Raw genomic sequence first — 57671 nt, 5'->3', positions numbered from 1 at the left:
GCGTCTCTTCCGGCACCATGCGGTTGGCGGCCGCGGTGCCGCCGGCGCGGCGCGCGAGGCGGCTGATCTGGGTGACAGCACGACGTTTGGGCATCACGCGGCACCCCCCTCTGGCCTACCGGCCATCTCCCCCTCAAGGGGGGAGATTGGCAGTTCAGACGTAAGGCACCCTTCGACGCTGGTGATTGGCGAAAGCCGAGATGACATCCAATCTCCCCCCTTGAGGGGGAGATGGCCGGTAGGCCAGAGGGGGGTGCTCCGGCACGACGCCAAAACGCTACTCCGCTGCTTGCAGGGAGGCGATGCGGCGGCTTTGCTTTGCCTGCTCGTCATAGTCGCGCTGCCATTCCGACGGGCCGTTGGATGCACCCACCTGCACCGCGGTCACCTTGTATTCCGGGCAGTTGGTCGCCCAGTCGGAGAAGTCGGTGGTGATGACGTTGGCCTGGGTGTCGGGATGGTGGAAGGTCGTATAGACGACGCCCGGCGACACCCGGTCGGTGATCAGCGCGCGCAGCGTCGTCTCGCCCGAGCGGCTGGTCAGCCGCACCCAGTCGCCATCGCGCAGGCCGCGATTTTCGGCATCATGCGGATGGATCTCCAGCCGATCCTCGCTGTGCCACACGACGTTGTCGGTGCGCCTGGTCTGCGCGCCGACATTATACTGCGACAGGATGCGGCCGGTGGTCAGCAGCAGCGGGAAGCGCGGCCCGGTCCTCTCGTCGGTCGCGACATATTCGGTGCGGATGAACTTGCCCTTGCCGCGCACGAAGCCGCCAATATGCATGATCGGCGTGCCTTCCGGCGACTTCTCGTTGCAGGGCCACTGCACCGAGCCCACCCGGTCGAGAAGGTCGAAGGAAACGCCGGAGAAGCTCGGCGTCGTCTTGGCGATCTCGTCCATGATCTCGGAGGGATGCGTGTAGTTCCAGCCGAGGCCGAGCGCCTTGGCGAGCTCCTGCGTCGCCTCCCAGTCGGCATAGCCGCATTTCGGCTCCATCACCTTGCGCACCATGTTGATGCGGCGCTCGGCATTGGTGAAGGTGCCGTCCTTCTCGAGGAAGGTCGAGCCGGGCAGGAACACATGCGCGTAGTTGGCCGTCTCGTTGAGGAAGAGGTCGTGCACGACGACACATTCCATCGCGGCGAGACCCGCGGCGACATGCTTGGTGTCGGGGTCCGACTGCAGGATGTCCTCGCCCTGTACATAGAGCCCCTTGAACGAGCCGTCGACGGCCGCGTCCAGCATATTGGGGATGCGCAGGCCGGGCTCGTCGTCGAGCTTGACGCCCCACAGGCTCTCATAGATGGCGCGCACCGCGTCGCCCGAAATGTGGCGGTAGCCGGGAAGTTCGTGCGGGAACGAACCCATGTCGCAGGAGCCCTGCACATTGTTCTGGCCGCGCAGCGGATTCACGCCGACGCCCGGCCGGCCGATATTGCCGGTCGCCATGGCGAGGTTGGCAATGGCGATGACGGTGGTCGAGCCCTGGCTGTGCTCGGTCACGCCGAGGCCGTAATAGATCGCGCCGTTGCCGCCGCGCGCATAGAGCCGCGCCGCGCCGCGTATGTCGTCGGGATCGACATTGGCGAGCTGACCGACGACCTCCGGGCTGTTTTCCGGCAGTGCCACGAACGATGCCCAGTCCTGGAACTCGTCCCAGTCGCAGCGCTCGCGGATGAACGCCTCGTCGAACAGGCCTTCGGTGACGATGACATGGGCAAGTGCGGTCAGCATGGCGACGTTGGTGCCCGGCTTCAGCGGCAGATGGAACTGCGCCTCGACATGGGCCGAGCGCACGATGTCGGTGCGGCGCGGATCGAGCACGATCAGCTTGGCGCCCCTGCGCATGCGTTTTTTCATGCGCGAGGCGAACACCGGATGCGCATCGGTCGGATTGGCACCGATCAGCAGGATAACGTCCGTCTGCTCGATCGAATCGAAATCCTGCGTGCCGGCGGAGGTACCGAAGGTCTGGCCCAGGCCATAGCCGGTCGGCGAATGGCAGACGCGGGCGCAGGTATCGACATTGTTGTTGCGGAAGCCCTGCCGGACAAGCTTCTGGACGAGGTAGGTCTCCTCGTTGGTGCAGCGCGACGAGGTGATGCCGCCGATCGACGTGCGGCCGTACTGGTACTGGATGCGGCGGAATTCGTTCGCGGTATGGGTGAGCGCCTCTTCCCACGACACTTCGCGCCACGGATCGCTGACCCGCTCGCGGATCATCGGCTTCAGGATACGGTCCTTGTGTGTCGCATAGCCATAGGCGAAGCGGCCCTTGACGCAGGAGTGGCCGTGGTTGGCCTTGCCTGCCTTGTAGGGCATCATACGAATGACCTCGTCGCCCTTGACCTCGGCCTTGAATGAGCAGCCGACGCCGCAATAGGCGCAGGTGGTGACGGTCGAACGCTCGGGCAGGCCTTTCGCCAGCACGGTCTTTTCCCTCAGCGCATCGGTCGGGCAGGCCTGCACGCAGGCCCCGCACGACACGCATTCGGAATCGACGAACGCCTCGTGCATGCCGGCCGAGACCCTGGATTCGAAGCCGCGGCCCTCGATGGTCAGCGCGAACGTGCCTTGCACCTCTTCGCAGGCGCGCACGCAGCGCGAGCAGACGATGCATTGCGCCGGATCATAGGTGAAATAGGGGTTCGATTCATCGCGGGCGATGTAGTCGATGGTCAGCGAGCCATGGCCGGGCGCCACGCCGTTTTCCTGCTCGACGTGGTTGCGGCCATCCACGCCATAGCGGTTCTCGGTCAGGCCGACCGACTTGACGACCTTGTCGAACTCGCTGGCGCCGGTGCCGGCCGTCTCGCCCCACGCAGCCGGATGGTCGGAGACATAGAGCTCCATCACGCCGCGACGAATGGCGTTCAGCCGGTCGGTCTGCGTATGCACGACCATGCCTTCGCCAACCGGCGTCGTGCACGAAGCCGGCGTGCCGCCGCGCCCGTCGATCTCGACGAGGCAGACCCGGCAGGAGCCGAACGAGTCCAGCATGTCGGTGGCGCAGAGTTTCGGGATTTCGACGCCCGCTTCCATCGAAGCGCGCATGATCGAGGTACCCGCCGGCACCGTCACCGGCTTGCCGTCGACGGTCAGCGTCACCTGCTTGCCGTCGACGGTCAGCGTCACCTGCTGTTCCGCTTCGGAGGCGGGTGTGCCGTAGTCGATTTCCTGGACCAGCGATTTGATGTCGAATGCCGCGTTCATGCCTGTCCGCTCCTATTCCGCTGCTTCGGCGACCGGCGTCGGCCGAAAGTCGTCCGGGAAATGGTTGAGTGCACTCATCACCGGATATGGGGTGAAGCCGCCGAGAGCGCAAAGCGAGCCGAACTTCATCGTGTTGCAAAGGTCGGTGACCAGCGCGATCTGCTTTTCCGGTTCGATGTTCTCAGCGAGCCGGTCCAGCACCTCGACGCCGCGCGTCGAGCCGATGCGGCAGGGCGTGCACTTGCCGCAGCTCTCGATGGCGCAGAATTCCATGGCGAAGCGCGCCTGCTTCAGCATGTCGGCGCTGTCGTCGAAAACGACGATGCCGGCGTGGCCGATCAGCCCGTCCTTGGCCGCGAACGCCTCGTAGTCGAACGGCGTGTCGAACAGGGCGCGCGGGAAATAGGCGCCGAGTGGGCCACCGACCTGCACCGCTTTGACTGGGCGACCCGTTGCCGTGCCGCCACCGATATCGTCGACGATCTCGCCCAGAGTCATGCCGAACGCCGCCTCGTAGAGACCAGCATATTTGACGTTGCCGGCGATCTGGATCGGGATGGTGCCGCGCGAACGGCCCATGCCGAAATCCTTGTAGAAGGCGGCACCCTTGTCCATGATCACCGGTACCGAGGCCAGCGAAATGACGTTGTTGATCACCGTCGGCTTGCCGAACAGGCCCTTATGCGCCGGCAGCGGCGGCTTGGCCCGCACCTGTCCGCGCTTGCCTTCGAGGCTGTCGAGCAGGGCGGTCTCTTCGCCGCAGACATAGGCGCCGGCGCCGACGCGGACTTCCATGTCGAACGAATTGGGCGAGCCGAGCACATTGACGCCGAGCACGCCGGCCCTGCGGGCGATCTCGACGGCCTTCTGCATCACCGCCACCGCATGCGGATATTCGGAGCGAATATAGATGAAGCCCTTGGTCGCGCCCGTGGCGATGCCGGCGATCATCATGCCTTCGATCAGCACGAACGGGTCGCCTTCCATGATCATGCGGTCGGCGAACGTGCCGGAATCGCCTTCATCGGCATTGCAGACGATGTATTTGCGGTCGGCCGACGTATCGAGGACCGTCTTCCATTTGATGCCGGTCGGGAAACCGGCGCCGCCACGACCACGCAGCCCGGACTCGGTCACCTGCTTGACGATGTCGGACGGCGTCATCGCCACCGCGTTCTGCAGCCCGTTCAGCCCGCCATGCGCCTTGTAGTGATCGAGCGACAGCGGATCGGTGACGCCGCAGCGCGCAAAGGTCAACCGCGTCTGCCTGGCCAGGAACGGGATCTTGTCCGGCGCGCCCAGCCAGCGCTTGTGGTGGCCACCGGTGAGGAAGCCGCAGTCGAACAGGCTTTTGACGTCGGATGGCTTCACCGGCCCATAGGCGACGCGGCCATTGGCCGTCGCCACTTCGACCATCGGCTCGAGGAAATAGGCGCCGCGCGAGCCGTTGCGCACGATCTTGGCCTCGATGCCGCGCTCGGCCAACTCCGCCCGAACCGCCTTGGCGACCCTTTCCGCACCCAGCGCCAGCGCGCCGGAATCGCCGGGAATATAGATACGCGGGATCATGAGCGCACCTCGGCAACGATTTCATTGAGCTTTTCGTCGTCGAGCCGCCCGATCACCTCGCCGTCCAGCATCGCCGATGGCGAGCAAGCGCAAAGGCCAAGGCAATAGACCGGCTCCAGCGTCACCGAACCGTCGCGGGTTGTCTCGTGGAAACCGATGCCCAGCATTGATTTGAGCTTGGCGGCAATCGCATCCGAGCCCATCGACTGGCAGGCTTCCGCCTGGCAAAGCTTCAGCACATGGCGGCCGGCGGGCTGGCTGCGGTAATCGTGATAGAAGGTGACGACGCCATGCACCTCGGCCCTGGAGATGTTCAGCGCCTCGGCAATCACCGGCAGCGCGTCCTGCGGTACATAGCCGAACTCTTCCTGTATGCCGTGCAGGATCGGCAACAGCGAGCCTTCGTGGCCTTTCAGCTCGTGGATGATCGCCGCCGTGCGCGATGCGATCTCGGTACTTGCAGGCTGCATCGTCATGCAGCGCCCTCCCTGGTCGTGGCTGTCTTCCGCTAAGTGCTTAGGAAATCAGAGGAAACCCGCTAAATCAATAAAGCCGATCCGTTGCTCGATAGAAATTTTCTATCGTTCGCCGTCACCAGCATTGTCTAGCCTAGCGGCGGGCGCGGAAATCGTCCGCCAGCGCCATTGCCTCGTCCAACAGCGCCGAGACCAGCGGCGTGTGCGGTTCGCGCGGCGCCGCCACCAGCCCGACGGTGTGGCTGGCATCCGGCTCGACGATCGGGATAGCCCGGATCGGCTCGGAAAAGCCGAACGTTTCCGCAAGGTTAAGCGGCATGATCGACGACCATTTGCCGGTGCGGATATGCGAGAACAGCACGATCATCGAGTTGGATTCCAGTGTCGGCCGCACCTGCACGCCGGCTTCGGCCAGGTGCTGGTCGATGATGCGGCGGTTCTGCATGTCCGGCGTCAGCAGGCAGAGCGGCAGCTGGGAGAGCTCCGCCCATGTCACTTTGTCGCGGTCGAAATAGGGGTTCCCGACAGCGGTGATCAACTGGTAGCGCTCGTCGTAGAGCGGCACGCTGGTGACGCGTCCGAGCGGCTCGTTGTCGAGATAGGTGATGCCGGCGTCGATGTCGAAATTGCCGAGCAGCGACAGCACCTCGATCGATGTCCGCGACAGCACCGAGAAGGTGACGCCGGGATGCTTTGCCCGAAACGGCGTCGTCAATCGCGCCACCATGGCGAGGGCCGTCGGGATCGCGGCGATGCGGATGCGTCCTGACAGGCCGTGGCGTGCCGCCCGCATCTCCTCGCGCATGGTCCTGCTATCGCCGACGATGCGGCGCGCCCACACCAGCACCTGCTTGCCTTCCGGCGTCAGCCCCTGGAAGCGCGAGCCGCGCAGCACCAGCATCACGCCGAGCTGGCCCTCCAGCTGCTTGATGCCGGCCGAAAGCGTCGGTTGGGTGACGCCGCACACCTCCGCCGCGCGGCCGAAATGTTCTTCCCTGGCGAGTGCTATGAAGAATTCCAGCTTGTCGATCATGCCGTCGGGAGCCTGTCACGGACGCTATGTCCGATCTTAGCGCGCAAGGTCGGGGAAATCGCCTTCGGCCGCAAGCCGCCTGTGCAAATCGCCCGCATCCACATCTTTCAGCCGGCTTACTGTTTCCCGCGATGGAACGCGGCGCTATGTGGATGGGACGGGGTCGTGGACTGGACACGACGGGAGACCGAAACATGCTGGGCTGGTTCCGCAAGCTTTTGCCGCGCGAAGATCGCTTCTTCGACCTGTTCGAGCGGCATTCCCGCACTGTGGTCGGCGGCGCTGAGGCACTGCAGCAGCTTTTGCAGGGCAACGACATCGACCGCTGGTGTCAGACGATCATCGATCTCGAGGACGAAGCCGATCAGATCACCGCGGAAGTTCTGCTGGCCGTGCGCCGCTCCTTCATCACGCCCTTCGATCGCGGCGACATCAAGGACCTGATCCAGTCGATGGATGATGCCATCGACATGATGCACAAGACCGTCAAGACGGTAAGGTTGTTCGAAAAGAAGGAATTCGACCCGCTGATGCAGGAAATGGGGGCCGTCATCGTCGAGGCCGCCAAGTTGGTGGCCGAGGCGATCCCACTGCTCGGCAAGGTCGGGGCGCATACGGTGCGCCTCAACGCCATCGCCGAGGAGGTCATGCGCGCCGAAGGCCGGGCCGACGACCTGCACGAACAGGGCCTGAAGGACCTGTTCAAGCGGCACGGCCGCAGCGATCCGATGGCCTATCTGATCGGCAGCGAGATCTACGGCCAGCTGGAAAAGGTGGTCGACCGCTTCGAGGACGTCGCCAACGAAATCAGCGGCATCGTCATCGAGAACGTATAGTGGAAGCCGCGATAGCCTTTCCGGTGCTCGTCGGCCTTGTCGTCGTCGCGCTGTTCTTCGATTTCCTCAACGGCCTGCACGATGCCGCCAACTCCATCGCCACTATCGTCTCCACCCGGGTGCTGCGGCCGCATTATGCGGTGTTCTGGGCGGCCTTCTTCAATTTCATCGCCTTCATGTTCTTCGGTCTCCACGTGGCGGAGACGCTGGGAACCGGCATCATCGACGCCAGCATCGTCACGCCAGCAGTGATCTTCGCAGCACTTGTCGGCGCCATCGTCTGGAATATCGTCACCTGGCTCGTCGGCATTCCGTCCAGCAGCTCGCACGCGCTGATCGGCGGTTTGGTCGGCGCCGGCGTTGCCAAGGCAGGCACCGGCGCCATCGTCTGGGCCGGATTGGGCAAGACGACGGCGGCCATCGTGCTATCGCCGGCGGCAGGCTTTCTGCTGGCGCTCGTCTTGATCCTCGCGGTCTCCTGGCTGTTCCTGCGGCAGACGCCGTTCGCCGTCGACAGCACCTTCCGCGTCATGCAGTTCTTTTCCGCCTCGCTCTATTCGCTCGGCCATGGCGGCAACGACGCGCAGAAGACCATGGGCATCATCGCCGTGCTGCTCTATTCGCAAGGCATGCTCGGCGCGAATTTTTACGTGCCGCTGTGGGTCGTCATCACCTGTCAGTCGGCGCTGGCGCTGGGCACGTTGCTCGGCGGCTGGCGCATCGTCCACACGATGGGCTCGAAGATCACCCGGCTGAACCCGATGCAGGGTTTCTGCGCCGAGACCGGCGGTGCGATCACCCTGTTCGCCGCCACCTGGCTCGGTATTCCCGTATCGACCACGCACACGATCACCGGCGCCATCATTGGCGTCGGCGCCGCCCGCCGTGTCTCAGCCGTTCGCTGGGGCATTGCCGGCAACATCGTGGTTGCCTGGATTATCACCCTGCCAGCAACCGCGGCGATTGCGGCTCTCACCTACCTCGCGGTCGGCCTGGCAAGGTGACAGCACCGCAGCACTGCGCGGCGGTGCGTGAACGCCGTATCTACCTGTCCACAAGGTTCAGGATGTTGCCGTCTGGATCCTTGAACCATGCGACCTTCATGCCCTGACCGACATGAACGTCACCCTCCAGCGTCAGGCCGGGCATGTCGTAATGCTCGAAGGCCACGCCCTTCGATTTCAACGCCTCAACGATTTTGCCGAGCTCGTCGCCGACCGTCCAGGTCACTGCCGTCGCCTTGTTGGTCCCAGCGAAATTCGAACGGTACACGTTGATGCTGGTATCGCCGCTTTTATAGACGATCAGTTCGCCACCTTCATTGTGCACCTCTTTCAGGCCGAGCGTCCCTTCGTAGAAAGCCCTGGCCTTGGCCAGGTCCTTCACTGCGAGATTGGCCGTTGCGTTGCTGTTTGCGAGCATGATCGTCTCCTTCCCTTGATGTCGTGCTCATGCTGCTCCTTCAGATAGGTCGTAGCGGATGGTTGGCGACCGTCGATCAGGCAAATCTGACAGCGTCGGTCCGTTTTCCGGGGCACACCAGGCCGGCTGTTGCTCCACGACTTGGTTCTCTCCGGAAACTGCACTATCTCAGGCGCGAGCTTGCATAAGGAAGATCTGATGTCCGTCACCAAGGAAATCGTCATCGAACGCCTGAAGACGGTCAACGGGCCGGATTTCACCGGCAATATCGTCGACCTCGGCATGGTTTCCGAGATTTTCATTGCCGATGCCAAGGTGTTCTTCTCGATCACCGTTCCCGCCGCCCGTGCCCAGGAGATGGAGCCGCTGCGTGCGGCCGCCGAGCGTGTCGTCAAGGCGATCCCCGGTGTCGCCGGCGCCGTGGTCGCGCTGACGGCGGAAAAGAAGGGCGGCGGCATGGAGGCGCCGGTTCCGCAAAGACCGGCTCAGAGGCCCGCTCCGCCGGCCGCACCTGCTCGTCCCGCGCCGCAGGCGCCCGCCTCGCACAGCCATGGCAAGCGCGGCGTACCAGGCATCGACGCCATCATCGCTGTTGCTTCCGGCAAGGGCGGCGTCGGCAAGTCGACCACCGCCGTCAATATCGCCCTTGGCCTGGCCGCCAACGGGTTGCGGGTCGGCGTGCTCGATGCCGATATTTATGGCCCGTCCATGCCACGTCTGCTCAACATTCATGGCCGGCCGCAGACCGTCGACGGCAAGATCCTGAAGCCGATGCAGAACTATGGCCTCAAGGTCATGTCGATGGGCTTCCTCGTCGATGAGGAGACGCCGATGATCTGGCGCGGGCCGATGGTGATGTCGGCATTGACGCAAATGCTGCGCGAGGTCGAATGGGGACCGCTCGACGTGCTCGTCGTCGACATGCCGCCCGGCACCGGCGACGCCCAGCTGACCATGGCCCAACAGGTGCCGCTGGCCGGCGCCGTCATCGTCTCGACGCCACAGGACCTGGCCCTGATCGATGCGCGCAAAGGCCTCAACATGTTCAGAAAGGTCGACGTGCCGCTTTTGGGCATCGTCGAAAACATGAGCTATTTTCTCGCCCCCGATACGGGGAAACGCTACGACATCTTCGGCCATGGCGGCGCGCGCCGTGAGGCAGAGCGCCTCGGCGTCACCTTCCTCGGCGAAGTGCCGCTCGAGATGGGCATCCGCGAAAGCTCCGATGCCGGCACGCCGGTGGTGGTCTCCAAGCCCGATAGCGCCGAGGCGAAAATCTATCGCGACATCGCCGCCAAGGTCTGGCACCGCGTCAATGAAGAGCGCGGCGCGGCCGAGGCTGCAGTGCCGAGCATCGTGTTCGAGTGATGCGGATATCCCTCCCCTTTGAGCGGAGGGTGGCCCGAAGGACCGGGCGGGGTCCGCGGCGACACGCTCCAACTTTTCCGGGATAGCGGACTGACAAACCACGATCCCGTCTAGCGCGGAGGCAGATGTGTGTCTATCGCACCAAAGTGCGGATTCGGATGGCGCGTGCCCCTTGCCTGCTCCCGCGCGTTGTCATATCGATTTGTCATACAAATACGGAGACCACGATGGCAGGCGCCCCCACCAGCAAGAAAAAATTTCGCTCGCAAGAGTGGTTCGACAATCCCGACAATCCGGGCATGACAGCACTTTATCTGGAGCGCTACCTGAATTACGGGCTGACGCGGGCCGAACTGATGTCCGGCAAGCCGCTGATCGGCATCGCCCAGACCGGCTCGGACCTGTCGCCCTGCAACCGCCATCACATCGAACTGGCCAAGCGCGTGCGCGAGGGCATCGTCTCGATGGGCGGCATTCCTTTCGAGTTTCCTTGCCACCCGATCCAGGAAACCGGCAAGCGGCCGACAGCTGCGCTCGACCGCAACCTTGCCTATCTCAGCCTGGTCGAGGTGCTCTACGGCTATCCGCTCGACGGCGTGGTGCTCACCATCGGCTGCGACAAGACGACGCCGGCCATGCTGATGGCCGCGGCTACCGTCAACATTCCGGCTATCGCGCTTTCGGTCGGCCCGATGCTCAACGGCTGGCACAAGGGCAAGCGCACCGGCTCCGGCACCATCGTCTGGGAATCGCGCCAGCGCCTGTCGGCCGGCGAGATCGGCTATGACGAGTTCATGGACATCGTCGCCTCCTCGGCGCCGTCGACCGGCTATTGCAACACGATGGGCACCGCTACCACGATGAATTCGTTGGCCGAGGCGCTCGGCATGCAATTGCCGGGCTCGGCCGCAATCCCCGCCCCCTATCGCGAACGCGGCCAGATCGCCTATGAGACTGGAAAGCGCATCGTCGACATGGTGCATGAGGATCTGAAGCCCTCCGACATCATGACCCGCAAGGCCTTCGAGAACGCCATCGTCGTCAACTCGGCGATCGGCGGCTCGACCAATGCGCCGATCCACCTCAACGCCATCGCCCGCCACCTCGGCGTGCCGCTCGACAACAACGATTGGCAGAAGGTTGGCCTCAACATTCCGCTCATCGTCAATCTGCAGCCGACCGGCGAATATCTCGGCGAGGACTATCACCATGCCGGCGGCGTGCCGGCTGTGATCGCCGAACTGATGAAGGGCGGCATGCTGCCCTATCCGGAAGCCATGACCGCTAACGGCAAGACCATCGGCGACAATTGCAGCGGCGCCGTCAACGAGAACCTCGACGTCATCCGCACGGTTGCCGAGCCGCTGAAAGCCAATGCCGGCTTCATCAACCTCAAGGGCAATCTGTTCGATTCGGCGATCATGAAGACCAGTGGCATCTCGCCCGAATTCCGCGAACGCTATCTGTCGAACCCGAAGGACCCGGAAGCGTTCGAGGGCAACGCCATGGTCTTCGACGGCCCCGAGGATTATCACGCCCGCATCGACGACCCGGCACAGGGCATCGACGAGCACACCATCCTGTTCATGCGCGGCGCCGGCCCGATCGGCTATCCCGGCGGCGCCGAAGTCGTCAACATGCAGCCGCCTGCCTATCTGATCAAAAAGGGCATCCACGCGCTGGCCTGTATCGGCGACGGTCGTCAGTCAGGCACGTCGGGCTCGCCGTCGATCCTCAACGCCTCGCCGGAAGCCGCCATCGGCGGCGGCCTGGCGCTGCTGAAGACCGGCGATCGCGTCCGCATCGACCTGCGCAAGGGTACCGCCGACATCCTCGTCAGCGACGACGAGATCACGCGGCGCCGCGCCGAGCTGCAGAACAATGGCGGCTATCACTATCCGAAGCACCAGACGCCGTGGCAGGAAATCCAGCGCGGCATGGTCGACCAGTTTTCCGAAGGCATGGTGCTGAAGCCGGCGGTGAAGTACCAGGATGTGGCTCATACAAGCGGCGTGCCGAGGGACAATCACTGACCAGGGTCCGTCGCACGAGCCGTCAGGTCGCCAGCGTAACGGTCACCTCATTTCTCCCCGTTAACAGCCCGCTAACGGGGAGAAATGCCCGCCACAGAGTTGGACGCGGTCATTTGTCAAAAGCGATTGCTCCCGCGAGAACGGGAATGCTTGACAAGCGGGCGTGACAAATCCACGATCATCGTAAGGGGTGCATCGCGACGACCCCGTGAGGCGTCAGCCCAACGTTCGCGTCCAAGCTTCTCTTTCAAGGAGGTGGACGCCATGCCGTCAACAACCGCTATCACTGTATCGCAACTGTCTCGTCTGATTGGGCTGCCGGGTGCGCCCGCAATCATCGATGTCCGCACCGATGATGACTACAACGCCGATCCGCGCCTGTTGCCGGGCTCAACCCGGCGTGACTTCAAGGCTGTCGCCACCTGGGCTGGCGAATTCACTGGCCAGCAAGTGACGGTCGTCTGCCAACAGGGAAAAAAGCTCTCGCAAGGCGTGGCCGCATGGCTGCGGCACGAGGGCATTGCCGCCGAATCGCTCGAAGGCGGGTTTGAGGCATGGCGCGATGCCAAGGGGCTTTTGGTTCACACCGGCAAGATACCGCCCGCCGATGCCAAGGGCCGCACCGTTTGGGTGACGCGTACGCGCCCGAAGGTCGATCGCATCGCGTGCCCCTGGCTGATCCGACGCTTCATCAATCCTCACGCGGTCTTTCTCTTCGTCGAGCCGGCCGAAGTGGCGGCCGTCGCCGATCGCTTTCAGGCCGTGCCTTTCGACATCGAGAACGTGTTCTGGAGCCACCGCGGCGAACGCTGCACCTTCGATACCATGATCGAGGAGTTCGGACTAAAATCCGAAGCGCTCGATCGCCTCGCCACGATCATACGCGCTGCCGATACTGCGAGCCTCGATCTTGTCCCACAGGCGGCCGGATTCCTGGCCGCCTCGCTTGGCCTGTCACGGATGTTTCGCGACGATCTGGAGCAGCTCGAGGCCGGCATGCTGCTTTACGATGCGTTCTTCCGCTGGTGCCGCGATGCCACCGAGGAGACGCATAACTGGCCGGCCGCCGGCACGGGCAATCTCGGCGCGGGCAAGCCTTCGTGAGCGCCGTCCTTTCGAAAAAGCCGCCGGAGATCCAAGAGCCGGTTGTGCCGAGCTTCCGGCAGGCCGTGAAAGTCTGGGCGAAAATCGGCGTGCTCAGCTTTGGCGGCCCGGCCGGGCAGATCGCACTCATGCACAAGGAATTGGTCGAGGAACGGCGCTGGATCGGCGAACAGCGTTTCCTGCATGCGTTGAACTACTGCATGCTGCTGCCTGGCCCCGAGGCCCAGCAACTTGCCATCTATATCGGCTGGTTGCTGCACAAAACGGTCGGCGGCCTTGTTGCCGGCATTCTCTTCGTCGTGCCGGGCGCGCTTGTCATGCTCGTCCTGAGCAGCCTCTATGCGCTCTATGGCGATGTACCACTCGTCGCGGCGCTGTTTTTCGGGGTCAAGGCGACCGTGCTCGCCATTGTCATCGAGGCGGTGATCCGGATCGGCAGACGCGCGCTGAAAAACCCCGTCATGGTGTCGATCGCACTCGCCGCCTTCATCGCCATCTACGCGTTGAACGTGCCGTTTCCGCTGATCGTCCTGCTTGCCGGCCTGGCAGGCTGGATCGGCAACCGTAGTGCGCCGGCATTTTTTTCCGGCGCTTCGCATGGCAAGGGCGATGTTCCCGACATCAAGGGCGCGGTCGATCTGATGTTCGAGCGCGGTGAACTGACCCACGTCAGGCCGACGCGATGGCACGCGCCGCGCATCTTGGCGATCTGGCTGCCGATCTGGCTCGGGCCTGTTCTGCTGGTCTGGGCTGTCACCGGCTCGGCCAGCGTCTGGACGCAAATCGGTGGCTTCTTCAGTGTCATGGCGGTCGTTACCTTCGGCGGCGCCTACGCGGCCCTTGCCTATGTGGCGCAGGCAGCGGTCGAGTACTTCGGCTGGCTGGCACCCGGTGAAATGGTCGACGGCCTCGGACTTGCCGAAACCACGCCGGGCCCGCTCATCCTGGTCTTGCAGTTCGTCGGCTTCGTCGCCGCCTTCCGCCAGTCGGGCTCGCTGGCGCCGCTGCTTGCCGGGTTATTTGGCGGGCTGTTCACGCTGTGGGCGACGTTTACCCCATGTTTCCTGTGGATATTCCTTGGCGCGCCTTACATCGAAGCGCTGCGCGGCAACAAGGCGCTGTCGGCGGCGCTCGGCGCAATCACCGCCGCCGTCGTCGGCGTCATCATGAATCTCGCTCTATGGTTCGGCTTGCACGTCATCTTCGGCGAAGTGCGCAATGTCGGGCTTGGAATGGACGTGCCGGTGCTTTCATCGATAGACTGGCGCGCGGCGCTGCTTTCCTGTGCCTCGATGATCGCCATTCTGAAGCTGAAAATCGGCATGCTGCCGACGCTTGCCGGATCGGCGCTGGCCGGCGTCTTGTTGCTGGCGGCGAGCGGCTAACGCTCAGCCGCCCATTCTGCCGCGCGGCAGCTTGATCATATCGCCGAAACGGGCGCGCAATTTGTCGTCGACGGGCTTCGGCACATGGCGCGGGAAGCGTTCGGCAAGCACGCGTTTCTTCTCGATGATCGCCCGCTGCAAGATGTCGGGCCTGCCTTTCTCATTCCATTCCTTCGGCGAAAAGCGGTCGCCGACGGCCGGGTAGAAATATTCGGTCTGCATCAGCCGCAGCGTCTGCTCGTTGCCGAGATAATGGCCCGGGCCCTTCAGGCAGACATCGGTGATGGTGTCGATCGACAGCGACTCGTCCGTCACCTCGATGCCACGCACGCAGCGCAGGCAGTGGCCGAGCATGTCGTTGTCGATGATCAGGCTCTCAAGGCAAAAGCCGAGCAGCGAGGCGTGCATGCCGGCCGATTCGTAAACCAGGTTGAGGCCGGCAAGACCGGCCATCACGTCGGTTATGCCCTTTTCGTAGCCGGACTGAATGTCAGGCAGTTTCGAATCCGTCATGCCGGCGGCCGAACCGCCCGGCAGGTCGTAAAATTGCGCCATCTGCGCGCAGGCCGCGGTCAGCACCGCCTGCTCGGCCGAACCGCCCGACATGGCGCCGGTCCGGAGGTCCGAGACGAACGGCCAGGTGCCGAAGATTGCCGGGTGGCCTGGCTTGATGGCGTTGACATAGATTAGGCCGACCAGCACTTCGGCGACCGCCTGCACCACGGCACCGGCAATCGCCGCCGGTGCCGTCGCACCTGCCTGGCCTGCCGACAGCAGCAGGATCGGAATGCCGCCCTCGACACAGGCTTCGAGCACGCCGCAGGCGTCCTCGGCAAACTTCATCGGCGGCACGACGAAACAGTTCGAATTGGAGACGAAAGGCCGCGCGCGAAAATTCTCTTCGCCGCCGGCGATGGCATAGAGCATGTCGAGCGCCGGCTTGACGTTCTCACGCACGGTAAACGAGGTGCCGACATGCTTCGACGTGCCCATGACGCAGGCGTAGAGCGTGTTGAAATCCATGTCGAGCGGGTCGGGGATGTCGCGTGGCACCATCGGCCGCTGGAAGAAATGGATGTTGTCGAGCCCCTCGACCAGGCGCGCCGCATCGTAGATGTCCTGCAGCAGCGACTCGCGATACTCACGCTTTTCGACATCGACAAGATGCACCGCAGCACCAGCCGTGCCGTAATGCACACGCTTGCCCTGGATCACCATGTCGTGCTTCGGATCCTGGCCGTGCAGGGTGAAATGCCGCGCCGCTTTCTTGATCGTGTCGAGCACCAGAGCGCGAGGAAAGCGCAGGCGGCCGTCCTCGCCAAGCGTTGCGCCGGCCTTGGTCAGTGCCTCAATGCAGGAGGGGATGGCGTTGGCGAAACCGACTGTCTCCAGAAGGGTAAGCACGGCCTCGTGGATACGTTCGCAATCATTGCCGCTGAGCGGGCTGTAGCTTCCGCCTTCGAGGCCGGCACGCACCGGCTTGACGTCGTCGGCAAGCGGTGCTGCTCGCATGGCGCGGCGCGCCTCGCGCCCGCCGGATCGTCGCGAACGCTGGTCTGCGGACACGTCCTGCTTCTCATGGGCCACCGGCATGAAGGCACTCCAACTTTAGCTGCGAAGCGGGCGCGGCGGTTGGTCCACCATCTGCCTGCTTCGTCCCCTATCTACTCCGACTATGCCGCCGGCATTGGCACAGCCTATGTGCCAGCCGATCCCGTCGCATATGCCAAGGTGCTAAAGAACCGGAGCCGCACCACATGCGGCAGCTCCGATCGGAGGAGGGTAATCAAGCCGCTGCCGGCCTGCGTCCAGCTGCCGTCGCCAGTTCGCGGATGCCGGGTTCGATGTGCTGCAGCGCGATCGAGGAAATGCCCAAGCGCATGAAACGCGATGGCTTTTCGGTGCGGTCGAAGAACCGGTCGCCGGGCTCGATGATGACGCTGCGCGAGGCCGCGGCCTCCGCCAGCCCGCGCGAATCGGTGCCGCGCGGCCCCTCGAGCCAGAGCGACGTGCCGCCGGCCGAATCGGTCGAGCGCCACTCCGGCAGGAAGGCGGAAATCGCATGGACCAGACGCTTGCGCCTCTCGTCGAAGGCGCTCGACAGCCGCCGCACCAGCGCCTCGTGATGGCCGAGCGACAGGAACAATGCGACGGCGCGCTGGTTGTTTGCCGGCGGGTGGCGCAGCATGAAGCGGCGCAGCGCCCGAAGCTCGGAAATCAGCCCGGCCGAGGCGACGATGTAGCCGAGCCTGAGGCCGGGAGCCAGCGTCTTCGACATCGAGCCGACGTAGACGACGCGGCCGGACCGATCGAGGCTCTTCAGCGCCTGCTGCGGCGCCTCGTCCAGGAGCTGGCTGTCATATCCGTCCTCGATGATGATCTGGTTGTAGCGGTTGGCGCGCGCCAAAAGATCCTGCCGCCGCTCCGCCGACAGCGGCACCATGGTCGGGCAATGGTGGCTGGGCGTGACGAAGACGAAGCCGGAATCATTGGGAATGGCCGAGGTTACGATACCGGAGTGGTCGACCGGAACCGGCAGGATGTCGGCGCCGGCCAGCCGAAAGATCGAGCGTGCATCGGGATAGCCCGGGTCCTCCATCGCCACCTTCGAGCCCTTGGTCATCAACAGCGTCGCCAGCATGTAAAGCGCGTTCTGCGCGCCCAGCGTCACGATGATCTCGTCCGGATTGGCGAAGATGCCGCGTCGCGGCAGCAGCCGTGCCTGGATCTGCTCGATCAGGAGCGGATCGTCGCGGTCGACCATGTCGGACGCCCAGTTGCGGATTTCGAGCACCGCCAGCGCCATGCGGTTGCACTCGCGCCATTCGGCGGTCGGGAACAGCGCCGGGTCGAACTGGCCATAGACGAAGGGGTAGGACGACTTGATCCAGTTGTCGTGCTTGGCCGGCGGTGGCATGTCGCTCGCCGCGATCTGCCGGCGCGCCTTCCAGTCGATCTCGTTGGCCTGGTCGGGCGCTTTCTGGTGCGGCTTGGCCGGCGTCGCCAGCACTTCGGGATTGACGAAGTGGCCGCGGCGCTCGCGCGCCACCAGGAAGCCCTGGTCGACCAGCTGCTGGAAGGCCAGCACCACGGTACCGCGCGCTACGCCGAGTTTTTCGGCGAGAATCCGGCAGGACGGAAGCGGCATGGAAGCCGCGATCTGCCGGTCGAGGATGGCGGCGACGATCGCCTGGCGGATCTGCGCCTGCAGGGTCTGACCGGATTCCGCCGAAATCCGGAACAGGCCGGACCATATGGCCGTGTCGTTTCGCTGTGGCATGGGAGATGTTCCTCGATGGCCAGCTTTTTTCACTTGGCTGGACCAGTCGAATGTACCGGTGGCACAAGGTGTTGCGCCAATCAATTTTTCTGATCGCTGGGATTTATGCCAGTGATCCTTTGCGCCGGCCCACGCTGCGCTGCGGCATCGCTGCGCATTGAAACGGATGGAATTCGACCCGATAGTTTGCCGCGACGACACGCGCCGGAAACATCCGGCCTGATAAGATACATTCAAGAGACCGGAGCGAAGCAGTGGATCAATCGTCCTTTCAAAAGCAGCTCGATGCGTTGCGCGATCATCGTGCGGCCAAATCGGGCTCGATGCGCGAGGCTTTCGCTGCCGATCCGCAGCGCTTCGAGAAATTCTCCGCCAGCGACGGCGACCTGCTGCTCGACTGGTCGAAATGCGCGGTCGATGCGCGGACGATGGAGTTGCTGGAGAACCTAGCTGAGGCCGCCGACCTCGAAGGCCGGCGCGACGCGATGTTTGCTGGCAGGAAGATCAACGTCACCGAAGGCCGCGCCGTGCTGCATACCGCGCTGCGTAACCTTACCGGCAAAGGCATCGTGCTCGACGGCCAGGACGTGAAGGCGGAAGTCCTCGGCGTACTCGACGCGATGGGCGCCTTCGCCGACGCGGTGCGTTCCGGTAAGGCGGCCGGCGCGACCGGCAAGAAGATCACCGACATCGTCAACATCGGCATCGGCGGCTCCGATCTCGGCCCGGCCATGGCGACCTTGGCGCTGGCGCCCTATCATGATGGGCCGCGCGCGCATTACGTGTCCAATATCGACGGTGCCCATATCCACGACACGTTGAAGGGTCTTTCCGCCGAAACCACCCTGTTCATCATCGCCTCCAAGACCTTCACCACGGTTGAGACGATGACCAATGCCGAGACGGCACGCAGATGGGTCGAGAAGGCGCTCGGCAAGGAAGCGGTCGGCAAGCATTTCGCCGCCGTCTCGACGGCGCTCGACCTGGTCGCCAAATTCGGCATCGCAGCCGACCGCGTCTTCGGCTTCTGGGACTGGGTCGGCGGTCGCTATTCCGTCTGGGGTGCGATCGGCCTGCCGGTGATGATCGCCATAGGCCCTAAGGATTTTCGCGCCTTTCTCGACGGCGCCCATGAGATGGACGAGCATTTCCGCACCGCGCCGCTAGCGAAGAACCTGCCGGCGCTGATGGGGCTGATCGGCTGGTGGCATCGCGTGATCTGCAAATATCCGGCTCGCGCCGTCATCCCCTACGATCAGCGTCTGTCCAGGCTGCCGGCCTATTTGCAGCAGCTCGACATGGAATCGAACGGCAAGAGCGTCACCCTGGATGGCGGCGCTGTGACGACGCCGACCGGCCCGCTGGTCTGGGGCGAGCCCGGCACCAACGGCCAGCACGCCTTCTTCCAGCTTCTGCATCAGGGCACCGATTTCATTCCGGTCGAATTCCTCGCCGCTGCCGTCGGCCACGAGCCGGAACTGAAGCATCATCACGACCTTCTGCTCGCCAATTGCCTGGCGCAGTCGGAAGCCTTCATGAAGGGCCGCACGCTTGAGGAAGCCCGCGCGCAGATGCTGGCGAAAGGCATGAAGCCCGCCGATGTCGACAGGGTTGCTCCGCACCGCGTCTTCTCCGGCGACCGCCCCTCAGTGACGATCCTCTACAGGAAACTCGACCCCCACACGTTCGGACGGCTGATTGCGCTTTACGAACATCGCGTCTTCGTCGAAGGCACGCTGTTCAACATCAACTCCTTCGACCAGTGGGGCGTCGAGCTCGGCAAGGAACTGGCGACCGGGCTGCTGCCCGTCGTTGAAGGCAAGGAGAATGCCGCAAAGCGGGATGCCTCGACTGCCGGACTGGTGGAATACATTCACCGCTTGCGCGGCCCGGAGTGAAAAGCTTGGCGGACATCAAGGGAATATTGTTCGACAAGGACGGCACGCTCGTGGATTTCAACGCGACATGGCTGGGCATCGCCGACTTCATGGCGATGGATGCGGCCGAAGGCGATCGCTGGAAGGCAGACAGGCTGCTTGCGGCGGCTGGCTTCGACTTCGCCACCAGGCGCTTCAAGCCGGATTCTATCTTTGCCTCCGGGACCAACATGGACGTCGTCGAACTGTGGTTTCCGCGGCTGTCCGACGAGGACCAGATGCTTGCCGTCGCCCGCTTCAATGCCATCACCTCGGCGCAAGGATCGGCGATGGCCGTGGCGCTGCCGGGTGTGGTCGAGACGCTTGGGCTGCTTCACAGAAAATCCTACCGGCTTGGCGTCGCCACCAACGACTCGACCAGCGGCGCGGAAAAGACCTTGGTCACGCTGGGCGTCGCGCAGCTTTTCGAAGCCGCCTATGGTTACGACGCGGTGGCCAATCCAAAACCGGCGCCGGATACGATCCTTGCCTTTTCGGATCTGACAGGGCTCAGGCCGGCGACGATCGCAATGGTCGGCGACAATCGTCACGATCTGGAGATGGCGCGCGCCGGCGGCTGCGGCCTGGCGATCGGCGTGCTGTCCGGCACCGGCACACGTGAATCGCTGTCACAGATCGCCGACGTCATCCTGGATTCGGTGGCCGATCTGCCCGATTTTCTTGCGGCCCGGGTCAGCGAGACGGTCTAGACTCGTAGTTATCTGGTCCGAACGAGAACACGCCGCTCGGTTTCATCGCCGCATTCCTGCCCTCGCCGACATCCGGCACCTCGTATTCGGCCAGCAGGCGAAGCCGCGAGCGCGGCAGATAGGCGCGGCCCGGATCGCCGATCAGCACGGCGATGCCGGCAGCAAGGCAGCGGTCGAGGAAGGGAACGACCCGGCCGGCAAGATCGCGGGCGTAAAACAGGTCGCCGACCACCACGATGTCCACCGGTGGCGGCGGACCGCCGGTGATGTCGTCGCCAACGATCATGATAGCGACGCCGTTCGCAGTCGCATTGAGGCTGAGCGCAACCACACCATTACGATCGATCTCGGCCGCGACGACCGCGCTGGCTCCGGCTTTCGCCGCAGCGATGCCGACGAGGCCCGAGCCGGCGCCGAGGTCGAGCACGCGACGCCCGGCCACGGTCTCCGGCCGGTCGATTATGTAGCGGGCAAGCACCGCGCCGCCGGCCCAGACATAGGCCCAGTACGGTGGCTCCGGTTCAGGTTCGTCTTCTTCGGTCCCATGTTGATTCCATTCGAGAAGCCGCCTGAGGCCGCTTCCCGGATGGGCGGTGTAAAGCCGGATTTCGGGAAGCGCGGGCACGGGGGCGATCCGCATGTGCGCCCGGATGAACTCTGCCGGGTCTGGCCGCGAACCTATATCCACGGCGTTAGTGCCGACGATGCAATCGCTCAAGCTGCGCCTAGCCCCGCAACGCTCGTCGCAGGATCTTGCCGACCGGTGTCTTCGGCAGTTCGGTGCGGAACTCGATATATCTGGGGCGCTTGTAGCCGGTCAGGTTCTCGCGGCAATAAGCCGTCAGCATCTCGGCGGTCAGTGCCGGGTCCTTTTTGACGACGAACAGCTTTGGCACTTCACCCGAATGCTCGTCCGGCACGCCGATCGCCGCCACCTCGAGTACGCCCGGATGCTGCGCCACCACCTCCTCGAGTTCGTTCGGGTAGACGTTGAAGCCGGAAACCAGGATCATGTCCTTCTTGCGGTCGACGATCTTGGTGTAGCCGCGCTCGTCCATGAAGCCCATGTCGCCCGATTTGAAGAAGCCGTCCTCGGTCATCACCTTGGCGGTCTCGTCCGGCCGGTTCCAGTAGCCGGCCATCACCTGCGGTCCGCGGATGCAGATTTCGCCGACCTCGCCGAGCGGCAAATTGTTGCCATCGTCGTCGCGGATGGCGATCTCGGTCGAGGGCAGCGGCAGCCCGATCGTGCCGGTGTAGACTCCGTCGCTGAATTTGTTGGCGGTCGCCCCCGGCGAGGTTTCGGAGAGTCCGTAGGCCTCGCTGATCGGGCAGCCGGTCAGCGCCTTCCAGCGCTCTGCGATGCCCTTCTGCACTGCCATGCCGCCACCCAGCGTCAGGATCAGCGGCTTGAAGTCGAGCCTGCGAAAATCCTCATTATTGAGCAGCGCATTGAACAGCGTGTTGAGGCCAGGAAAGATGTGGATCGGGTATTTCTGCAGCTCCTTGACGAAGCCGGGAATGTCGCGCGGATTGGGGATGAGCACGTTCTGCGCGCCCTGCTGCATTCCCATCATCGCGTTCACTGTGAGCGCAAAGATATGATAGAGGGGCAGCGCGCAGAGGAAGTTCATATGCGCCGGTTTCGGCTTGACCGTGTAGGCGTCTTCGACCCAGAGCGCGTTCTGCGCGACGTTCGCCAAGACATTGCTGTGCAAAAGCATCGCGCCCTTGGAGATGCCGGTCGTACCGCCCGTATATTGCAGGAAGGCGATGTCGCCGGCCACGACCTCGGCGGGTTTGAAGGTCACGCCGGCGCCGGCCTTCAATGCGGCGTTGAATTTGACATGGCCGGGCAGCGACCATGCCGGCACCATCTTCTTGACGCGGCGCACGACGAAGTTGACGATCGTTCCCTTGAGCCCGCCGAGCATGTCGCCCATCGTGGCGACCACGACATGCTTGACCGCGGTCCTGGCGATCACCGCCTGCAAGGTGCAGGCGAAATTTTCGAGGATGACAATGGCTTGAGCGCCGGAATCCTTGAGCTGGTGCTCAAGCTCGCGCGGCGTGTAGAGCGGATTGATGTTCACCACGACATAGCCGGCGCGAAGCACCGCCATCATCGCCACCGGATATTGCAGCACGTTCGGCATCATCAGCGCGACACGTGCACCCTTCTGCAACCCCTTTGATTGCAGATAGGCGCCAAACGCAGCCGACTGTCGCTCGAGATCGGCATAGGTGATCGATTTGCCCATGCAGACGAAGGCCGGCCGGTTCGCAAACTGCTTGCAGGCGGCGACGAGAAAGTCACCGATCGAGCTGGAGGGCAGGGCGCCGATCTCGGCCGGCACGATCTTTGGGTAACTCTGGAGCCACGGTTTTTCAGGCAGGCCGGCGGTCAGCGAGGTGATCGCCTTCGGCAATCTTCTGGCTGAAGCTGCCGCCTGTTTGGGCGCTGGCACTGCCTTCGCCGCCGGCTTGACGGTGGGGTACTTTGCGGCAGGCGCCGCCTTGCCGGCTGCCGGCTTGGCAGTCTTTCCAGCCGTGATCTTCGTCGCCGGCTTCGCACTTGCCTTCGCGGTAGTCTTCGGCTTGGCGGCGGCCGCTTTTGGCTTGACCGCTTTCGATATTGCCTCGGCCTTTGCTTTCGCCGCGGTTGTTGTCTTTGCCGGTTTCGCCACCTGTCGCTCCCTCAATCATTCTTATTGTTCGGCACGCTTGAGTGCCACCGCCGCCCCTGACAAACAAAGGTATCCCACGCTTGCCGCAATGTCCGGAGCCTGGGGAATCCACCACGCTGTCCATCTATCTATGTATTGCCACTAGCAGCGGCCGTGCAAGCCTCGCCCACCTGGCAGTGCGGCAAGACTTGCCATCAAAGCTCTCGGCCGCGACCGGTTTTCGGACGCGCATCTCTTGAACCGAACGGCTCGATTCCCCGAATTGGCGGCATCGCCCGATCAACAAAAAATTGAAGTCGCTAATAATGTCGTGATCTGCGGATTTGGCTCGTTTTTTCCACAATTCGCCGCATGCCGGAATTTTTTTCTGCTTCCCGTGGGTTAGGCAAACAAGCAGTTCCAAAGCCAGAAAAACGGTGCTTATATGCGGCCTTCGCGAGCCTGATAGAGGGGCTTGGAAGAACATCAGGGAGTGCTCAATGAAAAAGAAACTGACTTTTGCAGCCGCGTTGCTGGCTGCAAGCGTCCTCGGCGGCATGGCCAATGCAAAACAACTGGTCTATTGCTCGGAGGCATCGCCGGCCGGCTTCGACCCGTCGCCATGGAGCGGCGGCAACGACTTCGACGCTTCGTCGCGCACCATCTATTCGCGCCTGGTCGAGTTCGAGCATGGCAAGACCACCATCTCGCCCGGCCTGGCGGAGAGCTGGACGGTTTCCGACGACGGTCTCGAATACACCTTCAAGCTTCGCCCGGGTGTGAAATTCCAGACGACGGATTATTTCACGCCCACGCGCGACCTCAACGCCGACGACGTGATCTTTTCCTTCGAACGCCAGTGGAAGAAAGAAAGCCCCTGGTACAGCTACCTGGAAGGCACCGGCTGGGAGTATTTCACCGGCATGGGCTTCCCCGATCTCCTGAAGGAAATCGTCAAGGTCGACGATCTGACGGTGAAGTTCGTGCTGAACAAGCCTGAAGTCGCCTTCCTGCCGGACCTCGGCATGGATTTCGCTTCGATCGTTTCCAAGGAATATGCCGACCAGCTCGACAAGGCCGGCACCAGGCAGCAGTTCACCCAGAAGCCGGTCGGCACTGGTCCGTTCCAATTTGTCGACTATCAGGTCGATGCGGTCGTACGCTATGCGGCATGGGACGGCTACTTTGGCGGCCGCCAGAAGATCGACGATCTGATCTTCGCCATCACGCCCGATCCGGCCGTGCGCGCGCAGAAGCTGAAGGCAGGCGAGTGCGATATCATGTCATACCCGGCGCCGGCCGACATTGCCGGGCTGCAGGGTGACGCGAACCTCAAAGTCGACGAGCAGGAAGGCCTGAACATCGGCTATCTCGCCTACAACACGACGCTGCCGCCCTTCGACAAAGTCGAGGTCCGCAAGGCCCTCAACATGGCGGTAAACAAGAAGGCGATCATCGACGCGGTCTATCAGGGCGCCGGCGCGCCGGCCATCAACCCGATCCCGCCGACCATGTGGTCCTATAACAAGGACATCAAGGACGATCCCTACGATCCGGAGGCGGCCAAGAAGATGCTGGCCGATGCAGGCGTCAAGGATCTGTCGATGAAGATCTGGGCTATGCCGGTCAGCCGCCCCTACAACCCGAACGCCCAGCGCGTCGCCGAGTTGATCCAGGCCGACTATGCCGCCGTCGGCGTCAAGGCGGAGATCGTCAGCTACGAATGGACGGAGTATCGCCAGCGCGGCAAAGCTAAGGATCGCGACGGCGCCTTCCAACTGGGCTGGACCGGTGACAATGGCGATCCGGACAACTTCTTTTTCCTGCTCGGTTGCGATGCCATCGGCCAGTCCAATTATGCGATCTGGTGCAACCAGGAATTCGAAGCCCTGCTGAAAAAAGGCAAGGCGACGACGGACGTCGCCGAGCGCACCAAGATCTACGAGGAAGCTCAGGTGGTGTTCAAGCGTGAGGCTCCGTGGCTGACCATCGCCCACTCCAAGGTCTTCATGCCGATGAACAAGAAGGTGTCGGGCTTCGTTATGGACCCGCTCGGCATTCATCGGTTTGACGGCGTCGACGTCACCGAATAAGTCCTGAGAAATTGAACGGCGGCGCTGGACTTCCTGCGCCGCCGTTCTATGAAGCAAGATGCTCCGTTATCTCCTCCACAAGCTCGCTTTGATCATCCCGACCGTGTTCGGCATATCGCTGGCGGCGTTCGCTTTCGTCCGGCTTCTGCCCGGCGATCCCATTCTGGCCCTGGCCGGCGAGCGCGGCGTCAGCCCCGAACGCTACGCCCAGCTCATCGAGCAGTTTGGCTACAACCGGCCTTATGTCATCCAGTACCTGGAATATATCGGCAGGGTCCTGACCGGCGATTTCGGCATATCGATTGCCACCAAGCGGCCAGTGCTCGGCGAATTCCAGGCGCTGTTTCCAGCCACGCTGGAACTGGCGACGGTGGCGTTGATCATCGCCGTCCTGCTCGGCATTCCTGCCGGTATCTTCGCGGCGGTCAAGCGCGGCTCGTGGTTCGACCAGGCGACGATGGGTGTCGCGCTGACCGGCTATTCGATGCCGATCTTCTGGTGGGGGTTGCTGCTCATCATCTTCTTCTCCGGTTATCTCGGCTGGACGCCGGTTTCCGGCCGCATCGGCCTGCAGTATTTCTTCAGGCCGACGACCGGGTTCATGCTCATCGACAGCCTGATCTCCGGCAGGAGCGGCGCTTTCAAATCCGCCGTCAGCCATTTGATCCTGCCGTCCATCGTGCTGGCGACGATCCCGCTTGCCGTCATAGCGCGCCAGACTCGCTCGGCGATGCTCGAGGTGCTGGGCGAGGACTATGTCCGCACCGCGCGCGCCAAGGGCCTGGCGCCGCGCCGTGTCATCGGGCTGCACGCTTTTCGCAACGCGCTGATTCCGGTGGTCACCACCATCGGACTGCAGGTCGGCACGTTGATGGCGGGCGCCATTCTTACCGAAACCATTTTTTCCTGGCCCGGCATCGGCAAATGGATGATCGACGCCATCGGCAAGCGCGACTATGTCGTCGTTCAGAGCGGATTGCTGATCATCGCGCTGATCGTCATGGCGGTGAACCTGATCGTCGACGTGCTCTACGCCGTCATCAATCCGCGCATCCGGGTGCAGTGAGATGACCGACGAATCCGCCGCCGAAGCCACCGCTGCCTCCATCCCGACAGGCGGCAGGCAACGCGCCTTCGCCGAGTTCTGGCACTACTTCTCGATGAACACCGGCGCGGTCATCGGCCTTGTCGTGTTTTCGGCGTTGGTGCTGGTGGCGGTCTTTGCGCCGTTCGTCGCGCCGCATTCGCCCGACGAGCAGTTTCGCGATGCGCTGCTGGCGCCCCCTGCCTGGCAGCAAGGCGGCAAATCGATGTTCCTGCTCGGCACCGATGCGGTCGGCCGCGACATGCTTTCGCGGTTGATTTTCGGGGCGCGTTTCTCGCTGTTCATCGGCCTGGTGGTGGTCGTCTTCTCGCTCACCAGCGGCATCGTGCTTGGCGTGCTCGCCGGCTATTTCCGCGGCTGGGTCGACACGCTGATCATGCGCATCATGGATATCATCCTGGCCTTCCCGTCGCTGCTTCTGGCGCTGGTGCTGGTGGCGATCCTCGGCCCCGGGCTGTTCAACGCCATGCTGGCGATCGCGCTGGTGCTGCAGCCGCATTTTGCGCGTCTCACCCGCGCCGCCGTGATGGCCGAAAAGAACCGCGAATATGTCATCTCCGCCAAGGTGGCTGGTGCCGGTCATCTTCGCTTGATGGTGAGGACGATCTTGCCGAACTGCCTGGCACCGCTGATCGTGCAGGCCACCCTGTCCTTCTCCAACGCCATTCTCGAGGCTGCGGCGCTCGGCTTCCTCGGTGTCGGTGCGCAGCCGCCGACGCCGGAATGGGGCACGATGCTCGCCTCGGCGCGCGAGTTCATCCTGCGCGCGCCTTGGGTAGTGACCTTCCCCGGCCTTGCCATTCTGATCACTGTGCTTGCCATCAATCTGATCGGCGATGGTCTGCGCGATGCCTTCGATCCCAAGCTGAAGAGGTCATAATCCAATGCCTCTTCTCGAGATCAAGAACCTGACCGTTTCCTTCGACACCGCCGCTGGACCATTCATGGCGGTACAAGGCATCGACCTGTCGGTCGAACCGCGCGAGGTGTTGGCGATCGTCGGCGAATCCGGTTCCGGAAAATCAGTGGCAATGCTGGCAGTGATGGGGCTTTTGCCCAACACGGCGACGGTGAGGGCGGACCGCATGGCCTTCGACGGCATCGACCTGCTTAAGCTCGGCCCGTCCGAGCGGCGCAAGATTGTCGGCAAGGACATCTCGATGATCTTCCAGGAGCCGGTCGCCAGCCTCAACCCGTGCTTTACCGTCGGCTTCCAGATTGAGGAGGTGCTGCGCTTTCACATGGGCATGGACCGCGCCCAGCGCCGGGCACGCGCCATCGAACTGATGAAGTTGGTCGGCATCGCCGACCCTGAGGAACGGCTGGGCTCCTTCCCGCACCAGATGTCGGGCGGCCAGTGCCAGCGCGTCATGATCGCCATCGCCATCGCCTGCAATCCCAAGCTTTTGATCGCCGACGAGCCAACCACGGCCCTCGACGTCACCATCCAGAAGCAGATCCTCGATCTGCTGGTCGGCCTGCAGGCCAAATACGGCATGGGCCTGATCATGATCACCCACAATATGGGGGTGGTTGCCGAGACCGCCGACCGTGTCATCGTCCAATACAAGGGCCGCAAGATGGAAGAGGCCGACGTGCTGTCGCTGTTCGAATCCCCCAAGAGCAATTACACGCGCGCGCTTCTGTCGGCGCTGCCGGAAAACGCCGTCGGCGACCGGTTGCCTACTGTTTCCGACATGCTGTTCGAGCCGGCCCCATCTGTAGTCGCAGCCCGATCCGCGGGAGGAACCGCCACATGAGCGTGACGGTAGTCGAAGGCAAGAACATCGTGCGCGACTATCATGTCGGCGGCGGGCTTTTCCGCCCCTCCCGTACGGTTCACGCGGTCAAGGGTGTTTCGTTCAGCGTCGACAAGGGCAAGACGCTGGCCATCGTCGGCGAGAGCGGCTGCGGCAAGTCAACGCTCGCCCGCATCATCACCCTGATCGACCCGGCGACCTCCGGCGAGCTTTTCATCGACGGCAAGAAGGTAGACATCGCGAGGGACGGCCTGTCGAAGGAAATGCGCCGCAAGGTGCAGATTGTCTTCCAGAACCCCTATGGTTCGCTCAATCCACGCCAGAAGATCGGCGACGTGCTTGGCGAACCGCTGCTCATCAACACCGACAGCACGGCCGGCGAGCGGCGCGATCTCGCCATGAAGATGCTGAAAAAGGTCGGTCTCGGCCCCGAGCACTACAATCGCTACCCGCATATGTTTTCGGGCGGCCAGCGCCAGCGCATCGCCATTGCCCGCGCGCTGATGCTCAACCCCAGCCTCCTGGTGCTGGACGAGCCGGTCTCGGCACTTGATCTTTCGGTGCAGGCGCAGGTTCTGAACCTGCTCGCCGACCTGCAGGATGAGTTTCAACTGACCTATGTTTTCATCAGCCACGACCTGTCGGTGGTGCGCTATATCGCCGACGATGTGATGGTGATGTATTTCGGCGAAGCGGTCGAATACGGCTCGCGCGACGAGGTCTTCGCCGACCCCAAGCACAGCTATACCAGGACGCTGTTCGCGGCGACGCCGCGTGCCGACGTCGCCAGCATCAAGGCAAGATTGGCGAAAAAGAAGGCCGCCTGATCCGGCGAGGTTTGCCGGCCGGCTACCGCTTCTCGATCCCCGGAATGCCGGAGATCTGCTCGGCGAGAAAGTCGACCAGCAGCCGCACCCGGGCAATGCCCGCACGCTCCGGAACGATCAGCATGCTCAGCGGGACGGGAGGCGGAAAATAGCCCGGCAGGATAATTTCCAGCCGGCCGGCCGCCAGAAGATCGTCGACAAGCCAGTGGTGGGCGGGTGCGATACCGCGTCCGGCGACAAGGGCTTTGCGCGCAGCAAGCCCATGGTCGACCCGAAATCGGCCGCCAAAGGGCACCGCAAAGCGCTCGCCGCCCGGCCCCTGCAGGGCGAGCGTGTCGCTTCCCGCGATGTTCGACATCCGAATGCCTTCATGGCCAGGCAGATCCTGCGGGACAGCCGGTCTGCCCCGGGCCGCCAGATAGGCCGGCGCCGCCACCAGCAGACGCCGGGACTGACCGAGCGCCCGCAGCTTCATCGAGCTGTCGGTGAGCGGACCGAGGCGAAGCGCGATGTCGACGCCCTCCCGCACAAGGTCGATGCGCTCGTCGGTTAGGCTGAGATCGATGCCGATGTCGGGATAACGGTCCTGAAAGGCGAAGATCAGGCGGCTGACGTGCAAGACGCCGAGCGCCGCCGTGCAGGATATCCGGATCGTGCCAGCCGATGCGCCGCGCGTGCCTCGCGCCTCATCGCCGGCCTGCTCAACGAGGCGCAGGATCTGGACGCTGTCGGCATAGTAACGGCTGCCTTCATCGGTCATCGTGACACGCCGGGTGGTCCTGCTGAGCAAGGGCACGCCGACGGCCTCCTCGAGCTCCCGCAGATGCCGCGTGACCGTCGACTGACCAACTCCGAGCTCGCGCGCCACCGCCGAGAGGCTGCCGCGCTCGGCGACGCGAACGAAGGTGCGCATGCGCTCGAGGGTGACGTCCGATTTATCCATTATTCGGCATTATCTTATACATTTCCTACATATAGTGGATTAGCCGACGGCTGGCTACCTTTGGTGTCTATCGTCCTTCTTCGGAGTAGACCCATGAAAGTCCTGCTTGTTTTTGCTCATCCTGAACCGAATTCGCTCAACGGCGCACTGCGTGACGTCGCCATCAGGGAGCTCGAGACCCAAGGCCACGAGGTGCGGGTGTCTGACCTCTATGCCGATGGCTGGAAATCCGAGGTGGACCGTGCCGACTTTCCGTCGTGGCCGCCCGAAGCACGCTTCCTGCCGGCCGGCGCCTCCAAAAAAGCTTTTGCGAGCGGCACTCTGACCGATGACGTCAAAGCGGAGATCGACAAGCTGCTATGGGCCGACACCCTGATCCTCCAGTTTCCCCTGTGGTGGTACGCCATGCCGGCGATCCTCAAGGGCTGGGTCGATCGGGTGTATGCCTACGGCTTCGCCTATGGCGTCGGCGAGCACAGCGATAAGAGGTGGGGTGACCGCTTTGGCGAGGGAACGCTCGCCGGCAAGCGCGCGATGCTAATCGTTACCACCGGCGGCTGGGAGGAGCATTATTCCGCCCGCGGCGTCAACGGCCCGATCGACGACCTGCTGTTCCCGATCAACCACGGGATTCTATACTATCCGGGCTACGACGTGCTTCCGCCGTTCGTGGTCTACAGGGTGGACCGTTTCGGGGAGGCCGATTTCGAGCCTGTCGCGGAGCGACTGCGCGAAAGGATGCGGACGCTCGAGACAATCCAGCCCATTCCTTATCGGCAGCAGAATGGCGGCGATTACCTGATCCCAAGCATGCAGTTGCGCCCCGGCTTGGAGAACCCGGGTGCGACCGCCTTCGCCCTTCACGAGGATCGCGCCGGCGCCGCCGGCCAGCCCGATCAGGACAGCCGGGCAATGATGGTGCGAAGCGCCTCGCCGAAGCGCCGGACTTCCTCGATCGTATTGTAATGCACCAGCGAGGCGCGGACGGCGCCGCTGTCCATGCTGAGGTTGAGCCGCTTCATCAGGCGCGGCGCATACATGTGGCCGTCGCGAATGCCGATCTGCATCTCGGCCATCTCCTCGACGATCCTCTGCGGCGACAGCGTGCCGATGTTGAAGCAGAAGGTCGGCACGCGCTCGCGGAGGCGTGCCTCTTCGGCCACGCCGTAGATCGTCGCGCCGCAATCTTTGAGCACCGCCAGCATTTCGCGCGCCAGCACCTGCTCGTAATCGCGAATGGCATTCATACCGGCGACGATGTTGTCGCGGCGCGATCGGTTATTGGCTGGAGCGAAATTGCGGCCGATCGATTCGAGATAGCGCACCGCGGCATCCATGCCGGAGACGTTCTCGTAGATGAAGGTGCCGGCCTCGATCTTATAGGGCGGCTCGTCGGGAATGAAGTCCTCGCGGAAGGTCGGCAGACGCTTCAGCGTTTCGAAGCGGCCCCACAGGAAGCCCATATGCGGCGAGAAATTCTTGTAGCCGGAGCAGACCAGATAGTCGCAGTCCCATGCCTGCACATCGATCAGCCCGTGCGGGCCGTAATGCACGCAGTCGAGGAACACTTCGGCGCCTGCCGCATGCGCGATCCCAGCCACTGAAGCAACGTCGACGATCGAGCCGATCGAATGCGCCGTCACCGTGCAGGCCACGAGGCGGGTGCGCTCGGAGACCAGCGGGCGCAAATCGTCGACATGCAGATTGCCGTCCTCGCGCATCCGCCACCATTTGAACTTGGCGCCGGCGGGTGCCAGCGCCAGCCACGTCGCGATATTGGCATCGTGATCCATGTCGGTGATGACGATCTCGTCACGCTCCCCGTTTGGTCGCTCAGAAAGCATCTGGCCGATGCCGAGGCTGACCAGGCGGATGAACGAAGTGGCGTTCATGCCGAAACAGATCTCCGCCGGGTTGGTGGCGTTGATCAGCAAGGCCACGCTTTCGCGCGCGCCGGCGACGGCTTGATCGACGGTGACGCTGCGGCCGTAGCGGCCGCCGCGCTGCACATTATGCGCGACCAAATGGTTGGTGACCGCGTCGAGCACACTTTGCGGGATCTGCGCGCCGGCGGCATTGTCCATGAAGATGAAGTCGCCGGCCTGCTGCAAGGCGGGAAACATGGCGCGGATCGTCTCGACCGGGAAAGCTGCGGCATCGCCCGTTTTCGAAATCTGATGCTGGTTCAAGGTCGTCTCCTGCGAAGTGCGCTGACAGATTCAGCGGGTCTTTTCGGTTTGAAATCGGCGTTCAAGGAGGCTGACGAGACGGACCATCGGCCAGAGAAAGATGAGATAGACCAGCGCGGCGCCGATCAGCGGTGAGGGGTTGGCATAGAGCGATTGCGCGTTGGTCGCTTCCTTCAGCAGTTCGGGCAGCGCCACGGTGGAGGCGAGCGAGGTGTCCTTGAACATCGAAACGCAGTTGCTGGTCATCGGTGGAATGACGACGCGGATCGCCTGCGGCAGCACGACCTTGCGCAAGGTCAGCAAGAACGGCAGGCCGAGCGCCTGCGCCGCCTCGAACTGGCCGCGCGGAATGCTTTCTATGCCGGAGCGGAACACCTCGGCCGAATAGGCCGCCATGATGATGGCGAACGCCATCACCGCGGAAGTCCAAGACGACAGGCGTATGCCGAGAAACGGCAGCGCATAGTAGATCAGGATCAGCACGACCAGCACCGGCATCGCCCGGAAAATGTCGATGTAGCCGACAGCCAGCAGCCGAAGCGGCTTTGGCGCATAGAGCCGCACCAGGCTGATCGCGAGGCCGACGGGAATACCGATGCCGATGCTCATGATTCCGAGCAGCAGCGTGTTCAGGAAGCCGCGCAGCAGTGCCGGCAGGCTGGAGATCATGACGTCGGCGTTGAAGAAGGTGTCCAGCAGCGACATCGCAGCATTCCCGAAACGTTTGGCGTCCCGCGACGCTCGAGCCCGAGCCCGAAATCCGAAATCGTGCCGGCATCGAAAGCCGGCACGACATTTAAGCGCGAACTGCCGCTCAGGCCTTCGGCATAGGCATTTCCTTGACGGTCGAGGAATCGGCCGGTGCGTCGCTGCCGAACCACTTCTTGTGGATCGCGGCCAGCGTGCCATCCGTCTTCATCGCGGTCAGCGCGTCGTTCAGCTTGCCGAGCAACGGGTGGTCCTTGGTCATCATCAGGCCGTACTGCTCGCCGGTCTTGATGCGCTCTTTTACGGCGAGATCCTTCATCCTGGTGAAAGAATATTCCAGGCCCGGAATATCGCTGACCGCCGCATCGACGCGGCCGGAGCTGAGATCGAGCAGCAAATTCTGCTGCGTGTCGTAGCCCTTGACGTCACTGAACCCGTCCGCTTCCTGGTGCGCCTTGACCCAGGTTTCGCCGGTCGAGCCGGACAGCACGCCGACGATCTTGCCCTTGAGGTCGGCCTCGGCCTTGATTGGGCTGTCGGCCTTCGCGGCGATGCCCATGTCGGAATCATAGTAGGGTTGCGTGAACGACTGCGACTTCAGCCGCTCCGGCGTGATGGTGATCGACGAAATGGCGACGTCGATGCGCTTAGAGGTGGTGGCGGCGAACAGCGCCTGGAAACCGAGGTCGGCGATGTCAGTGGTCATGCCGATACGCTTTGCCGCTTCGTTGATGATGTCGACTTCGAAACCCTCGAATGTACCGCTCTCGTTCTTGTATTCAAAAGGCGGATTGGTCGGATAGGCGCCGACATTCAGCGTGCCTTCGGCATAGGCCGGGCCGCCGGCGATGCCGATGGCGGCAGCAACAAGAAGCAGGTTGCGACGGGTGAAGTTCATTTTCGTTCCCTCTGGTTGTGATCGGACGGGTTGGCCCCGCACGGTTTTGATACGCCAAGTAACCGGACTGCCGGAAAGCCCTCCCGGCACGGCAGTCGTAAGACATCGGATGCTATCCAAAGTACCGCGCTTTTCAAGGCGAAAGTTTTAAGCTTAAAAAATTGCCGCGTGTTGCCATCAGTCCGGAATAACCGCCGTGGCCTGGATCTCAACCTTGGCGCGATCCTCGACCAACGCCATCACCTGCATGGCGGCCATCGCCGGAAAATGCCGGCCGATCACCTCGCGATAGACCTCGCCGATCCCCTTGAGATTGGCCAAATATTCCGCCTTGTCGGTAAAGTACCAGGTCATCGAGGTGATATGCTGCGGCTTGGCGCCGGCCTCGGCGAGCACGGCGACAATATTGGCCAGCGTCTGCTTCACCTGGCCGACAAGATCGTCGGTCTCGAAGCGGCCCTGCCCGTTCCAGCCGACCTGCCCGCCGACGAAGACAAGCTGCCCACGCGCGGCGACGCCATTGGCGTAGCCGACGGGTTTCGCCCAGCCTTCCGGCTGCAGGATGGTGTGCATATCAAAGCCTCCCAATGCTCAAATCCGGTCGCTCAAAACTCAAAGACAATCAATTCTTCCACACAAACTCCGGTCTCAGGCCGCTCCCATCACTTGCCGTGCAATCACCACCTTCTGCACGTCCGACGCTCCCTCGTAGATGCGCAGTGCCCGGATCTCGCGATACAGTCTTTCGACGATATGGCCCCTGCGGACGCCGTCGCCGCCATGCAGCTGCACAGCCCTGTCGATCACCTCCTGCGCCTTGTCGGTGGCGAACAGCTTGGCCATCGCCGCTTCGCGGGTGACACGGGCGGTCCCCATGTCCTTGGTCCAGGCGGCGCGGTAGACCAACAAGGCGGCGGCATCGACATCCAGCGCCATCTCGGCGATGTGGCCCTGCACCATCTGCAGCTCGGCCATCGCTGCACCGAACAGCCTGCGCTCGGCCACTCTTTTGATGCTTTCGTCCAGCGCGCGCCGGGCAAAGCCGAGCGCAGCTGCCCCGACCGTCGAACGGAACACGTCGAGCACCGACATGGCGATGCGAAAACCATCACCGGGTTTGCCGATCAGCGCCGAGGCTGGAACGCGGGCATTGTCGAAAGACAGCCGGGCGAGCGGGTGCGGCGCGATCACCTCCAGCCGCTCGGCGATGGTCAGGCCCTTTGTCTCGGCCGGCACGATGAACGCCGAAAGCCCCTTGGCACCGGGCGCTTCGCCAGTACGGACAAAGACAACATAAAAGTCAGCGATACCGCCGTTGGAGATCCAGGTTTTTTCGCCGGATAGGATATAGCTATCGCCGTCACGCGTGGCCGTCATTTCCATATTGGCAACGTCCGAGCCCGAACGCGCCTCCGACAGTGCGAAAGCCGAAATCGCCTTGCCGGCCCGTGTCTTCCCCAGCCAGTGCTGCTGGTCTGGCGTGCCGAACAGGCTGAGCGCGCCGGTGCCGAGCCCTTGCATGGCGAAGGCGAAATCGGCCAGCCCGTCATGCCGGGCCAGCGTTTCGCGCGTGAGGCACAATGTGCGCACGTCGAGTGCTGCAGGGTTTTCGGTGTCGAGCGCTGTCGGTTTCAGCCAGCCATCCCGGCCGAGCTTGGCCACCAGCTCGCGGCAGGCTGCGTCGACATCGTCATGCGCGACCGGCAGGTTCTTGGCGCACCATGCCTCCAGCCGCTCTGCCAACTCGCGGTGATGGTCCTCGAAAAACGGCCAGGTGAGGAAGGAACGGTCAGGCATTTCTGCCTCCACAGTTCTCCGGCCCTGGCGCTCCACGGCGCCCCCCTCTGTCCTGCCGGACATCTCCCCCTCTAGGGGGGAGATTGGCGGCTTCGCTGCCACTGCTCTCCCGGCGATGTTGGAGATTGGCGAAAGCGGGCCTGACATCCAATCTCCCCCCTTGAGGGGGAGATGGCCGGCAGGCCAGAGGGGGGTGCTGTCTTGCCAGCGTGCCCATGGAAGCGATCATCCTCAATCCCCCTCGAACACCGGCTTCTCCTTGGCGACGAAAGCCTTGTAGGCCCGTTCGAAATCGCGGGTCTGCATGCAGATCGCCTGCGCCTGCGCTTCCGCTTCGATAGCCTGGTCGAGGCCCATCGACCACTCCTGGTTCAGCTGCGTCTTGGTCATGCCATGGGCGAAGGTTGGGCCGGAAACGATGCGCGCGGCCATGTCGAGCGCGTCGGGCTCGAGCGTTGCGGCATCGACCAGCCGATTGTAGAAGCCCCAGCGCTCGCCTTCCTCGGCGCTCATCGTGCGGCCGGTATAGAGCAGTTCGGCGGCGCGACCCTGGCCAATGATGCGCGGCAGGATCGCGCAGGCGCCCATGTCGCAGCCGGCAAGGCCGACGCGGCTGAACAGGAAAGCCGTTTTTGCCTGTGGCGTGGCGATGCGGATGTCGGAGGCCATGGCGATAATCGCGCCGGCGCCGACCGCCACGCCGTCGACCGCCGCAATAATCGGCTTGCCGCAATTCAGCATCGCCTTGACGAAATCGCCGGTCATGCGAGTGAAGGCGAGCAGCGCCTTCATGTCCATCTTGACCAGTGGGCCGATGATTTCGTGGACATCGCCGCCCGAGCAGAAATTGCCGCCATTGGGAAGGAACACCACCGCATCGACGTCGTCGGCATAGACGAGATCGCGAAAAGTGTCGCGCAATTCGGCATAGCTGTCGAAGGTCAGCGGGTTCTTGCGCTCCGGCCGGTCAAGCCGGATCTTTGCGATTTTGCCTTCGACCTGCCAGAGGAAATGCTTCGGCTTGCGGCCGGCTATCTTTGCCATTCCCGTCCCTCCCAATTGCTGCGGAAGGAGGTCAGCATGCCGGTCAGCCGGCGCGCCTCGTCCTCGCTCACATTGCCCAGCAATTCGCCGACCCATTTTTCATGCGCGGCGGCGATCACGCCGAAAGTCTTCGATCCCTCTTCCGTCAGCCGTACCATCGAGGTGCGGCGGTCGCCATTGCGTCGGGCTCGCATCACCAGCCCTTCCGAGACCAGCCGGTCGATGATGCCCGTGACATTGCCGTTGGACACTAGCAGGAAGCGCGACAGGTCGCTCATCAGCATGCCCTCGGGCGCCCTGTAGAGCGCGGCCATCACGTCGAAGCGTGGCAGCGTTGTGTTGAATTCTTGCCGCAAGCGTTCGCGCAGCTCGGCCTCGATGGTGCGCGAGGCGCGCAGCAAGCGTATCCACAGCCGCAGGCGGTCCTTGCCGGGTCCGGACGGGGCGGGCAGGGGACCGGCTACCATGTCTCACCTCCGGAGATCGAAATCGTTTGTCCGGTGATCGACCCGGCGGCGTCGCTACACAGATAGAGCACGGCGGCTGCAATTTCCTCTGGCTGGATGAAGCGGCCTTGCGGGTTGGTCTCGGCAAGGCTTGTCCGCGCCTGCTCGGCCGAGCGGCCGGTCGTTTCGACGATGCGCCGAACGGCGCCTTCCAGCATTTCGGTTTCGACGAAACCCGGGCACACCGCATTTACGGTCACGCCGGACTTCGCGGTCTCGACGGCGAGTGCCCGCATCAGACCGACGACGCCATGCTTGGCTGCGACATAAGCTGCAACATAGGGATAGCCTTTCAGTCCGGCGGTGGAAGCGATGAAGATGATACGGCCCGTCTTGCGCGCGGCCATGCCGGCCAGCGCCGGCTTCACCGTCAGGAACACACCGGTCAAGTTGACGTCGAGCGTGCGCTGCCAGTCTGCCAGCGAGGTCCGCTGCGCCGAGGCGCTGCCGGACATGCCGGCATTGGCAACGACGACGTCTAACGGTCCGCGTGCCGCTTCCGCGTCCTCGTAGAGCGACGCCATCGATGCCTCGTCGGTGACGTCGGCGGCAATGGCGAAGATGCGCTTGTTCTGAGCGGCGACCTCGGCAAGCGGCTCCACGCGCCGGCCACAGATGGTCACATCGATGCCTGCGCCGGCCAGCGCCAGCGCGATCGCCCGGCCGACGCCGGAGCCGCCGCCGGTGACCAGCGCATGTCGCCCTGAAATCGCTGCGGCGGAACTCATACTTTCAACCCCGCCGCCGCTTCGCGCTCGGCCAGCCGGTAGAGTTGGTCGCGGCCGGGCAGATAGGGATCCGGCCATTTGACGCCGCGATCGCCAAGCGTGACCGCCGCATGCAGCGTCCAATAGGGATCGGCAAGATGCGGCCTTGCCAGTGCGACGAGGTCGGCGCGGCCGGCCATCAGGATCGAGTTGACATGGTCCGGCTCGTAGATATTGCCGACCGCCATGGTCGCCATGCCGACTTCGTTGCGGATGCGGTCGGAAAATGGCGTCTGGAACATGCGGCCATAGACCGGTCTTGCCACGGCCGAAGTCTGGCCGGCCGACACGTCGCAGATGTCGACTCCGGCTTCATGCAGCTGCCGCGCGATCTCGACCGCATCGGCCGGCGTCACGCCCTCGATGCCGAGCCAGTCATTGGCGGAGATGCGCATCGAGATCGGCTTTTCAGCCGGCCATACGGCGCGCACCGCATGAAAGATTTCCAAGGGATAGCGCATGCGGTTTTCCAACGAGCCGCCATAGGAGTCGGTGCGCCGGTTGGTCAAGGGTGTGATGAAGGAGGACAGGAGATAACCGTGCGCGGCGTGGATTTCGAGCATGTCGAAGCCGCAGCGCGCCGCCATCTCGGCCGAAGCGACGAACTGCTCGCGCACCGTATCCATGTCGGCGCGGTCCATCGCCTTCGGCACCTGGTTCTGCGGCGACCACGGCACGGAAGATGCCGCCATGACGGGCCAATTGCCCGAGGTCAGCGGCACGTCGGTTCCCTGCCAGCCGAGCCGGGTCGATCCCTTGGCGCCGGAATGGCCGATCTGCGCACAGATTTTGGCTTCGGTTTCGGCATGAACGAACTCGACCAGCCGCTTCCAGGCGACCTCATGCTCGGGCGCATAGAAACCGGGGCAGCCTGGCGTGATGCGGCCTTCCGGGCTGACACAGGTCATCTCGATGTAGAGGAGAGCGGCGCCGCCCTTGGCCCGTTCGGCATAGTGGGCGAAATGCCAGTCGGTCGGACAGCCGTCGACCGCCTTGTACTGCGCCATCGGCGAGACGACGATACGGTTCTGCAGCGCCATGTCGCGCAGCCGGAACGGCGCAAACATCGGCGCGCGACGCAGACTGTTGCCGCCAGCACCGGCCTGACGTTGGAACCATTCCTCGGCGCCGGCCAGCCATTCGGCATCGCGCAGCCGCAAATTCTCGTGACTGATGCGCTGCGAACGCGTCAGCAGCGAATAATTGAACTGCACCGGATCGAGGCCGAGATAGCGCTCGACCTCCTCGAACCATTCGAGCGAATTGCGTGCCGCCGACTGCAGCTTCAGCACTTCGGTGCGGCGGGCGTCCTCATATTTGCGGAAGGCTGCCTCGAGGTCCGGCTCGGACTCGACATAGTCGGCCAGCGCCACCGCGCTTTCCAGCGCCAGCTTGGTGCCGGACCCGATCGAGAAATGCGCGCTCGCCGCCGCGTCGCCCATCAGCGCCAGGTTCTTGTAGGACCAGCGTTCGCACAAGACGCGCGGGAAATTGATCCAGGCCGAGCCGCGGATATGATTGGCATTGGTCATCAGCGCGTGGCCGCCGAGATGGCGGGCAAAGATGCGCTCGCAGACAGCAATCGATTCCTGCTGAGACATCGCGCCGAAGCCGAAGCGTTGCCAGGTCTGCTCGCTGCATTCGACGATGAAGGTCGCGGTATCGCTGTCGAACTGGTAGCCATGCGCCCAGACCCAGCCATGTTCGGTTTTCTCGAAGATGAAGGTGAAGGCGTCGTCGAATTTCTGACGGGTGCCGAGCCAGACAAACTTGCATTTGCGGACATCGATATCGGGCTTGAACACGTCGACGAAGGCGCCCCGCGCTTTCGAGTTCAGCCCATCGGCGGCGACGACCAGATCGTGCGTCTCCATATATGGCTTGGGATCGGCGATGTCGGTCTCGAAGACCAGCTTGACGCCGAGTTCACGCGCCCGCCGCTGCAGCAGCGTGAGCAGCCGCTTGCGGCCGATGCCGCAAAAGCCGTGACCGGTCGAGACCGTGCGCACGCCGTCATGGATAACGGCGATATCGTCCCAATAGGCAAAATGCTTGCGGATCCAGACGGCGCTGACCGGGTCGTTCCTGGTCAGGTTCTCCAGCGTTTCGGCCGACAGCACGACGCCCCAGCCGAACGTATCGTCGGCACGGTTGCGCTCGATCACCGTCACCTCATGCGCCGCATCCCGGAGCTTCATCGAGATGGCAAAGTAGAGGCCGGCTGGTCCGCCGCCGAGAACCGCAACTTTCATCGTGCGATCTCCTCTTCGCTTCTGTTTGTCGAGTTTACGCCTGAGGAAAATTAATTCAAGCTTGAAGTTTCAAGATTGAAACAATCCGCCCCGGATAACTCGCCTTGCCGGCAGTCGGCTCGGCAGGCCAGGGACTCCCGGGCTATTTTTCCGGGTTCTTCGGGCTCCACAGCACCGTTTCTGCATCCTTTTCATAGGCCATGCCATTGGGATAGCTGATCGCTTCCAACTGCAAGCCCCAAGGGGCCTGGAAGTAAAGGATGGCCTGGCCGGCGGCGGGGCCTTCGGTAACCGGCAGCGGTCCCATTCGCGTCTTGACGCCCTTGCCGTCAAGATAGGCTTTTGCGGCGGCGATGTCGTCGACATAGAAGGCGATATGGAAGCCGCCTATGTCGCTGTTGCGAGGCGTCAGGTCCTTCTGGTCCGGCGCGGTGTATTTGAACAGCTCGATGTTCGACCCGTGTCCGCAGCGGACCAGGGTGATCTCCTCGATCACCGCCTTGGGATCGACGCCCAGCAGATCCTGCATGAATGTGCCCTTGTCGTCGGCGAACGGGCCGAACGACATCGCCTTCTTGCAGCCAACCACTTCGGTGAAGAAATCGACCGCCTGCTGCATCTCGGGGACGGTGACGCCGGTGTGGTCGTGGCCACGCATGCCGGGTATGGAACTGGCGCAAGCGGTGCCGATGCTTCCCAGCACGGTGGCTGCAAGCGTCGCATATCGGATCGCATTCTTCATATCAGTCATCCTCCATAGCGGGACATTTTGCCGGGCGCACGCCCGAGGCCCGCTCTTCGGCGTGCGAATAGGATTGTGCTTCATGCCGGCGCCTTTGGGGCGGGAAGCAGCCAGGCGTCATCGATCTCGGGCAGCGGAATGGCGGCGAGGAGGTCGCGCGTGTAGGCCTGCCGCGGGTGCTCGAACAAAGTATCCGTCGCGCTGGCTTCGACGATCGCGCCTTCGCGCATGACGATCACTTGCCGGCAGAGCCTCCGGATCACCGACAGATCGTGGCTGATAAAGGCAACGGTCAGGCCCATTTCGGCGGCGAGTTTTTCCAGCAACGTCAGGATCTGCGCCTGGGTCGAGACGTCGAGGCCGGAGACGATTTCGTCGGCCAGCACGAATTTCGGCGACAGCGCCAGTGCGCGGGCAATGCCGACGCGCTGGCGCTGGCCGCCCGACAATTCGTGACGGTAGCGGCCGGCAAAGCTCTGCGGCAGGCCGACGCGCTGCAGCGCCTCCGCGACGCGTGCCTTGAGATTGTCGCCAAGCCCGTTCTGTTTGAGGGGTGCTGCAATGATGCTGAAGATGGTGCGGCGCGGGTTGAGCGACGACATCGGATCCTGGAAGATCATCTGCAGATTGCGGCGCAGCGGCCGGAGCTCGGCCTCAGGCAGATGTGTGATGTCGCGGCCGTCGAACATGACGTTGCCGGCACTGGGCTCCAGCAGGCGCACCAGCGCGCGGCCGAGCGTCGATTTGCCGGAGCCGGATTCGCCGACGATGCCGGTCACCGATCCCCTTGGCAGGTCGAAATCCAGGCCTTTCAGGATCTCGGCCAGCGGCGCCCGGCCGATCAGCGGTTTGCGCGTCATATCGGGCAACGCAACCTTCAACCCGCGCACGGAAAACAGCGGCTCAACCATGCGGTCGCCTCCATGCCTGGTCGGCGGCGGCGATCTCCGCGGCCAGCCCGGCCAGTACCTTGTCGTCGACCGGCTTCAGCGAGGCGAACGGATCGGTGTAACGCGGTGTCGCCGCCATCAGCGCCAGCGTATAAGGGTGCTGGGGTGCGGCGAACAGCGCTGCGGTATCGGCCTCTTCCACCACCTTGCCAGCATAGAGCACCGAAACTTTCTGGCTGATCTTGGCAACCACACCGAGATCGTGAGTAACGAACAGGATCGCCGTGCCGTGCTCGCGCTGTAATTGCGCGATCAGCCGCAAGATCTGTTTCTGCACGGTCACGTCGAGCGCGGTCGTCGGCTCGTCGGCGACGATCAGCCTTGGTTCGGCTGCAAACGCCGCGGCGATTAGCACGCGCTGCCGCATGCCGCCGGACAGCTCGTGCGGATAGCATTTGAGCACGCGCTCGGGGTCGCGGATCTGCACCTCGTCCAGCAATTGGCGGATGCGTGCATCGGCCTTCTCACCGCTCCAGCCGAGGATGCGCACCAGCCGGTCGGTCATTTGCGGGCCGATGCGCCGTGACGGATTGAGCGCCGTCAGCGGGTCTTGCGGGATCAGCGCCGTGCGCGCGCCGATCAGGGTGCGCCTTGCCTTGGGTGCCAGCCGGCCCAGATCCTCGCCTTCGAGCAGCATATTGCCTTCGACGATGCGCATGCTCGGTGGCAGCACGCCGAGCACGGCCTTGCCGATCATTGTCTTGCCGGCGCCGCTCTCGCCGACCAGCGCGCGGACTTCTCCGGGCTCGACGGCGAGCGACACCGAGCGCAGCACGCGCAAGCCATTAGGCAGCACCGCGCTAAGGTTGCGTATGTCCAGGCAGGGTTTCGCAGGCGCGTTCATCGCAGCACCGGATCGAAACGCGCCCTGAGGCCCTCGCCGAACTGGCTGAACGACAGCACCGTCAGGATCAGCGTGACCAGCGGGAACACCAGCACCCACCAGGCCTGATGGATCGACAGGCGGCCCTCGGCGATGATGCCGCCCCAGGTCGGGTCGTCTGTCGAGATCGACAGATTGACGAAGGACAGGATCGCCTCGACGATGACGGCAATGCCCATCTCCAGCGACAGCAGCGCCACAATCGACGGCACCACATTGGGCAGCACCTCGCGCAGCATGATGCCGATGCGGCCATAGCCGGCGATGCGGGCGTTCTCGACATAGTCCATGCGCGACTGACCCATGGTCTCGGCGCGGATCACCCGGCAGAAGCGCGTCCAGTCGATGACGGCGATGGCGATGATGACCGAGCTCAAGCCGGTGCCGAGCACGGCGACCAGAAGGATGGCAAACAGCACCGGCGGAAACGCCATCCAGACATCGACGATACGCGAGATGATGCGGTCGGCCCAGCCGCCGAAATAGCCGGCGATCAGGCCGAGCGTCGAGCCGACCAGGCAGGCGGCAAAGGCCGCCGCGAAGGCGACGATGAAGGCGATGCGCGCACCGAAGATCAGCCGTGACAACAGATCGCGGCCGAGGCTGTCGGTGCCGAGCCAGTAGCCGGGCTCGGCACCGCCCAGCCAGAACGGCGGCAGGCGCTCCAGCATCAAATCCTGCGCCAGTGGGTCCTGCGGTGCGACCAGCGGCGCAAAAATTGCGGCCAACAGCGCAATCAGCAGCCAGCCGCCGGCCAGCCACAGGCGGGCGCGCGAGCCATGTCTTGAAATGCGGGCCTCATCCATGGCGCAGCCTCGGATTGAGCAACGCGTACATCATGTCGACGGCAAGGTTGATCAGCACGAACAACAGCGCGAAGACCAGCACGATGCCCTGGATCAGCGGCAGGTCGCGATTGATGACGGCATCGATCGCCATATTGCCGAGACCTTCATAGGAAAACAGCCGTTCGACGATGACCGTGCCGCCGATCAGGAAGGTAAACTGCACGCCGACCAGAGTGAGCGTCGGCAGCGCCGCGTTCTTCAACGCCTCGCGCAGGATGACCTGCGTTTCCGAAAAGCCCTTTACCCGCGCCAGCACGACATAGTCGAGGTCGAGCACTTCCTTCAGCGACTGTTTCAGCAGCTGCGAGATGATCGCGGCCAGCGGCAGCGCCAGCGCGATCGCCGGCATCAGCATGTGTGCCAGCAGGTCCCTGGTCAGGTCGAAGCGCAGTCGCACGATGCTTTCGAACAGATAGAATTGCGTGGCGAAGGGCAGGTCGAGTTGCGGCGACACCCGGCCGGAAATGTCGAACACCGGCACCAGCACGCCGAACAACAAGATCAGCACCAGACCCCACAGGAAATCGGGAATTGAGAGCGCCGCACCACTGGCAATGTCGATGCCGGCCTCGACCGCGGTGCCGCGCTCGCGCGCGCCGAGGATCGCCATCGTGCCGCCGATCGCCACCGCCATCACAAGCGCGACGGAGGCGAGCTCCAGCGTCGCCGGGAGGCGATTGAAGACCAGCCCCAGCACATCCTGCCGCAGTGAGATCGACGTGCCGAAATCGCCTCTGACTACGCCGGACAGCCAGATGAAGAATTGCTGGACGATCGTCTTGTCCAGCCCGTACAGCGCGCGCAGCCGCGCGATGTCGGCATCGGTGGCGCCGGGCGGCAGCATCATCGCGATCGGATCGCCGGGGGCGACGCGGATGACGATAAAGACGACGACGGCCACGCCGAACAGCGTGATCGCCATCGTCAGAAGACGGATCAGGAATCTTTGCAGCAGCATGGTCGCCTGTATGCCTGGCGGAAAAGGCGCGCCGTCGTTGCAGACGGCGCGCGTTAGTCCCGGGCCGATCTCAGGCCGGGCTCATCAGCGCCGGCAACAGCGCGCCCGACACATGCTGCACGACATTGACGCCCTTGGCATGCACGATCGGCTGCGCATACTGGATCAACGGCAGCACATAGGCCTGCTCGGCGATGTATTTGTCGACGGCCTTCCAGCCGGCGATGCGCTTGGCCTCGTCCTTCTCGCCCCATAGCGGGTTGATCATGTCGATCAAGTCCTGGCTGTCCCACACCGAATGCGGGCTCGGGCCATACATGGCAAAGCCGGTCGAAGTGGTGGGGTCGCCGATGGCGTTGCCCCAATTGTAGAAGGCTGCCGGCGCCAGCTTGTCGGCGGCGCGCAGCTCGTAGTGCTTGGCAATTTCGTAGACCTCGATCGTCGCCTCGATGCCGACCTTGCGCCACATGCCGACGATCGCCTGGATCATCTCGTAATCCTTGGGCTTGAAGCCCTTGGTCGTCTGGATCGTGAACTTGACCGGCTTTTCCGGCGAATAGCCGGAGGCGGCCAGCAATTCCTTGGCCTTTTCCGGGTTATGTTCGACCTTGATCGACGCATCGTAGGCAGCGTATTCCGGCGTCTCCAGCGTACCGATCGGCTGGCCGTAGCCGCGCAACAGCCGGTCGACCAGCAGCTTCTTGTCGACCGCCATCACCGCCGCCTGGCGCACGTTCTTGTCCAGCATCACATCGATGTCGTTGAAAAAGATCATGCCGATGTCGGAAACGTTCTTGCACGAGCCGGCAAGCCCGTCCTTGGCGATCAGGCGGTCATATTCCTCATAGGGGATTTCGAGCGTCACCTGCGAGGAACCGGACTCGATCTCGGCGACGCGGCTCGCCGCATCGGTGACGAACTTGATGGTCACGTTTTTGAAGGCCGGCTTGCCACCCCAATAGTTAGGGTTGGCCTTGAGCCGCAGGAAGGCGTTGCGCTCGAATTTGTCGACCATATAGGGCCCGGTGCCGATCGGAGCCTTCTCAAAACCCTCGGCGCCGACCTTCTCGTAATAGGCTTTCGGCATGATGTAGCCGGTCAGGAACGACATCCATTTGAAATACACCGGGTCGAATTGGACGACATCGCCGGTGATCTTGTTGCCGTCGATCTTGAAGTTGTTGACGTTCTTCCAGACGAACTGGATCGGGTTGCCGGTCTTCTCGTCGCCCGCCCGCTGCAGCGACCAGACCACGTCTTCGGCCGTAAATGGCGAGCCGTCATGCCAGGTGACGCCCTCGCGCACCGTCATCGTGATCTTGCTGCGATCTTCGTTCCAGCCCCATTCGGTGAGCAGGCCGGGCGCGAAGGAAAGGTCCGGCTTCTGCGGGATGAACTGGTCGAACACCGATTGGTAAAGGCCCTGGATGGTCGGGTTGACTGCCGAAGGCCCGGTGGTCGGGTCCCAGGACGGCAGGTTGACATTGTAGGCGATGGTCAGTTCGCCGGCAGCCTTGGCGATTTGCGGCAGGCCGAGCGCCGTAGCGCCAAGCGCGGCCGCGCCATATCCGAGCAATTCTCGTCTGTTGATTGTCATGGTCGTTCCCCTGTTGCTTTTATGCGCGGTGTCGTTGTCAATCGGTGGGTTCAGGCTCCTCGGGCAACCGCGCCTTGTCCTCCTTCACCCTAGTTGAAAATTACGGCTTTACCTCCCGCCAAGTTGTTGTGCGAGCATGAAGCCCGAGCCCGCACTAGTGCCGGCGCCCGGCCATGTTGCCGCCCCGGTCAGATGCAGATTGCCGACCGGCGTGTTCCAGCCGGCGTAGCCGCGCGCCGGCCGGAACAGGAAATTCTGCGCCAGATGATGGCTGCCGCAGATCTGGTCGCCGCCGACAAGGTTGGGGTTCTCGCGTTCGAGGTCGATGGGCGAGAACACGGCGCGGCCGAGGATCTTCCGGCGAAGGCCGGGCGCATAGCGCTCGATAATGTCGAGGACGCGCTCGGCGTAGTGCTCCCTAGCCTCGTCCCAGTGAGCCGCCGCGATCGTGCCCGCCGCATCGCTCACAATCTCGGCCGGCAGCATGCGCACCTGCACCCACAGCACATGCTTGCCGTCCGGCGCACGCGAGGGATCGACCGCGGTCGGCTGACCGACGACCAGCACCGGTTCATCCGGCAGCATGCCGGACATCGCCTGCTGATAGGTTCGCGACATGGCATCAAGCGACGGCGACAGATGCACATAGGCGAACTGCCGAAGCTCGGCGCCGGCGCGCCAGTCCGGCAGATCGTCGAGCGCCAGATGGATCATCATCGTCCCCGGCGCATGGCGAAAGTTTTTCATGGCCGTGTCGAAAACGGCGTCGCCCGAACCGTCAGGCAACAGCTTCCCAGTCAGCGCCTTGGGCGCGACACTGGCGATGACGGCCCTGGTGGCGGTGTGGATCTCGCCGGAAGCGAGCCGCACGCCGGTCGCCTTGCCGGCGGACACCGTGATTTCGGCGACGTCAGCCCCAGTGACGATCTTGCCGCCGGCCGCCGTGAGCATGCCCGACAAAGCGCGGATGATGGTGTCGGCGCCGCCCTTGCCGAGCACCATGCCGAAGCACTGGTTGGCCATGGATTCGAGGTAAGGAAACACCGCGCCGCCGGCGATGTCGGGGGCGAAGTCGAGATGCATGCCCCAGGTGGCGAGCGTCGCCCTGACATGCGGCGACTGGAAAGTCTCCTCGAGCCACGCGCGGGGTGAGGAAAGCAGCAGCCGCCCGGTATCGAGCGCGCCGGCAAAACCCTTCTTGCGCCACAGGTTCCAGGCAGTGCCGGCGAGCGCTCGACCGCTCATCGGCGAGCCCAGCAGCCGGAACAGATGCTCGGCCTCGGCCGGGAATGCCGCAACCAAGCGGCGCCATGTGGCGACGTCGATTGCGGAGAAGGCGGCCATTCGTGCAGCGGTCGTTTCCAGATCGCTGCTGACACCGAACCAGCGGCCGTCGGGGAACGCACTGGCAAAACAGTCGGCCACCGGCACGAATTCCAGCCCGTGGGTTTTCAATTCATTTGCATATTTCTTGTGAAAGGCCGAGCCGGCAAAAAGGCTCAGATTCATCGCGCCGAAATCGTGCCGGAAACCCGGCAGCGTGAATTCACGCGTCTGGACGGCGCCGCCAATCGTTGCATCGCGCTCGAAAACGGCAGTTTTCCAGCCTTTGAGCGCCAGATGCGCGGCGCATGCCAGACTGTTGTGGCCTGCCCCGACAAATATGGCGTCGAACTCGCTCACATCCCACCCAACCCATTTCCTTTATGCTTAAAGATAATTGCAGATGCATATGTTTTCGTCTAGTAGGATATTAAGGGCCGCAACGAGCCTTCAGAGTCATCCAAGAAGAGGGAACACAGACCATGGATACGCAACAACTCCTCGGCGAAGTCGCCGGCCAGCTTCTTTCAGGCGCCATCCAGGTGGTCGACCTGACGGCGGCGCTCGGGCCGGACACACCGCTGATCAAGCTGCCGCCGGAACTGGCGGTAGACACGCCGAAGATCGAGATCCACGCCATCTCCGCCTATGACAAGAACGGACCTTGGTGGGCGTGGAACTGGCTCAAACTCGGCGAGCATTCGGGCACGCATTTTGACGCGCCCAATCACTGGATCACCGGTAAGGATTATCCGGACGGCGCCACCGACACCATTCCGGCGCAGAATTTTGTCGGACCCGTCAATGTCATCGACTGTTCGAAGGAAGCGGCCGCCGATCACGATTTCCTGCTCACCGTCGATCACATCAAGGCATGGGAAGCCGAACATGGCGTTATCAACGCGGGCGAGTGGGTGGTGATGCGCACCGACTGGTATAAGCGCAACGGCTCGGAAGCCGAGTTCCTCAACGCCAATGAGACCGGTCCTCACACGCCCGGCCCGACCGCGGAAGCCATCCAGTATCTGATCGGCAAGGACATCAAGGGCTGGGGCAGCGAGACGATCGGCACCGATGCCGGCAAGGCCGGCGGCATGGAGCCGCCATTCCCGGCGCACAGCCTGATGCACAAGGCCAATCGCTACGGCCTCGCCAGCCTGTGCAACCTCGACCGGCTGCCGCCGAAAGGCGCGATCCTGATCGCCGCACCACTCAAAATCGAGCACGGCACCGGCAGCCCGATCCGCGCGTTGGCGTTGGTGCCAAGGCAATAGGGTAGCTGCGGTCTTCGGGAGAAGATCATGTGCGCAGGCAGCGTTGTAGTGACGAATTGGGAGCGGCAGCCTTGCAAAGCTGGGGCTCTACGGCGCCCCCCTCTGTCCTGCCGGACATCTCCCCCACTTGGAGGGAGATTGGCAGTTTCGGCGCCCCGCTCATTCCTGCGACGTTGGAGAGTGGCGAAGGCCGCGGTGACAGCCGATCTCCCCCCAAGTGGGGGAGATGTCCGGCAGGACAGAGGGGGGCGCGAAGGAACGCCAACCCGCGCAAATGAATTCCACCTTCCGCTCACCGGGAGCACGCATCGATGAGCGCTCCTGATCACATCATCGTCGGCAGCGGCATCAACGCGCTGGTCTGCGCCGCGATGCTTGGCGGCAAGGGGGCGAAGGTGCTGGTGCTCGAGCGCAACGACCGCATCGGCGGCTGCATGCGCACAGAAGAAATCACCGCGCCCGGCTTCATCCACGACGTGATGGCGACGACCTTCGTTCTGTTCATCACCTCGCCGGCCTATGCGGCGCTGGGCAAGGATCTGGCGCGGCACGGGCTGGAGTTCTGCAACACCTCCACGCCGACCGGCGTGCTGCGTCCGGATGGCAGCCATGCCATCCTGCGCACCGATCGCGCCGCCAATGTCGCGGCGGCCAATGCGCTTGCCGCGGGCGACGGCGACCGGCACGGCAGCGATGTCGGCGAGATCGAGCGCAATGCCGGCCTCCTGTTCGGGCTGCTCGGCGGCAGCCTGTGGTCCTACCCGACGGCCAGGCTGCTGGCGGGCGAAGCCTGGCGGCGCGGCCCGCGCGGCCTTGCCGCCTTTGTCGGCGACGCGCTGGTGCCGGCGCGCGGTTGGCTGGAAAGCACCTACCAGTCGGAAACCATGCGCGCGCTGTGGGCGCCCTGGGTGCTGCATGCCGGCCTCGGGCCCGAAGATGCGTTCTCCGGCCAGATCGCCAGGGTCATCGCCTTCGCGCTTGAGGCGGCCGGCGCGCCGATCGTCAAGGGTGGTGCTGGGAAGCTGCTGTCCGCATTTGAAGCGCTAATCAGGGAACGTGGCGGCGAAATCCGCACCGGCGCCGACGTTGCCTCCATCGTCCAGAGCGGAGGCCGCGCCACCGGTGTGCGGCTGGCTTCGGGCGAGACGGTCACGGCGAAGAAGAGCGTTATCTGCTCGGTCACGCCGACCCAGCTCTACGAGCGGCTGCTCGGTGACGCGGCCCCGAAAGCCGACGTCGAGGCGGCGCAAAAATACCGCTACGGCAAGGGCAATTTCCAGATCCACTATGCCTTGGACAAGCCGCCGGCATGGCGCGGCGAGGGCCTGGACAAGGTCGCGCTGCTGCATCTGACGCCGGGGCTCGACGGCGTCTCGAAGGCCTGCAACGAGGCCGTGCGCGGCATGCTGCCGGAGGTGCCGACCATTTGCGTCGGCCAGCCGCACGCGCTCGACCCGTCGCGCTGTCCAGACGGCAAGGCGATCCTGTGGCTTCAACTTCCCGAGGCGCCTCGCAATATCAAGGGTGATGCGGCCGGCAAGCTCGAGACGCCTGCGGATGGCCGCTGGACCGAGGCGCTGCGCGAAGCCTATGCCGACCGTGCCGAAGCGATCCTCGCCAGCCATATCGAAGGATTCAAGGACAGCGTCATCGCACGTCGCGCCTATTCGCCGGCCGACCTGGAAGCGATGAACATCAATCTGGTCGGCGGCGATCCCTATGGCGGCTCCTCGACTATTGACCAGTCGTTCCTGTGGCGGCCGTTCAATCCGAGCCGCAATCACGCCACCGGAGTCAAGGGACTCTACCATATCGGCGCCTCGACCCATCCGGGGGCTGGCTTGGGCGGCGGCTCCGGTTTTCTCCTGGCGGGGAGGCTGTGATGGAACAGAAGGTTGTGCGCCAGCGCATCTCGACTTTGGGCCAGATCGGCCTGCAGCAATTCGCGCCCTATCTGATGAACCGCATCATGGGCCGCTACAATGCCACCTTGCGCGACAATTTCCGCAAGCAGGGCCTGACCATTCCGCAGGTGAGGACGCTGGCCGTCCTGTCGGTCACCGATGGCGTCACCGTCAACGATCTGTCGGTCTATACCGTCATCGAGCAGTCGACCTTGAGCCGCACGCTCGACACGCTGGAGGGACAAGGGTTTGTGCGGCGCGAGCAGGGGGTTACCGACAGCCGTATCCGCCATGTGTTCCTGACCGACGATGGCCGCGCCGAATTCGCGCGCGCCTGGCCGGCCATGCACGACGCTTTCGAGACGATGTTCGACGACATCGACGATGCCGAATACGCGGCGCTGATCGCGACGCTGCAAAAGATGCTGAAGAACATTCGCAAGCACGACATCTGATGTTACGCGCCGCCAGATTCCTGGCGGCAACGGAAGGAGCCCAAAATGGCCGAACGGTCTTTTGCCAAGGAAGTCGAAAAGCTCAGACTCGGCGCCGGCGAGGAGTTTTCCGGCGAGGGCATTCTGGCCATCACCAAGGCGCTGCTGCAATGCGGCGTCGGTTATGTCGGCGGCTATCAGGGCGCGCCGATCAGCCATTTGATGGACGTGCTGGCCGACGCGCAGGATATCCTGGGCGAGCTTGGCGTGCATTTCGAGGCAAGCGCCTCGGAAGCCACCGCGACCGCCATGCTGGCGGCATCGGTGCACTATCCGATCCGCGGCGCGGCGACCTTCAAGTCGACGGTCGGCACCAATGTCGCGTCCGACGCGCTGGCCAACCTGGCGTCCGGCGGCGTCACCGGCGGCGCACTGATCATCGTCGGCGAGGATTACGGCGAAGGATCGTCGATCATGCAGGAGCGCAGCCACGCCTTCGCCATGAAAAGCCAGGTCTGGCTGCTCGACCCGCGACCGAACCTGCCGTCGATCGTCAAGGCGGTAGAGGACGGCTTCGAGCTGTCCGAGGTTTCCAACACGCCGGTCATGCTGCAGGTGCGCATCCGCTGCTGCCATGTGCACGGCCATTTCATCGCCAAGGATAACAAGCGCCCGGCGATGACGGTCGCCGATGCGCTCGAGGCGCCGCGCCGCGACACCGGCCGCATCGTGCTGCCGCCCGCGTCCTTCCTGCACGAGAAGGAAAAGGTGCAGAAACGCTGGCCGGCGGCGGTGGATTTCATCCGCGACAACAAGATCAACGAGTTCTTCGGCCCGGAGCACGGCGCGGTCGGCATCGTCATGCAGGGCGGCATGTACAATTCCGTCATCCGGGCGCTGCAGCGGCTCGGCCTCGCCGACACCTATGGCGACACCGACGTGCCGCTCTATGTGCTGAACGCCGTCTACCCGCTGGTCGATGACGAGTTCCTGTCCTTCTGCGAAGGCAAGGACGCCGTCCTCGTCGTCGAGGAAGGCCAGCCCAACTACATCGAACAGGCCTTTGCCGCGATGCTGCACAAGGCCGGGCGCGGCACCAAGCTCGTCGGCAAGGAACATCTGCCGATGGCCGGCGAATACACCGGCCAGGTGATGCTCGACGGCTTCGGATCATTCCTGCGCGCCACCATCCCGCATCTGCTGCCAAGCGAGGTCCGCGCCCCGAACAAGATCGGCGACGGGCTCGACACCGCCGACCTGATCAACGTCGTCCCGGGCCGCCCGCCCGGCTTCTGCGTCGGCTGCCCGGAGCGGCCGATCTTCGCAGCGACCAAGCTGGTCGAACAGGAGTTGGGCAAGCACCACATCGCCTCCGACATTGGCTGTCATCTGTTTTCGATCATGCCGCCCTTCGAGCTCGGCGCCACCACCATGGGCTACGGATTGGGGCCGGCCTCGGCCTCGGCGTTCAATTCGCCCGATGCTAGGCGCCGCTCGATCTCCTTCGTCGGCGATGGCGGCTTCTGGCATAACGGCCTGACCTCATCGATCGGCAATGCGGTGTTCAACAAGAATGACGGCGTCATCGTCATCGTCGACAATTTCTATTCGGCCGCGACCGGAGGACAGGACATCCTGTCGTCCCGCGCCGGCAACAAGACGAAGTCGACCAAGCATCCGATCACCGAGGCGGTGAAGGGGATGGGCGTCAAATGGCTGCGCCACATCGACCGCACCTACGACGTAACCAAGATGCAAGACGCGCTGCGCGAAGCGCTGACGACGGACGAAAAGGGCCCAAAAGTCATCGTCGCCTCGTCCGAATGCATGCTCAACCGGCAGCGCCGCGAAAAGCCTCTGGTCGACAAGGCGATCAAGGGCGGTAAGCGGACGGTCAAGCCGAAATTCGGCGTCGACGAGGATATCTGCACTGGCGATCACGCCTGTATGCGGCTTTCCGGCTGCCCGTCGCTATCGGTGAAGTCGCTGGACGACCCGCTGCGCGACGATCCGGTGGCGCATATCGACGAGAGCTGCGTCGGCTGTGGCAATTGCGGCGAGGTTGCCGACGCGGCGGTGCTCTGCCCGTCCTTTTACCGCGCCGACGTGGTGCACAATCCGAGCCGCCGGGACCGTTTCCTGGAAGCGGCGCGCCGCGCCATGATCGGCCTCTTGCAGCGGCGCCGTGAAAGCCGGCGCCTGACATTCGCTGATGCTTGACGCTGTCCCATCAGCCCGTTCCAAGGCCGGCGCGCCGGACGACGAGCGCGTCATCAAGCTTGCCGTGCTGGCGGTCGGCGGCCAGGGCGGCGGCGTGCTGGCCGACTGGATCACCGACGTTGCCGAGCGCAACGGCTATGTCGCGCAATCGACCTCGGTCGCCGGCGTCGCCCAGCGCACCGGCGCCACCATCTATTACGTCGAGATGTGCCGCGACAGCGGCCGGCTGCCGGTCTTCGCGCTGTCGCCGTCGCAGGGCGACGTCGATATATTGATCGCCGCCGAACTGATGGAGGCCGGCCGCGCCATCATCCGCGGCTTCGTCACGCCGGAGCGCACGACACTGATCGCCTCGTCGCACCGCATCGCAGCTGTCTCGGAAAAGATCGAGCCTGGCGACGGCCGCGCCTCGTCCGCCAAGGTGCATGCCACGGCGGAAGCCGCGGCCAAGCGCTTCATCGCCTTCGACATGGAGAAGATCGCCGCCGACAACGGCTCGATGATCTCGGCCAGCCTGCTCGGCGCGCTGGCCGGCTCCGATGCCTTGCCGTTCACACGCGAGAGCTACGAGCAGGCGGTCAGTGCCGGCGGCCGCGGTGTGAAGGCCAGCCTCGCCGCCTTCGGCGCCTCCTACGATCGGGCGCGCGGCATCGCGAGTGCGCCTTCGGGCGATAAGACGGCACAGCCGGCAGCCGCTGAAACTGGCTCGGGCGCGGCGACAAAAGTCAGCGGCCCGCAAAGTCTCTTGCGAGGCTGGCAGCACCTGGCCGCCCGGGTCGATGCTTTGCCGGCTCCTGTCCGCGACATGGCGATGCGCGGTCTGAAAAAGGTTGTCGACTATCAGGACATCGCCTATGGCGGCGAGTATCTCGACCGGCTAGACCGGGCCGTCGTCCTGGACAATGCCGAACATGACTACGCGCTGTCGATCGCCGCCGCCAAGCATCTGGCCAATGCGATGTGCTACGACGACATGATCCGCGTCGCCGACCTCAAGACGCGCTCGAGCCGCGACCGACGCGTACGCCGCGAGGTCGGCGTCAAGGACGGCTCGGTCCTGCAGGTGACCGAATATTTCCATCCGCGCATTGAGGAATTCTGCGGCACGCTGCCGGCCGGGCTCGGCAGCTACATCGAAAGCCGGCCGAAGCTCGCCGCCTTCCTCGACCGCCGCATCAATCGCGGCCGCCACATCCGCACCGACAGTTTTGCCGGCTTTGCCGCATTGTGGTTCATCGGCGGCCTGCGCCGCTGGCGCCGCCGCCTGCTGCGCCACAAGATCGAGACCGCGCATCTCGAGCGCTGGTATGCGCTGGCGCTCGGCCAAGTCGGCCAGGACTACGCGCTTGGCACGGAGATCCTCAACTGCCGCCGGCTGATCAAAGGCTACAGCGATACCCATGCCCGCGCGCAATCGAAGTTCGACCGCGTGCTGTCGGCGCTCGACGTGGTCAAGGGTCGCCCGGACGCCGCCGACTGGATCAGACGCCTGCGCGAAGCGGCACTGAAGGACGAGAAGGGCGATATGCTCGACGGCGCGCTGAAAACCGTGGCGTCGCTGGGCGACACCTCGCCGAGCTGAGGCGCTCGTTCAACCCCGGCTGCAACTCAGTCTGTTGCCCATGTCGCCTTCGACGCGGCAGTCTGCAGGGCAATTCTGAGGCCAATGATCTCGGCGATTGCAGCCTCCAGCACCAGGACGATTGTTTCCTTTGCCACATCATCGAAATTTTCGGCGACATAGCTCAGGTCGCTTAGGACATCGTCTTCCTCTTCCATGATTTTCTCCCCCTGTTGAACGTCAGGCCGGAACGGCCGACGATGAGATAGGCTTTGGGCTGGATCGATGGAACGCGCTTCTTTCACGCTATCATCACGGAAGTGAGGCTATCCAGCCCGCTTCGCTAGGTCTTGCCGCCGCCTTGGTTGTCTGCCTGTTTTGTAGTCCTCATGCCTAGGGCGGCAGCAAACATATCGGCTCCGGGACAAATAACGCCCGCTTCCGAGGGGTGATTTGCCAAATCGCCGCGGTCATGTGAGGTCATGTGAAATGAGCGTGTTGCACTCATTGCCTACTGTTGTACCTTCAATATTCTGGAGGCGCGGGTTTGATGCTGCTTGAGCGAGAGGACCCACTTGGAGCTTTGTTGGCCGCGGCCGAGAGAGCTGCTGCCGGACATGGCGGGACCGTGCTGGTGCATGGCGAGGCGGGCCTCGGCAAGACCTCTCTGCTGCGCGAATTCGCGGAAAACGCCGACCGGGACTGCCGGGTGCTGTGGGGCTGGTGCGAGGCGCTCTTCACGCCGCGTCCATTGGGCCCTCTCCAGGACATGGCGCACTTGCTCGACCCGCGCGTGGCAGCGCTGCTTGAGGAGGCCGCAGCCCCGGAGCGGCTGTTCCCGGCATTGCTGAACGCGCTGCAGCGCGCCAAGGGCACGACCGTGCTCATCTTCGAGGACATGCATTGGGCGGATAATGCGACGCTCGACCTCGTAAGATATCTCGGTCGCCGCGTCTCCCTGCTCCGCACCATGCTGGTGCTCAGCATGCGCAGAGAGGACTTGAACGCCGATCACCCGCTGACCCACGTGCTCGGCGATCTTCCCGCCGCCTCCGTACGCCGCGTGACGCTTAAACCGCTGTCTCCCCAGGCGGTTACGATGCTGGCCGAACAGGCCGGCCGTTCCGCCGACGGGCTTTACCGCATTACTGAGGGCAATCCCTTCTTCGTTACCGAGCTCCTGTCCAGCAGCGAGACCGAATCGGCGCGCGTGCCCGATTCCATACGCGACGCGGTGTGGTCCCGCCTGTCGCGCCTGACGCCTGGAGAGCGCGACGTGCTGGAGGTCATGAGCATCATGCCGGGCAGCGTTGAGCCGTGGCTGATCCGGGCCCTTCTCGGGGACGAGACCGAAGCGCTCGTGGATCGATGCGTCGACCGTGGATTGCTGCGGCGGGACGATCAGGGCGCGCTGACATTTCGCCACGAGCTTGCCAGGGAAGCGACGCTCGACCGGCTCTCCCCCTCTCTGCAACGTTTGCTTCATTCCAAGGTCGAAGCGGCACTCTCGGAAGTTCCGGCGTCGCAGGCAAGCGCTCTGCTTTCGCGCCGCGTCCATCACGCCGGCGGCGCCGACAATGGCGAACGCGTGCTCGAACTCGCGCCGCTTGCCGCCAGGCAGGCCGCCCGCCTGGGCGCGCACCGGGAGGCGGCCTCGCATCTGGCGACCGCACTCAGATATGTCGACCAAGCCCCGCCGGAACTGGCCGCGCAGTTGCACGAGGACTGGGCGTACGAGGCCGGCCTGGCGCTGCTTGTCTATGATGCCATCATCGAGGCCCGGCATCACGCCATCGCTATCTGGCGGCAGCTGGACCGGGTCGACAAGATAGGGCTCAATTTGCGCTGGCTGTCGCGGCTGCACTGGCGGCGCGGCGAAGGCCCGCAGGCGGAAGAGTATGCGGACCAGGCCGTGCATGAAGTGGAAAGGCTGCCGCCGGGTCCCGAAGTGGCAATGGCCTACAGCACACGCTCGCAGCTCCACATGCTGCACTATCGTTTCGACGAGGCGATCGAATGGGGCGAGCGCGCGATCAGCCTGGCCGATCGGCTGGGTGAGGTCGAGACGCGCGTTCACGCCCTCAACAATGTCGGCACCGCGCTCATGTTCGCCGACCGTCCCGGCGGCCGTGAGCGGCTGGAGGAAAGCCTTGCCCTGGCGCTCGAGCACGGGCTCCACGACCATGCGGCGCGGGCCTATACGAACTTTGCGGAATGCGCGGTGGTGGCCAAGGACTTCGAGCTGGCGGAGCGGCTGCTGGCCGAAGGCATCGCATTCTGCACCAGGCACGACCTCGATTCGGCGGCGCAATACCTGCTCGGCCGGCAGGCGCAGCTTTGCATGGAACAGGGTCGGTTTCGCGAGGCCGCAACCATCGCTCAGGGCGTCATGAATGTGGAGCGCCTGCCGATGGTGATGCACTTGCCGGCGCTCACCGTGCTTGGCACGGTCCGCGTAAGGCTGGGCGAGACCGACGGCGTCGACCTTTTGCAGCGGGCCCTTGCGGAGGGGCAGACGACCGGCGAGCCGCAGCGTATCGTCCCGGTTCGCCTGGCGCTGACGGAGGCGGCCTGGCTTGCCGAGGATATCGGCGCCGGCCACGCGCAGCTTACCGAGCTGGCGGCCATGAACCTCGACAATTTCCGCCCCAGGGACCTTGGCGAATTGTCGGTCTGGTGGCGTCGATGCGGAATGCCCGGATCGCTGCCGGCGCTATCGGCGCCCATACCGTCGCCCTGGTCCGCCGAGCTTGTCGGCGACCCGCAGGCCGCCGCGGCGGAGTGGACGCGTTTCTCGCTGCCCTACGAGGCAGCACTTGCCCTCATGCAGGTTCGTGGGGCGGATGCCGGAACGGCGCTCGCTCGCGCCGTGGCGATGCTGGACGAGATCGACGCGCCCGCGGCCGCAGCGCTGGCGCGCAAGCTCGCGCAGCGTCAGGGCCTGTCAGGCCTGCTGCCGAAGGTGCAGCGCGGACCCTATGCGGCGGCCCGTCGCCATCCGCTCGGCCTGACACAGCACGAGCAGAAGGTGCTCGCCCTGATCGCCCAGGGCATCAGCAACAAGGAAGTCGCG

General features: G+C 63.8%; 48 protein-coding genes (2 of these 48 running past the window's edge). 20 read left to right on the top strand and 28 right to left on the bottom strand.

Going from position 1 to position 57671, the window contains the following annotated elements; genetic code table 11:
- The 5 genes from fdhD to NKG95_RS16310 all read right to left on the bottom strand — a co-directional run.
- Positions 1-94: the 5' end (the start) of a formate dehydrogenase accessory sulfurtransferase FdhD gene (fdhD, locus tag NKG95_RS16330; RefSeq protein ID WP_023717901.1), read on the bottom strand. It extends 734 nt beyond the left edge of the window; the window shows 94 of its 828 coding nt (coding positions 1-94); its start codon is at positions 92-94; the stop codon falls past the left edge of the window.
- Positions 95-277: 183 nt separating this feature from the next.
- On the bottom strand, positions 278-3217 hold the full coding sequence (gene fdhF, locus NKG95_RS16325) for a formate dehydrogenase subunit alpha (protein ID WP_353041495.1): 2940 nt from the start codon (positions 3215-3217) through the stop codon (positions 278-280).
- Between the two features lie 12 nt (positions 3218-3229).
- On the bottom strand, positions 3230-4786 hold the full coding sequence (locus NKG95_RS16320; protein ID WP_353041493.1) for a formate dehydrogenase beta subunit: 1557 nt from the start codon (positions 4784-4786) through the stop codon (positions 3230-3232).
- On the bottom strand, positions 4783-5262 hold the full coding sequence (locus tag NKG95_RS16315) for a formate dehydrogenase subunit gamma (RefSeq protein WP_353041491.1): 480 nt from the start codon (positions 5260-5262) through the stop codon (positions 4783-4785). Before NKG95_RS16315 ends, NKG95_RS16320 begins: the two co-directional genes overlap by 4 nt.
- A 133-nt stretch (positions 5263-5395) precedes the next feature.
- Positions 5396-6295 carry a LysR family transcriptional regulator gene (locus NKG95_RS16310; RefSeq protein ID WP_023717897.1) on the bottom strand — a complete coding sequence of 300 codons (900 nt, stop codon included), beginning with the start codon at positions 6293-6295 and terminating at the stop codon, positions 5396-5398.
- 194 nt (positions 6296-6489) lie between these two features.
- Between NKG95_RS16310 and NKG95_RS16305 the strand changes: the two genes are divergently transcribed.
- Both NKG95_RS16305 and NKG95_RS16300 read left to right on the top strand, forming a co-directional pair.
- Positions 6490-7131 carry a DUF47 domain-containing protein gene (locus NKG95_RS16305; RefSeq protein ID WP_023717896.1) on the top strand — a complete coding sequence of 214 codons (642 nt, stop codon included), beginning with the start codon at positions 6490-6492 and terminating at the stop codon, positions 7129-7131.
- The gene (locus tag NKG95_RS16300; RefSeq protein ID WP_353041489.1) at positions 7131-8135 is read left to right on the top strand and encodes an inorganic phosphate transporter; all 1005 of its coding nucleotides are present in this window, start codon (positions 7131-7133) and stop codon (positions 8133-8135) included. Before NKG95_RS16305 ends, NKG95_RS16300 begins: the two co-directional genes overlap by 1 nt.
- Positions 8136-8175: 40 nt before the next feature.
- Here the strand turns inward: NKG95_RS16300 and NKG95_RS16295 are convergent, their stop codons facing one another.
- Positions 8176-8553: a VOC family protein gene (locus NKG95_RS16295; protein WP_352493735.1), complete on the bottom strand. Its 378-nt coding sequence runs from the start codon at positions 8551-8553 to the stop codon at positions 8176-8178.
- A gap of 195 nt (positions 8554-8748) precedes the next feature.
- Here NKG95_RS16295 and NKG95_RS16290 point away from each other — a divergent pair, with 195 nt between their 5' ends.
- The 4 genes from NKG95_RS16290 (at position 8749) to chrA (ending at position 14443) form a co-directional block, all read left to right on the top strand.
- Positions 8749-9921: an Mrp/NBP35 family ATP-binding protein gene (locus NKG95_RS16290; RefSeq protein ID WP_352483316.1), complete on the top strand. Its 1173-nt coding sequence runs from the start codon at positions 8749-8751 to the stop codon at positions 9919-9921.
- Positions 9922-10148: 227 nt separating this feature from the next.
- Complete coding sequence (locus tag NKG95_RS16285; protein WP_352483298.1) at positions 10149-11954, top strand: IlvD/Edd family dehydratase; 1806 nt, start codon at positions 10149-10151, stop codon at positions 11952-11954.
- Positions 11955-12218: 264 nt separating this feature from the next.
- Entirely contained in the window at positions 12219-13058 is an 840-nt protein-coding gene (locus tag NKG95_RS16280) for a chromate resistance protein ChrB domain-containing protein (protein ID WP_023717891.1), read from the top strand.
- Positions 13055-14443 (top strand): chromate efflux transporter, encoded by a 1389-nt coding sequence (gene chrA / locus NKG95_RS16275; RefSeq protein ID WP_352847071.1) that lies wholly within the window; start codon positions 13055-13057, stop codon positions 14441-14443. Before NKG95_RS16280 ends, chrA begins: the two co-directional genes overlap by 4 nt.
- A gap of 3 nt (positions 14444-14446) precedes the next feature.
- On the opposite strand, the gene NKG95_RS16270 is transcribed toward chrA, so the two are convergent.
- Entirely contained in the window at positions 14447-16036 is a 1590-nt protein-coding gene (locus NKG95_RS16270) for a trimethylamine methyltransferase family protein (protein WP_352847068.1), read from the bottom strand.
- A gap of 193 nt (positions 16037-16229) precedes the next feature.
- Positions 16230-17723, bottom strand: coding sequence for a MocR-like pyridoxine biosynthesis transcription factor PdxR (gene pdxR / locus NKG95_RS16265; RefSeq protein WP_352847065.1), 1494 nt, complete (start codon positions 17721-17723; stop codon positions 16230-16232).
- A gap of 254 nt (positions 17724-17977) precedes the next feature.
- On the opposite strand from pdxR, the gene pgi reads away from it, so the two are divergent.
- Together pgi and NKG95_RS16255 are read left to right on the top strand one after the other, a co-directional pair.
- Positions 17978-19621 carry a glucose-6-phosphate isomerase gene (gene pgi, locus NKG95_RS16260; protein WP_353041486.1) on the top strand — a complete coding sequence of 548 codons (1644 nt, stop codon included), beginning with the start codon at positions 17978-17980 and terminating at the stop codon, positions 19619-19621.
- A gap of 5 nt (positions 19622-19626) precedes the next feature.
- The gene (locus NKG95_RS16255; protein ID WP_023717885.1) at positions 19627-20349 is read left to right on the top strand and encodes an HAD family hydrolase; all 723 of its coding nucleotides are present in this window, start codon (positions 19627-19629) and stop codon (positions 20347-20349) included.
- Here the strand turns inward: NKG95_RS16255 and NKG95_RS16250 are convergent.
- A complete protein-coding gene (locus NKG95_RS16250) occupies positions 20333-20989 on the bottom strand; it encodes a class I SAM-dependent methyltransferase (protein WP_084642516.1) in 657 nt (218 codons plus the stop codon). The genes NKG95_RS16255 and NKG95_RS16250 overlap by 17 nt on opposite strands.
- Before the next feature lie 85 nt (positions 20990-21074).
- The gene (locus NKG95_RS16245) at positions 21075-23036 is read right to left on the bottom strand and encodes a long-chain fatty acid--CoA ligase (protein ID WP_353041484.1); all 1962 of its coding nucleotides are present in this window, start codon (positions 23034-23036) and stop codon (positions 21075-21077) included.
- 479 nt (positions 23037-23515) lie between these two features.
- Between NKG95_RS16245 and NKG95_RS16240 the strand changes: the two genes are divergently transcribed.
- From NKG95_RS16240 to NKG95_RS16220, 5 genes are read left to right on the top strand one after another with little or no spacing between them, the layout of a single operon-like run.
- Positions 23516-25108 (top strand): ABC transporter substrate-binding protein, encoded by a 1593-nt coding sequence (locus tag NKG95_RS16240; protein ID WP_023717882.1) that lies wholly within the window; start codon positions 23516-23518, stop codon positions 25106-25108.
- A 58-nt stretch (positions 25109-25166) separates the two neighbouring features.
- Complete coding sequence (locus tag NKG95_RS16235; protein WP_023676822.1) at positions 25167-26174, top strand: ABC transporter permease subunit; 1008 nt, start codon at positions 25167-25169, stop codon at positions 26172-26174.
- A gap of 1 nt (position 26175) precedes the next feature.
- A complete protein-coding gene (locus NKG95_RS16230; RefSeq protein WP_023717881.1) occupies positions 26176-27093 on the top strand; it encodes an ABC transporter permease subunit in 918 nt (305 codons plus the stop codon).
- Positions 27094-27097: 4 nt separating this feature from the next.
- Entirely contained in the window at positions 27098-27973 is an 876-nt protein-coding gene (locus tag NKG95_RS16225) for an ABC transporter ATP-binding protein (protein ID WP_352493740.1), read from the top strand.
- Positions 27970-28800 (top strand): dipeptide ABC transporter ATP-binding protein, encoded by an 831-nt coding sequence (locus NKG95_RS16220; protein WP_352483289.1) that lies wholly within the window; start codon positions 27970-27972, stop codon positions 28798-28800. The genes NKG95_RS16225 and NKG95_RS16220 overlap by 4 nt, the downstream gene beginning before the upstream one ends.
- Positions 28801-28822: 22 nt before the next feature.
- On the opposite strand, the gene NKG95_RS16215 is transcribed toward NKG95_RS16220, so the two are convergent.
- Positions 28823-29743, bottom strand: coding sequence for a LysR family transcriptional regulator (locus NKG95_RS16215; RefSeq protein WP_023717878.1), 921 nt, complete (start codon positions 29741-29743; stop codon positions 28823-28825).
- 93 nt (positions 29744-29836) lie between these two features.
- Here NKG95_RS16215 and NKG95_RS16210 point away from each other — a divergent pair, with 93 nt between their 5' ends.
- Positions 29837-30709, top strand: coding sequence for an NAD(P)H-dependent oxidoreductase (locus NKG95_RS16210; RefSeq protein ID WP_352716797.1), 873 nt, complete (start codon positions 29837-29839; stop codon positions 30707-30709).
- On the opposite strand, the gene NKG95_RS16205 is transcribed toward NKG95_RS16210, so the two are convergent.
- The 16 genes from NKG95_RS16205 to NKG95_RS16130 all read right to left on the bottom strand — a co-directional run bounded on the left by NKG95_RS16205 (position 30640) and on the right by NKG95_RS16130 (position 47565).
- Complete coding sequence (locus NKG95_RS16205) at positions 30640-31932, bottom strand: cysteine desulfurase-like protein (RefSeq protein ID WP_023717876.1); 1293 nt, start codon at positions 31930-31932, stop codon at positions 30640-30642. The two genes, NKG95_RS16210 and NKG95_RS16205, sit on opposite strands and share 70 nt — an antisense overlap.
- 30 nt (positions 31933-31962) lie before the next feature.
- Entirely contained in the window at positions 31963-32637 is a 675-nt protein-coding gene (locus tag NKG95_RS16200) for an amino acid ABC transporter permease (RefSeq protein ID WP_023717875.1), read from the bottom strand.
- A gap of 109 nt (positions 32638-32746) precedes the next feature.
- Positions 32747-33538 (bottom strand): ABC transporter substrate-binding protein, encoded by a 792-nt coding sequence (locus NKG95_RS16195; protein ID WP_023717874.1) that lies wholly within the window; start codon positions 33536-33538, stop codon positions 32747-32749.
- A gap of 177 nt (positions 33539-33715) precedes the next feature.
- The gene (locus tag NKG95_RS16190) at positions 33716-34111 is read right to left on the bottom strand and encodes a RidA family protein (RefSeq protein WP_352483286.1); all 396 of its coding nucleotides are present in this window, start codon (positions 34109-34111) and stop codon (positions 33716-33718) included.
- A 75-nt stretch (positions 34112-34186) separates the two neighbouring features.
- A complete protein-coding gene (locus tag NKG95_RS16185) occupies positions 34187-35335 on the bottom strand; it encodes an acyl-CoA dehydrogenase family protein (protein WP_352483285.1) in 1149 nt (382 codons plus the stop codon).
- Positions 35336-35566: 231 nt separating this feature from the next.
- The gene (locus NKG95_RS16180; protein WP_353041481.1) at positions 35567-36379 is read right to left on the bottom strand and encodes an enoyl-CoA hydratase family protein; all 813 of its coding nucleotides are present in this window, start codon (positions 36377-36379) and stop codon (positions 35567-35569) included.
- The gene (locus tag NKG95_RS16175; RefSeq protein ID WP_023717870.1) at positions 36367-36846 is read right to left on the bottom strand and encodes a MarR family winged helix-turn-helix transcriptional regulator; all 480 of its coding nucleotides are present in this window, start codon (positions 36844-36846) and stop codon (positions 36367-36369) included. The genes NKG95_RS16180 and NKG95_RS16175 overlap by 13 nt, the downstream gene beginning before the upstream one ends.
- Positions 36840-37613 (bottom strand): SDR family NAD(P)-dependent oxidoreductase, encoded by a 774-nt coding sequence (locus tag NKG95_RS16170; protein WP_023717869.1) that lies wholly within the window; start codon positions 37611-37613, stop codon positions 36840-36842. Before NKG95_RS16170 ends, NKG95_RS16175 begins: the two co-directional genes overlap by 7 nt.
- Entirely contained in the window at positions 37610-39904 is a 2295-nt protein-coding gene (locus tag NKG95_RS16165; RefSeq protein WP_353041479.1) for a bifunctional salicylyl-CoA 5-hydroxylase/oxidoreductase, read from the bottom strand. Before NKG95_RS16165 ends, NKG95_RS16170 begins: the two co-directional genes overlap by 4 nt.
- A gap of 142 nt (positions 39905-40046) precedes the next feature.
- The gene (locus tag NKG95_RS16160; protein WP_353041477.1) at positions 40047-40646 is read right to left on the bottom strand and encodes a VOC family protein; all 600 of its coding nucleotides are present in this window, start codon (positions 40644-40646) and stop codon (positions 40047-40049) included.
- An 80-nt stretch (positions 40647-40726) separates the two neighbouring features.
- Entirely contained in the window at positions 40727-41557 is an 831-nt protein-coding gene (locus NKG95_RS16155) for an ATP-binding cassette domain-containing protein (protein ID WP_352847044.1), read from the bottom strand.
- Complete coding sequence (locus tag NKG95_RS16150; RefSeq protein WP_353041475.1) at positions 41550-42440, bottom strand: ABC transporter ATP-binding protein; 891 nt, start codon at positions 42438-42440, stop codon at positions 41550-41552. The genes NKG95_RS16155 and NKG95_RS16150 overlap by 8 nt, the downstream gene beginning before the upstream one ends.
- A complete protein-coding gene (locus NKG95_RS16145; protein WP_023717866.1) occupies positions 42437-43285 on the bottom strand; it encodes an ABC transporter permease in 849 nt (282 codons plus the stop codon). The genes NKG95_RS16150 and NKG95_RS16145 overlap by 4 nt, the downstream gene beginning before the upstream one ends.
- Entirely contained in the window at positions 43278-44285 is a 1008-nt protein-coding gene (locus NKG95_RS16140) for an ABC transporter permease (RefSeq protein ID WP_023717865.1), read from the bottom strand. The genes NKG95_RS16145 and NKG95_RS16140 overlap by 8 nt, the downstream gene beginning before the upstream one ends.
- A gap of 70 nt (positions 44286-44355) precedes the next feature.
- Positions 44356-45882, bottom strand: a complete 1527-nt coding sequence (locus NKG95_RS16135) for an ABC transporter substrate-binding protein (protein WP_353041473.1) — start codon at positions 45880-45882, stop codon at positions 44356-44358.
- 108 nt (positions 45883-45990) lie between these two features.
- Positions 45991-47565: a phytoene desaturase family protein gene (locus NKG95_RS16130; protein ID WP_353041471.1), complete on the bottom strand. Its 1575-nt coding sequence runs from the start codon at positions 47563-47565 to the stop codon at positions 45991-45993.
- A gap of 122 nt (positions 47566-47687) precedes the next feature.
- Here NKG95_RS16130 and NKG95_RS16125 point away from each other — a divergent pair, with 122 nt between their 5' ends.
- From NKG95_RS16125 to NKG95_RS16105, 5 genes are all read left to right on the top strand, one after another.
- Positions 47688-48479, top strand: a complete 792-nt coding sequence (locus NKG95_RS16125) for a cyclase family protein (protein ID WP_353041469.1) — start codon at positions 47688-47690, stop codon at positions 48477-48479.
- A gap of 311 nt (positions 48480-48790) precedes the next feature.
- Entirely contained in the window at positions 48791-50362 is a 1572-nt protein-coding gene (locus NKG95_RS16120; protein ID WP_353041467.1) for a phytoene desaturase family protein, read from the top strand.
- Positions 50362-50838, top strand: a complete 477-nt coding sequence (locus tag NKG95_RS16115) for a MarR family winged helix-turn-helix transcriptional regulator (protein ID WP_023717860.1) — start codon at positions 50362-50364, stop codon at positions 50836-50838. Before NKG95_RS16120 ends, NKG95_RS16115 begins: the two co-directional genes overlap by 1 nt.
- Positions 50839-50883: 45 nt before the next feature.
- A complete protein-coding gene (locus tag NKG95_RS16110; protein WP_353041465.1) occupies positions 50884-53037 on the top strand; it encodes a thiamine pyrophosphate-dependent enzyme in 2154 nt (717 codons plus the stop codon).
- A complete protein-coding gene (locus NKG95_RS16105; protein WP_353041463.1) occupies positions 53030-54619 on the top strand; it encodes an indolepyruvate oxidoreductase subunit beta family protein in 1590 nt (529 codons plus the stop codon). The genes NKG95_RS16110 and NKG95_RS16105 overlap by 8 nt, the downstream gene beginning before the upstream one ends.
- 26 nt (positions 54620-54645) lie before the next feature.
- Here NKG95_RS16105 and NKG95_RS16100 read toward each other — a convergent pair whose 3' ends face one another.
- Entirely contained in the window at positions 54646-54903 is a 258-nt protein-coding gene (locus NKG95_RS16100; protein ID WP_353041461.1) for a hypothetical protein, read from the bottom strand.
- Between the two features lie 245 nt (positions 54904-55148).
- Here NKG95_RS16100 and NKG95_RS16095 point away from each other — a divergent pair, with 245 nt between their 5' ends.
- Positions 55149-57671 carry the 5' portion of an ATP-binding protein gene (locus tag NKG95_RS16095; protein ID WP_353041459.1) on the top strand. Its footprint extends 162 nt past the window's final position, so 2523 of the gene's 2685 nt are visible here — the first part of the coding sequence; it begins with the start codon at positions 55149-55151; the stop codon falls past the right edge of the window.

This window comes from Mesorhizobium sp. M1423 (genome assembly GCF_040317575.1).
Classification (GTDB): Bacteria; Pseudomonadota; Alphaproteobacteria; order Rhizobiales; family Rhizobiaceae; genus Mesorhizobium.
The sequence above is the reverse complement of the archived record's forward strand: the minus strand, read 5'-3'. Positions and strand labels throughout refer to the sequence as shown.

Excerpts from the sequence above, each read along its gene's own strand:
- fdhF (WP_353041495.1), bottom strand. The coding sequence starts at position 3,217 with ATGAACGCGGCATTCGACATCAAATCGCTGGTCCAGGAAATCGACTAC.
- NKG95_RS16320 (WP_353041493.1), bottom strand. The coding sequence starts at position 4,786 with ATGATCCCGCGTATCTATATTCCCGGCGATTCCGGCGCGCTGGCGCTG.
- NKG95_RS16315 (WP_353041491.1), bottom strand. The coding sequence starts at position 5,262 with ATGACGATGCAGCCTGCAAGTACCGAGATCGCATCGCGCACGGCGGCG.
- NKG95_RS16310 (WP_023717897.1), bottom strand. The coding sequence starts at position 6,295 with ATGATCGACAAGCTGGAATTCTTCATAGCACTCGCCAGGGAAGAACAT.
- NKG95_RS16305 (WP_023717896.1), top strand. The coding sequence starts at position 6,490 with ATGCTGGGCTGGTTCCGCAAGCTTTTGCCGCGCGAAGATCGCTTCTTC.
- NKG95_RS16295 (WP_352493735.1), bottom strand. The coding sequence starts at position 8,553 with ATGCTCGCAAACAGCAACGCAACGGCCAATCTCGCAGTGAAGGACCTG.
- NKG95_RS16285 (WP_352483298.1), top strand. The coding sequence starts at position 10,149 with ATGGCAGGCGCCCCCACCAGCAAGAAAAAATTTCGCTCGCAAGAGTGG.
- NKG95_RS16280 (WP_023717891.1), top strand. The coding sequence starts at position 12,219 with ATGCCGTCAACAACCGCTATCACTGTATCGCAACTGTCTCGTCTGATT.
- NKG95_RS16270 (WP_352847068.1), bottom strand. The coding sequence starts at position 16,036 with ATGCCGGTGGCCCATGAGAAGCAGGACGTGTCCGCAGACCAGCGTTCG.
- pdxR (WP_352847065.1), bottom strand. The coding sequence starts at position 17,723 with ATGCCACAGCGAAACGACACGGCCATATGGTCCGGCCTGTTCCGGATT.
- NKG95_RS16250 (WP_084642516.1), bottom strand. The coding sequence starts at position 20,989 with ATGCGGATCGCCCCCGTGCCCGCGCTTCCCGAAATCCGGCTTTACACC.
- NKG95_RS16240 (WP_023717882.1), top strand. The coding sequence starts at position 23,516 with ATGAAAAAGAAACTGACTTTTGCAGCCGCGTTGCTGGCTGCAAGCGTC.
- NKG95_RS16235 (WP_023676822.1), top strand. The coding sequence starts at position 25,167 with ATGCTCCGTTATCTCCTCCACAAGCTCGCTTTGATCATCCCGACCGTG.
- NKG95_RS16230 (WP_023717881.1), top strand. The coding sequence starts at position 26,176 with ATGACCGACGAATCCGCCGCCGAAGCCACCGCTGCCTCCATCCCGACA.
- NKG95_RS16225 (WP_352493740.1), top strand. The coding sequence starts at position 27,098 with ATGCCTCTTCTCGAGATCAAGAACCTGACCGTTTCCTTCGACACCGCC.
- NKG95_RS16220 (WP_352483289.1), top strand. The coding sequence starts at position 27,970 with ATGAGCGTGACGGTAGTCGAAGGCAAGAACATCGTGCGCGACTATCAT.
- NKG95_RS16215 (WP_023717878.1), bottom strand. The coding sequence starts at position 29,743 with ATGGATAAATCGGACGTCACCCTCGAGCGCATGCGCACCTTCGTTCGC.
- NKG95_RS16210 (WP_352716797.1), top strand. The coding sequence starts at position 29,837 with ATGAAAGTCCTGCTTGTTTTTGCTCATCCTGAACCGAATTCGCTCAAC.
- NKG95_RS16200 (WP_023717875.1), bottom strand. The coding sequence starts at position 32,637 with ATGTCGCTGCTGGACACCTTCTTCAACGCCGACGTCATGATCTCCAGC.
- NKG95_RS16195 (WP_023717874.1), bottom strand. The coding sequence starts at position 33,538 with ATGAACTTCACCCGTCGCAACCTGCTTCTTGTTGCTGCCGCCATCGGC.
- NKG95_RS16190 (WP_352483286.1), bottom strand. The coding sequence starts at position 34,111 with ATGCACACCATCCTGCAGCCGGAAGGCTGGGCGAAACCCGTCGGCTAC.
- NKG95_RS16185 (WP_352483285.1), bottom strand. The coding sequence starts at position 35,335 with ATGCCTGACCGTTCCTTCCTCACCTGGCCGTTTTTCGAGGACCATCAC.
- NKG95_RS16180 (WP_353041481.1), bottom strand. The coding sequence starts at position 36,379 with ATGGCAAAGATAGCCGGCCGCAAGCCGAAGCATTTCCTCTGGCAGGTC.
- NKG95_RS16175 (WP_023717870.1), bottom strand. The coding sequence starts at position 36,846 with ATGGTAGCCGGTCCCCTGCCCGCCCCGTCCGGACCCGGCAAGGACCGC.
- NKG95_RS16170 (WP_023717869.1), bottom strand. The coding sequence starts at position 37,613 with ATGAGTTCCGCCGCAGCGATTTCAGGGCGACATGCGCTGGTCACCGGC.
- NKG95_RS16165 (WP_353041479.1), bottom strand. The coding sequence starts at position 39,904 with ATGAAAGTTGCGGTTCTCGGCGGCGGACCAGCCGGCCTCTACTTTGCC.
- NKG95_RS16160 (WP_353041477.1), bottom strand. The coding sequence starts at position 40,646 with ATGAAGAATGCGATCCGATATGCGACGCTTGCAGCCACCGTGCTGGGA.
- NKG95_RS16155 (WP_352847044.1), bottom strand. The coding sequence starts at position 41,557 with ATGGTTGAGCCGCTGTTTTCCGTGCGCGGGTTGAAGGTTGCGTTGCCC.
- NKG95_RS16150 (WP_353041475.1), bottom strand. The coding sequence starts at position 42,440 with ATGAACGCGCCTGCGAAACCCTGCCTGGACATACGCAACCTTAGCGCG.
- NKG95_RS16145 (WP_023717866.1), bottom strand. The coding sequence starts at position 43,285 with ATGGATGAGGCCCGCATTTCAAGACATGGCTCGCGCGCCCGCCTGTGG.
- NKG95_RS16140 (WP_023717865.1), bottom strand. The coding sequence starts at position 44,285 with ATGCTGCTGCAAAGATTCCTGATCCGTCTTCTGACGATGGCGATCACG.
- NKG95_RS16135 (WP_353041473.1), bottom strand. The coding sequence starts at position 45,882 with ATGACAATCAACAGACGAGAATTGCTCGGATATGGCGCGGCCGCGCTT.
- NKG95_RS16125 (WP_353041469.1), top strand. The coding sequence starts at position 47,688 with ATGGATACGCAACAACTCCTCGGCGAAGTCGCCGGCCAGCTTCTTTCA.
- NKG95_RS16120 (WP_353041467.1), top strand. The coding sequence starts at position 48,791 with ATGAGCGCTCCTGATCACATCATCGTCGGCAGCGGCATCAACGCGCTG.
- NKG95_RS16115 (WP_023717860.1), top strand. The coding sequence starts at position 50,362 with ATGGAACAGAAGGTTGTGCGCCAGCGCATCTCGACTTTGGGCCAGATC.
- NKG95_RS16110 (WP_353041465.1), top strand. The coding sequence starts at position 50,884 with ATGGCCGAACGGTCTTTTGCCAAGGAAGTCGAAAAGCTCAGACTCGGC.
- NKG95_RS16105 (WP_353041463.1), top strand. The coding sequence starts at position 53,030 with ATGCTTGACGCTGTCCCATCAGCCCGTTCCAAGGCCGGCGCGCCGGAC.